Source organism: Micromonospora sp. NPDC005220 (assembly GCF_040607895.1).
Taxonomy (GTDB): Bacteria; Actinomycetota; Actinomycetes; order Mycobacteriales; family Micromonosporaceae; genus Micromonospora.
Genome location: NZ_JBEXHP010000001.1, coordinates 96109 through 152989, shown reverse-complemented (window position 1 = coordinate 152989; position 56881 = coordinate 96109). Strand labels below are relative to the sequence as shown.

Sequence of the window (56881 nt, the reverse complement as noted above, 5' to 3'; positions counted from 1 at the left end):
ACTTGACGACTGTGGGTCAGCTCACTCCAAGCAGGTCAGCGGCTTGCTGGGTCGTCAGCTTCAACGTCCGCGGGGCCACAGTCACTGCCGGGGGTCGCGATGTGGTTACGCAAGAGTCTGGGCTTGACCCGCAAAGTCTGCCAGCCGCAGCTGTGATCACCCCGGAAGAACGTGAGACTGCAGGTTGACCCATCCGGTGCCCCATATGAATCAGGGGACATGACCGATTGGTCATGTCCCCTGGATACTGCTGGTGCGCCGCCAGGGACTCGAACCCCGAACCCGCGGATTAAGAGTCCGCTGCTCTGCCAGTTGAGCTAGCGGCGCTCGTCGGCAACGGACAGAACATTAGCACCCCTCCCGAGCGGGCTCCAATTCGGTTACCCGGGTCCCCCCTTCGGTCGAGCTTTGCCGGCAAATAGCCCCAAACCGACCACCACCGTCAAGACCGGGGCATGGGTTGCGGCGGTGATGCGGCACGATGTCCGCCAGGTACGCGAGAACAGAGGTGGGCATGGCACGGTTCACGCGAGCCGGGGCGGTGGTGGGCGCCCTGACTCTGGCGGCGTCGCTGGCACTGACCGGGTGCGGCGGCGACGACAAGAAGCCGGCATTTGTTGGCGGCCCGTCCTCGGACGTGAGCGCCGCCCCTGGCTCAGCCGCCCCTTCCACACCGAGCACACCGAGTGGGCCGCCGCTCACGTTGAGCCCGGCGGACGGCACGAAGAACCGGCCGGTGAGCACGGAGATCAGCGCGAAGCTCCCGGACGGCGGGAAGGTGTCCGCGGTCACCCTGACGGCGGACGGTGGCGGCTCGGTCGAGGGCAAGCTGCGTACCGATGGCTCGGCCTGGGTGCCGTCAGCTCCACTGAAGTGGGGCACCCGCTACACGGCCACGGTGACGGCGAGCGGCTCGGACGGCACGAGCAGCCAGGGCACCAGCAGCTTCACCACGATGGCCAAGCCGAAGTCGACCATCGGTTCGGGCCTGTACCTCTTTGACGACAAGAGCTACGGGGTGGCCATGCCGGTGGTCACCGAGTTCCACCCGGGCATCCCGAAGAAGGACCGCGCCGCGGTGCAGAAGCGGATGTTCGTCCGGACCGACCCGCCGCAGCCGGGCGCGTGGCACTGGGTCAGCAACGGCACGCAGGCCTACTACCGGGCCCCGGAGTACTGGAAGCCGGGCACCACCATCACCGTGCGGATCGCCCTGGCGGGGGTGCCGCTGAGCAACGGCAGGTACGGCGACATCGACCGCAAGGCGACCGCAAAGATCGGCCGGTCGTTCGAGATGAAGGTCGACAACGCCAACAAGAAGATGACGGTGTACGAGAACGGCGCGCCGGTGCGCACCATTCCGGTGAGCCTGGGCAAGAAGAGCACGCCATCGTCGAGCGGCACGCTGGTCGTGATGGAGAAGAAGGAAACCACTGTCTTCGACACCCGCGACGACCCGGACCCGGCCAACCGCTACGTGACCGACATCCAGTTCGCCCAGCGGCTGACCTGGGGTGGCGAGTACATCCACGCCGCGCCCTGGTCGGAGCACGTGCAGGGACGGCAGAACGTCTCGCACGGCTGCGTGAACGTGTCGATGGCGAACGCCAGGTGGTTGTTCGACAAGACCCGGATCGGTGACCCGATCACGATCAAGGGCACCGAGCGCAGGATCGCCGCCGGTAACGGTTGGACGGCGTGGAGCCTGAGCTGGTCGGAGTTCATCAAGGGCAGCGCGTTGCCGGTGCCCAGCGGCGGGGCCGGCCCGGCGGTCTGAGCCGTCGGCCGCGTTGCGCCGGCCCTGCCGTTGGCCGGGCCGGCGTACCCTGGCACTCCCGCCGCGCAACTACGGCGCGGCGACCCCCGCAGTCCCGACACGGAGACGAACCAGGCTCACGAAACGCCGGATAGTAGCAGGACTCAGGCACTATTGATGGCGTGTTTCGGTTCACCCTCGGCAACCGGGGCCGGCTCTGGCGCGTCAATAGGAGACGATGGGGCAGCGACCACGACTGTGAGGGAATTCATGCGAGCTAGCCAGGACCAGCTGATCAGGCCCGGTGGGCGACGCCGCGTGTTCGCGGCGGGGCTTCTCGCCGTGGCGCTGGCCTTCACCGCCGCCTGCACCAACGACGGCGGCAAGCCGTCCTCGTGGCACGGCGGCGGCGAGGACCCGGCACCGAAGGCCGCGGCGACGATCAGTGAGCCGGCCGCGGACGCCAAGGACGTGCCGGCGTCCACCGGCATCACCTTCACCACGAAGGACGCCGTGGAGACTGCGGTCGAGCTGAAGGACGCCGCTGGCAAGGCCGTTGAGGGCACGCTCGCCAAGGACGGCAAGTCGTGGCTGCCGGCCGGCGCGCTGGCGTACGGCACGAGCTACACGGCGACCGTGACCGCCACCGGCGACGACGGGCGTCCGGCCACCGCGACCAGCACCTTCACCACCATGGCCAAGCCCGGCAATCAGGTACGCGTGAGCAGCTTCCTCGGTGACAACCAGGTGGTCGGGGTGGGCATGCCGCTGATCGTGAAGTTCAGCCGGGGCATCCCGGAGGACTACCGCGACGACGTGCAGCGGCGGATGACTGTCACCTCGACCCCGGCCCAGGAGGGAATCTGGCACTGGGTCAGCCCCACCGAGATCCGGTACCGGCCGAAGGAGTTCTGGAAGCCCGACAGCAAGGTCTCCTACCGGGTCCAGGCGGGTGGCCTGCCGATGGGTGAGGGCTGGTACGGCCGCGCCGACCTCTCGGTGGATGTCAAGATCGGCGCATCGGTGATCATGACGGTGGACAACAAGACCAAACGGATGACGGTGACCCGAAACGGCTCCGTGATCAAGACCATCCCGGTCAGCCTGGGCAAGAAGAGCACCCCGTCGTCCAGCGGCACCATGGTCGTGATCGAGAAGCTGCGCAAGACGGTCTTCGACACGTTCGAGGAGCTGGGCCCGGAGGACGGCTACCGCACCAAGATTGACTTCGCGCAGCGGCTCACCTGGGGCGGGGAGTTCATCCACGCGGCGCCCTGGTCCGAGGGGCAGCAGGGCACCACGAACGTGTCGCACGGTTGCGTGAACGTGTCGATGGCCAACGGCGACTGGCTCTTCAAGAACACCCAGATCGGCGACCCGATCACGGTCAAGGGCACCGAGCGCAAGCTGCAGAACGGCAACGGCTGGACCGACTGGAACATGAGCTGGGACGAGTACGTCAAGGGCAGCGCCCTCCCGTACGAGCCTCCGGCCGACCCGGACACTGCCACCCCGACCCCGACCCCTGCCGGGACGGTCACCCCGTCCGCCACCCCGACCTCCTGAGCCACCCGACGAAAGCCCCCTCTTCGGAGGGGGCTTTCGCGTAGGCCCCTATCCCGCCCCCACGACGACTCAGGCCCCCTCCGAAGAGGGGGCCTGAGTCACTGAAACCAGTGGGGTGACTGATGGGAATTGAACCCACGACAACCGGGACCACAACCCGGTGCTCTGCCAACTGAGCTACAGCCACCATGCCGCCGTCGCCCGGTCGATCGCTCCGGGCGGGGTGCGGACCAATAATAGCCACACCACAGCCGGGCACGTCCAGCGGGTTGCCGGTCAGCGCGGCAAGGGTCAGAGTTCGGCGGCGATGGCCTTGGCGGTCTCGACATCCGGGCCGGGCAGCGGAACGAAGATCGTGCGCCGGTAGTACTCCAACTCCCGGATGCTCTCCCGGATGTCGGCCAGCGCCCGGTGCGCGAGGCCCTTCTGCGGCTGGCCGAAGTACACCCGGGGGTACCAGCGACGGCAGAGTTCCTTGATCGACGACACGTCGATCATCCGGTAGTGCAGGTGCGCGTCGAGGCGGGGCATGTCCCGGGCGATGAAGCCTCGGTCGGTGGCGATCGAGTTACCGCACAGCGGCGCCGTACGCGGATCCTTGACGAAGGTGCGGATGTAATCCAGGACCAGGTCCTCGGCCTCGGCGAGGCTGACCGTCGAGCGGCGGACCTCCTCGGTGAGGCCGGACTTGGCGTGCATCGTCCGGACGATCTCCGGCATCCCCTCCAGTGCCGCCTCGTCGGCGTGGATCACCACGTCGACACCGTCACCCAGCACGTTGAGGTCGGGATCGGTGACCAGTGCCGCAACCTCGATCAGTTTGTCTCTGCCGAGGTCCAACCCAGTCATCTCACAGTCGATCCAGACGAGGAGATCAGCCACCGGGACAGCCTACGCGCAGCCCACGCGCTGCGGCTGCGCGCTCTGGGCGGACCGGCCCGCTAGGGTTTCGGGGTGCCAGCAGAACCCGTCGCACCGCCCGCCGTCACCGAAGACGATCCCGGCGGCCGTACGGTCCGTCGCCTGGTCGCGGTGGTGGCCCTCGGCGCCGTGCTGCCAGCGCTCTACCTGCCCGGCCTCGTGCACAACTTCTTCGATCTCAAGATCTACATGTCCGCGATGGACTGGTGGCGCGTCGGCCACCCGCTCTACGACTACGTCCAACCCGACCGGGTGCAGGGCGAGTTGTACTTCACCTACCCGCCCTTCAGCGCGCTGCTGCTGTGGCCGTTCGGCCTGCTGCGGCTCGGCGCCACCGTGGCGATCTTCACGGTGCTGACCGTGCTGGCCGTGGTGCTGACCACCCGGTGGCTGGTGGCCCCGGTGATCGCCCGACACCACCTGCCCCGAACGTTCACCCTGGTCGTCGCCGTCCTGCTGGTGCTGGCGGTGGAGAGCATCCGGGAGACGATCACCTTCGGCCAGATCAACATGCTGCTGGTCGTGCTGATCCTGGCCGATCTGCTGTTCGCCGTACCGCAGGCGCGGCGCTGGGCCGGGGTGGGCGTGGGGTTGGCGACGGCGCTCAAGCTGTTCCCCGGCATCTTCATCGTGTATCTGCTGGCCACCCGGCGGTGGCGGGCCGCGGCGGTGGCGAGCGCGACCGCGGCGGCGGCGACGTTGCTCGCGGCGGCGATCGCCCCCCGCGACTCGTGGCGGTTCTGGACGCACGAGCTGTGGACCACCGAGCGGGTGGGACGCACCGACATCGTCGGCAACCAGTCGCTGTTCGGCCTGCTCAGCCGGTTCACCGCGCCGGAGAAGCCGGACCGGCTGCTCTGGCTGCTGCTGGTCGCCGTGGTCGCCGGCTACGGGTTGTGGCGGGCCGCCCGCGCGGCACGGGCCGGTGACCCGTTGACGGGCCTGACGCTGACCGGGCTGGTCGGTTCCCTGGCGAGCCCGATCACCTGGACCCACCACATCTACTGGTTCGTGCCGGCGGTGGTGCTGCTCGCCGACGCGGCGTTGAGCGCCAGCCGCCCGGACGAGGCCCGCCGGCGTCGGTGGCTGGCCGGGCTCGCGCTGGGCATCACCGCCCTGACCATCTACGGCGTGGTGACATTCCAGGACTGGGGCGCGGGACTGATCCGCACTCATGACCCGGTGGACTTCGTCCTGCAGAACACCTACGTACTGCTCAGCCTGCTGCTGCTGGTGGTGCTGCCGGTGCGCTCGCGGCGCAGTGCGGAAAATCGCACCAATTGGACAGACATCCCGAGTGGCCACGTTCGGCGCTAAAGTGTCCTCATCTACCTCAAGCGTCGCTCGGGTAGCACCGATCCCCCGGTGAGGGTGGCCCTCCGCGTCGGCAGCGCGGAGGGCCACTCGCCGTTTCCCCCGCCGCCACCCGCCGGGCCGTCAACCGGTGGAACCACCACCGGCCGGGCCGTCAGCCGACGAGACCCCGGCCGGGCCGTCAACGGGTCGGACCGCCACCGGGCGGGACGTGGGCTCGTCCGCGTCGGCCGGCGGCCAGGCGAGACTCAGCGTCACCTCCGGTGGGCGGGGCAGCCGGATCGGCTCGTCCAGGTCGGCGAGGGTGGCCGGGCGCGCCGCGCCGATCGCCGACCGGGCGGGTTCCGCGGCTGCGGCGCCGACCGGGGTGAGTTGTCGTACCGGCAACGGCGGGATCGGGTCGGGTTGCCGGAGGCCCAGGCCACTGAGCGAGGTGACCCCGAGCCGGCCGGCGAGCACCGGCACCTGGTCCGGCTCGACCACGAAGATCACCTCGCGCGGGTGCAGCGGTCGCAGCAGGAGCAGCGCCGCGCACACCACCAGCAGCACGCCGATGGTCAGCAGGCCCCAGGTGGCCGGGCCGGTCCACCCGGCCCGCAACTCGGCGCGCAGGTCCAGGGCCAGGTCGGCCTCTCCGTCGGGGCGCATCACCACCAGGCTCATGGGTTCGCCGGCGAGGTCGTCCGCGCTCCACTCCAGCGAGCCGATCCCATCGCGTACCCAGAAGGGCCGACCCAGCGGCGTGACCGGCCCGTCGGCCGCTGCGACGCCCGGGGCGTCGGCGGCCGGTCCGGCCGGGTCGAGCCGGACCGGCAGCGGACCCCGGGCCAGCACCACCCGGTGCACCGTGGCGTGCGGCACCGCCTCCAGCCAGCCACGCACCTCGGCGGTGGGCGCCAGTCCGACGAAGGCCGGGCCGCCCGCGGCGCGGGCGTCCAGTCGCAGCCGGGTCTGCGCGGTACGCGCGAAGGGCGCCTCCTGCCGCAGCAGTCGGTCGAGGTCGGTGACCACTACCGCGTGACCGGGCGTGCGGACCGTCTCGAAGCGGGCGGCGAAGGCCCCGCCGGGGTCGGCGTGCCGGGTCACCAGCCACAGCCCGCCACCGGCGAACAGCGCCGGAATTCCCACGACCAACAGCAGCACTCCGGCGATCACCCGCACGAACCGCATCCGCACCGTCCCCCTCAGTAGCCAAATACCCGGCCGACCTTACCGACGTAGCCCGTCTGATCAGGGGATATCCACGGCACGGCCGGCACTGACTCCGGAAAGCACGCTGGCCCGCCGGAAATCCGGCGGGCCAGCGGGTGGGACGCGGGGTCAGGCCTTGGCGACCGGATCCCGGCGGGTACGCGCGTACGCCAGCCCGCCCAGCACCAGGCCGGCCAGACCGGCGACGAGCCCAGCCACACCGAGGCCGACCGCGAGGCCGTTGCCGTCGTTGTCGTCATCGTCGTCGGGCGTGGCGACGGCAGCGGTCGGCGCGGCCGAACCCGCCGGCGCCGCGGCGGCGGCCAGGGTGAGCACCGGCGCCGGGTGCTCCGGCTCCTCGGCACCCGGCGCCGGCTCGTCGATCCACCGGGAGATGTTGCCGTCCGAGTAGGTCTGCAGGACCTTGAAGACCATCGAGTCGACCTGCGGCAGCGGCCCCAGCGAGACGGGGAACTCCTGGAACTGCCCCGGCTTCACCCCCGCGTCGCCGGACGCCGTCCAGGTGATCTTGGAGACCGCTTCGGTGAGCTGACTGCCGTGCACCTCGATCGGCGGATCCACCTTGCGCTTCTCCGTGGCGACCGTCCAGCCGGGCACCGGCATCGTCGACACCGAGCCGACCGGGGCGTTCTCCGGCAGCACCACTTCCAGCTTGGTGGTCGAGGCGGAGTCGCTCTCGTTGGGCACCCGGAACGCCACCCGGGCGTAGCCGCCCTGGGTCGCCTCCTTCGGGTTCACCGTCACGTGGGCCGACGCCGGTCCGGCGAAGCCGAGCACAGCGGTGGCGGCGGCGGTGAACGCCAGGGCGGCAGCGGCGGTGGCGGTACGCCGGAATCGGATCATGGGTTTCGCGAACCTCTCTAACGGATGGGCACGGTGGCGGTCACCGTGGCCTGGTCGATGTCGGTCGTTCGGGCGGTGATCTTCAGCTGCCACTCGCCTGCGGCCGGCATGCTGATGTCGCCGTAGGCGTGACTGTCCGTCAACCGCAGCAACGGCACCTCGATCGGCTCGATCCCGGCCGAGGGCAGCGCGACGGTCGCCTTCCACTCGGCGACCAGCAGCGGCTGGTTGTTCTTGTCGTACGCGTACAGGTGCACCGAGTTGTTGCCCCGCTCGGCCGGGCTCACCTCGACCTCCACCGTCAGCAGCGGGCTGGACAACCTGGTGCTGAAGAGACCGGCCTCGGACCCCGCGGACGGGCCGGCCACAGCGGTACGGGCGGGCGTGGTCTGCACGAGCGTGGCGGATACGGCCAGCACCACCATGGTGACGGCCAACTCCACCAGGACCGCCCGGCGCACCGGCACCGGGCGCTGCGCCGCGACGCGGCTGCGCACCAACTGCCGGGAGTACGCGGCCACGCCGATGACCAGCGCGAACAGCCCGATCTTGGCGAGCAGCAGACGCCCGTACGTGGTGTCGATGAGCGCCTGTGGGGTGGCCACCTCGATCAGCGCCTGGACGGTGCCGGCCAGCAGCAGCGCCGAGACGGCGAGTGCCGCCCAGCGCGACCAGATCGGCAGGATGGCGCCCAGCTCCCGCTCGTCGGCCTGGCGCAGCAGGAAGACGGCGAGCATGAGCAGACCGCCCAGCCAGACCGCCATGCTGCCCAGGTGGACCGCGTCGACCACCACGGAGACCGCCGGCGCCGGGGAGGCCGCCGGGTGCCCGGCCAGCGGCCAGGTCAGCAGGGCGGCACCGCCGAGGACGGCCAGGATGATCGCGTCCGCGCGGCCGGCGGGCCGGGCCAGCAGCGGTCGGAGCAGGAAGACGGACGCCGCCAGCAGGCCGAGCCGGACCAGGTGGGCGGCACCGAAGGCGCTGCCGAAGACACTGCCGAACCCCTCGCCGGTGACGTCGAAGAGACCACCGCCGGCCGTGTAGGGCACCTGCAACCACAGGTCAGCGAGGGTGGCGAAGGCCACCAGGCCGAGGCCGGTCCAGGCCAGCCGGCTCGGCCCCCGTCGGGACAGCCGTCGCGGCCAGAGCGCGGCGAGCACCAGCGCCGGCCCGACCAGCAGCACCAGGCCGGCGTAGCCGAGGAAGCGGGCCACCTTCACCGCCGTGCCCACCACCGGGTTGGCGCGGCTGTCCGTGCCGGAGTCGACGGGTGGGGTCGAGGGTGCGCCGACCGAGTAGGTGAACGCCCCGGAGACCGGGTGGCTGTCGGCGGAGATCACCCGGAAGCTGACCAGGTAGGTGCCGCGCGCGCCGGCCGGGTCCACCGGGATGGTCACGACACCGCCGCTGAACGACGGTTCGCCCCGGTCGGCCCGGGACCCGTCCGGCGCGATGACCCGGATCTTGCCGGGCACCTTGCGGACCGACTCGCTGAACGTGAGGGCCACCTCGGACGGCCCGCTCGGCACGATGGACGCGGCGGCCGGACTGCTGCTCTCCAGCACCGCGTGGGCGCTCGCGGAGGTGGCTGGCGCGATCAACAAGGCGACGAGGGTGACCAGGAGGCCGGCGGCTGCGGCAAGCCGGGCGGCCCAGCGACGGGGGGCGACAGTCATGCCGGCCATGGTCGCCGATGGGTGTTCCCTTCGGCGACCCGAGGGGGGTGGTCGCTTTCTTGGTCGCACGTCATGACCTGGTAGTCGGCCCGGGGTGGGGAAAAGTTCCCGACGTGGCGCAGACCATCCAAGGGCCGAACGACCCTGACGCGCCGCCGGGTGCCGCGTAACCTGGTTTGTCGTGATCCCTGTCCCGCGTGACTCCGGTGCCGCCGGTCCGGCAGAGCCGGTCGACGGGGTCGCCCGGGACCCGGCAACCGAGTGGGCGCTGACCGCCCGCGACGGCGACCCCACCGCCCAGGCGGCGTTCGTCCGGCTGACCCAGGCCGAGGTCTGGCGGTTCGCCGCCGCCCTGGTCGACCCGGACAGCGCCGACGATCTGACCCAGGAGACCTACCTGCGGGCGTTCCGGGCCCTCCCCGCCTTCGAGGGCCGCTCCAGCGCCCGCACCTGGCTGCTCGGAATCGCCAGGCGGACCTGCGCCGACCACCTGCGCACTGTCATTCGGCGTCGGCGGCTCGACGAGCGCCTGACGGCGAACGCGTACACCGACCGGCCGCACCCGGACCCGGCCGGCCACCTCGGCGCCGCCGACCTGGTCCGCCGTCTCGGCCCCGAGCGGCGCTCCGCGTTCGTGCTCACCCAACTGCTCGGCCTGTCGTACGCCGAGGCCGCCGCCGTCGAAGGGGTGCCGGTGGGCACCATCCGTTCCCGGGTCGCCCGGGCCCGTGACGATCTGGTCGAGGCGGTCGGCGACGCCCTGACCGGTTGAACGCGGAACTTCCGGCGCGGACGGGACGACAAATGAGCGTGACTGCACCTTCCCCCCGGGGCGGCCGTTGGCCGGTGATCCGCCCCTGGCTCGGCATCGCGGCCCGACTCGGCCTCGCCGCCGTCTGGCTGGTCGCCGGCGCGTCGAAGGTCAGCGACCTGGCCGCCTCCGGGCGGGCGGTCAACGCGTACCAGGTGCTGCCGTACGACGTGGCGACAGTGGTCGGCGCGGCGCTGCCCTTCGTCGAGCTGGCGTTGGGCGTGCTGCTGCTGCTCGGGCTGGCCACCCGGCTCGTCGCCGGGGTCTCCGCCGCGCTGCTGGTGGTCTTCATCGCGGGCATCGCCTCGGCCTGGGCGCGGGGGTTGGCCATCGACTGCGGCTGCTTCGGCAGCGGCGGGCAGTTGGCGGCGGGGCAGGCACCCAGTTACCTCCCGGAGATCCTCCGCGACCTGGGATTCTTGATTCTGGCCGGATTTTTGCTGATCTGGCCGCGTACGCCGGTATCGGTGGACGGGTGGTTGTCCGGCGAACCCGTTGTGGAGGACGAGGATGAGTAGTCGCAAGGGGCAGCGGGACGCCGCCCGGGTGGTCCGCGAGCAGTTGGCCCGCGAGCGGCGCCGCCGCCGCACGATCTGGGTCTCCGCCGCCGCGGTCCTCGTCCTGGTCATCGCCGGCGTCATCGGCTGGGCCGTCTGGTCCAACCAGCGCGCCGCCGACTTCACCACCCCGCCCGGCGCCAACGCGGCCGGCACCGGCATCGTCACCGGCGGCGGCCCGGTCACCGTCGACGTCTACGAGGACTTCCTGTGCCCGGTCTGCAAACAGTTCGAGCAGACCAGCGGGTCGACGCTCGAACAGCTGGTGGCCGAGAACAAGGCGACTGTGGTCTACCACCCGGTCGCGTTCCTCAACCGCTTCTCCACCACCGAGTACTCCACCCGCTCCTCGGCCGCCTCGGGCTGCGCCGCCGCGGGCGGCAAGTACCACGAGTACGCCAAGGCGCTCTTCGCCCAGCAGCCGCCGGAGGGCAGCGCCGGGCTCACCAACGACCAACTCATCGACATCGGCACCAGCGTGGGCCTCGACCGGGGCTCCTTCGGCAGCTGCGTGAAGGACGACACGTACCGGACCTGGACCGAGCACGTCACCGAAGACGCGAGCCGGAGCAACGTCACCGGCACGCCAACCGTCAAGGTCAACGGTAAGCGCCTCGACAACCCGACCCCGGACGCGCTCACCGCAGCCGTGGCGGCGGCCGGCAAGTGATCCGTACCCTGCTGGGCCGCGCCGGCCTGGTCGCCGCCGCAGCCGGCCTGGTGACAGTGATCGGCGCGGCGCCTGCCGCCGCGCACGGCGCGGACGCGCCGGACGGCACCGACTACCGCACCCGGACCACCGGGGTCGCGCCGGCGCGGCCAGGGCTTGAGGTACGCGTCATCGAGGCGGGCGCCCGACTGGAGCTGACCAACCGCACCGGCCGCGACATCGAGGTCATCGGCTACTCCGGTGAGCCCTACCTGCGCGTCGGCCCGGACGGCGTCTTCGAGAACAGCCACTCCCCCGCCACCTACCTGAACCGCACCATCACCGGGGACACCACCCTCCCGGCCGAGGCCGACCCGGCCGCCGCACCGTCCTGGCGGCGGATCGCCGACGGCACCACGGCCCGCTGGCACGACCAGCGCGCGCTGTGGCAGGAGTCGGCACCACCGGCCGCGGTACGCGCCGCACCGGACCGCGAACAGCGGGTCCGGGACTGGACCATCCCGCTGCGCGACGGCACCGACCCGGTGACGATCGGCGGCACCCTGGACTGGGTGCCGCCACCGGACGCGTACACCTGGTGGGCGGTGACCATCGTGGGGCTGCTCGCGGTGGGCGCGCTCGGCCTGCTCGCCGCCACCGCCCCGGCCGGCGCCCGCGCGTTGTCCGCGCTCGGCGTGTTGCTGATCGTCGGCGGCGCGCTGGCGGTCGTCTACCCGGTGGGACGGGAGTTCGACGCGGGCGCCCAGGGTGTGGGCGGGGTGCTGGTCGGGCTGCTGTCCGGGCAGATCTGGTCGCTGCTCACCGGCCTCGGCGCGATCGCCGCCGGCTGGTACGCGCTGCGCCGCCGCCCCGCCGCCGACTTCGTGATCGCGCTGGCCGGGGCCTGCCTGGCGCTCTTCGCCGGGGCGGCGAACGCCGCCGTGTTCGCCCGCGCCATCGCCCCGGTGCCCTGGTCGCCCACGGCCGCCCGGCTGATGGTGGCGCTCTTCCTGATCACCGGCGCCGGCGCGACAGCCGCCGGCATCCTGCGCCTGCACGCCGCCTCCCGCGCCACCGGGGCCGCACCGCGGGTCGAGCCCGCTGAGAGTGGGTCTACGGCTGCGGGGTGAAGCCGTGGGGAAGCTCCAGGCGGTGCTTCGCCAGCAGGGGGGCGTCGCTGAGCAGCGTGCGGGTGGGGGCGTCGGCGACGATCCGGCCGTCGTCCAGGATCACCGAGCGCTCGCACAGCTCCGCCGCGTACGGCAGGTCGTGGGTGACCATCAACAGGGTCACCGGCAGGCCGCGCAGGATCTCGGCCAGCTCACGACGGGCCGCCGGGTCCAGGTTCGACGACGGCTCGTCGAGCACCAGGATCTCCGGGTGCATGGCGAGCACGGTCGCCACCGCCACCCGGCGGCGCTGCCCGAACGACAGGTGCTGCGGGGCCCGGTCCCGGTGCTCACCCATCCCCACCGCGGCGAGCGCCTCGTCCACCCGGGCGGCCAGCTCGGCCCCGCGCAGACCCAGGTTCGCCGGCCCGAACGCCACGTCCTCCGCCACCGTGGGCAGGAACAACTGGTCGTCCGGGTCCTGGAAGACGATGCCCACCCGGCGGCGCACCTCGGCCAGGGTGGGCCGATCCGGGGTGACCGTCAGCCCGCCGACGCTCACGCTGCCCTCGGTCGGGGTGAGGATGCCGTTGAGGTGCAGCACCAGCGTGGTCTTGCCGGCGCCGTTGGGCCCGAGCAGCGCCACCCGGTCACCACGCGGCACGGTCAGGTCGACCCCCTGAAGGGCGACGTGCCCGTCCGGGTACGCGTAGCGAACGCCCCGAACGTCCAGCGAGACAGCGGTCTGCACGACACCGATCATGACAGCACGACGGCGGTGGCGGCGATGGAGGCCGCCAACACCGGCACGGTCGCCGCGACCAACCACTGACCGACGCTCGCCGCGCCCTCGCCCTGCCACACGGCGGGCATCCGCCCGGTGTAACCCCGGGACAGCATCGCCAGATAGACCCGCTCGCCACGCTCGAAGGCGCGCAGGAACAACGCCCCGATCCCGGCGGCGAAACCGCGCAGCTGCCACAGGAAGCGCGGGTCGTCGCCCCGGGAGATCCGGGCCACCCGCATCCGCCGCGCCTCGCCGACCAGCACGTCCAGGTAGCGCAGCATGAACGTGGCGATCTGGGTGAGCACCTGCGGGCAGTGCAGCCGGTCCAGTCCCACGATCAGGTCCCGGGTGGTGGTGGTCGCGGCCAGCAGCAGCGAGACGAGCACCCCCAGGGTGCCCTTGGCCAGGATGTTCCACGCGCCGTGCAGCCCGTCCTCGGACAGGCGCAGACCCAGCACCTCGACCCGGTCGCCGCTGCCGAGGAACGGCAGGGCGACGGCGAACAGCACGAACGGCAGCTCGATCAACGCTCGGCTGAGCAACCACCGCGGTCCCACCCGGGCCAGCGCCGCCACCACGGCCACCAGCACGGCGTACGCCCCGAAGGCCCAGAACGCCTCGCGTGGGGTGGCCACCACGGCGATGGTGAAGACCACCATCGCCACGATCTTCACCTCGGGCGGGAGCCGGTGCACCGGCGAGTCCGACTCGCGGTACAGCACGTGCCCATGACCGGCCCCCATCCGCGTACCCCCTGCTCAGCTGGTTGCTTCGGCGCGGGCCGCCGTGGCGTCGCCCTCGGCGGGCGTGGCCGCGTCACCCTCGGACGGGGTACCGCCCCGACGGCGCAGCAGCCAGAACCCGCCGGCGCCGATCGCGAAGGTGACCAACACGCCGAGCACCCCGGAGAGGCCGGTGGAGACGAAGCTGTTCTCGACCCCCCGTACGCCGTAGTCGGCGAGCGGGCTGTCCCCCAGCTCGTGGTCCTTCGCCTGCTGGGCCGGGCAACTGCCGGCGACGATGTTGTTGTCGGCGTCGACGGTGCAGCCCTTGAGCAGGGACGAGTCCAACCCGTCCGGGTGGGACGACGCGTAGTTGCTCACCACCCCGGCGAGCAGCAGGGCGACCAGCAGGCCACCGGCCAGGAAGGCCCAGGAACGGTTCTTCATCGGACACCTCCGGCGACCGGGACGGCGGGGGCGGCGGGCGTACGCAGGGAACGCAGCGCGTACACCAGGTCAGGGCGTACCTTCGCGACGGTGAGCACCGTGGTCGCGGTGATCAGGCCCTCGCCGATGCCGATCAGCAGGTGGACACCGGCCATGGTGCCGGCCAGGCCGCCCAGGTTGTTGCCCAGGTTGGTGGTGCCGCCCAGCCAGTACTCCAGGACGAAGCCCTGCGACGCCACCACCACGCTGACCGTCGCGGCGACGAACGCGGTCACGGCCAGACCGGCCCGCGTGCGGGGCAGCACCCGCAACAACAGCGCGATCAGCGCGTACGCCGCGGCGGTGCCGAGCAACGCCATGTTCGTGATGTTGAGGCCGAGCATCGCCACGCCGCCGTCACCGAAGATCAGCGCCTGGACGACCAGCACCACTGCCACACAGAGCGCGCCGACCCACGGGCCGACCAGCATGGCGGCGAGCGCACCACCGAGCAGGTGGCCACTGACACCGGCCGTGAAGATCGGGAAGTTGAGCATCTGGACGGCGAAGATGAACGCCGCCACCAGGCCGGCCATCGGGGCCAGCCGATCGTCCAGGTCGCGTCGACCGCGCAGCACGCAGGCGGTGAGCGCGGCAAGAGCGAGCGCAGCGAAGATCGCTGCGACGGGACCGTCGATGATCCCGTTCGAGATGTGCATCGCCAGTGTCTCCACGCGACCTCCCACGCGTCAGCGGGCCCGACCGGGCCGGCGTGGGTCAGCCTATTTCCCAAGCATCGTTGTTGCCAGACTCTGGCAACAAGGCATGGGCTTGATCACTCCAGGCCAGCCTCCACCAGCGCGCCGCCCCACACGCCGACGCGACTCGCTGGCGGCGGCACCCGCCGGCTCGGCGGTAGGGTCGGGCCATGACCGCGCCCGACCGCCTCTCCCCCGGTGACCCCGCCCCCGAGTTCACCCTCGACACCGACACCGGCGACCAGCTCTCCCTCGCCGACCTGCGCGGCCGCAAGGTCGTCCTGTACGCCTACCCGGCCGCGATGACCCCCGGCTGCACCAAGCAGGCCTGCGACTTCCGCGACTCGCTCGCCTCACTCCAGGCCGCCGGCTACGAGGTCGTCGGCATCTCCCCGGACAAGCCGGTGAAGCTGGCGAAGTTCCGCGAGCGCGACGCGATCACCTTCCCGCTGGTGTCGGACCCGGACAAGGCGGTGTTGACCGCGTACGGCGCGTACGGCGAAAAGCAGCTGTACGGCAAGACCGTCACGGGCGTGATCCGCTCAACGTTCGTGATCGACGCCGACGGCAAGATCGAACGAGCGCTCTACAACGTCAAGGCCACCGGGCACGTCGCCAAGCTCCGCCGCGACCTCGGCCTGGACTGACTGTCGTACCGGCCCGCTACGGTCCGTCAGTGGTCCGATACAAGTACACGCCCGAAGCGCTGGCCGCCGCTGCCGCCGTCGCCCGCAACATCACCGAGGTGATGCGGTTGCTCGGCGTACGCGTCAGCGGTGGCTCGCACGCCCACATCAGCCGGCAGCTCAAGCGGTTCGGCATCGACACGTCGCACTTCAGCAGGCAGGCACACAACAAGGGTCGCAGCGGTGAACGGCGCACCACATCAGCACAGCTCCTGGTTGTGCTACCCGAAGGATCCCGCCGGACGCCCGGCGCGCGGTTGAAGTGGGCGCTGGGCACTCTCGGCGTGCCGGAGGAGTGCGAGGGGTGCGGGATAGGGCCGGTGTGGCGAGGCGCGTCCCTCATCCTGCACGTCGACCACATCAGCGGGGACTTCCTCGACAACCGGCCACCAAACCTGCGGCTCCTCTGCCCGAACTGTCACAGCCAGACCGCCACCTACGCCGGTCGGCGGAACCGAGCCCGTGACCTCGCCATTCCCCTCGGAACGGCGACCGGTCACGAGGAACGCTCGCACGAGACAGCCGGTTCCGGTCGGCGACCAGCAACCCGAGGGGAGCTCGTCGATCTGTTCGGTCGGGTCGACGCGCAAGAGATGACGGCCCTCGATGCGGCACGACAGCTGGGCTGTCAGCCGGCATACCTGTACAAGGTCCGGCGCAGCCTCGAGCAGGAGGGCGTGCTGGCGCCGCGTCCGGACCGCAGCTGGCGGTCAAGGGCTCATCGCGACGTGGTAGTTGAACAGGCGCTGGCCAATCCGGATGCTGGCCCGAAGCGGCTGTCGGAGATTCTCCGCAATCTGCCTGGCGGACCGTGCAAGGTGAGTCATGGCACGATCTCGACCATTCTCAAGGAGGCCGGGCTCAACACCGTCGGAGCCCGACGTTCTAGACTCGGGGAGTTGGCGGGAGTGGCGTAACGGCAGCCGCGCAGGTCTTAGGAACCTGTATCCGGAAGGATGTGGGGGTTCGAATCCCCTCTCCCGCACAGGTAAACGAACACCACGGGTTGTCGGGCGCGTCACTGTTGCGGGTAGCGGGCCTGGTCGTCGGGTCAGGATGGCCAGCGTGACTCTGCGCTTCGTCCTCGACCCCGACCTGACCCCGCAGCTGCGTGCCGAGATCGTCGACCTCTGGGTGGACGTCAGTAACGCGGGCGGCGCGGTCGGCTTCGTGCCACCGGTCACCGCCGCCGACGTGCGCGTGATCGCCGATCCGACCTTCGCCGGCATCGTCGACGGGCCGGACCGCCTGCTGGTCGGCTACGTCGGTGACCGACTGACCGGCATGTTGATCTTCGGTGACAACCGGTTCCCGCTCACGGCGCACTGGTGTGTGTTGAAGCGGGTGATGGTCCACCCGGACACCCAGGGTTCCGGTTACGGCTCGGCGCTGATGGTGGAGGCCGCCCGGCTGGGCAGGGCGTTCGGCCACGAGGCGCTGCACGTCACGGTGCGCGACGGGCTGGGGTTGGACAAGTTCTACGCTCGCCTCGGGTACGAGGAGGTCGGCCGGTTGCCGGGCGCGTTGCGGGTGGCCCCCGACGACGACCGGGACGAGATTCTGATGTGGCTCGATCTGACGGTGGCCGACTGAGCGGTCAGCCCGCGCACCACCGGGCGTTCGCCCGAGCCGAGCTGGTGGCCGGCGCGTCGGTGGCCGGCGCGCTCGTCCTCGCCACCTCGACCGGGCGACGCGTCGGCGTCGGCGTGCTGGCGGGTCGGGTGCTCGGCGGCCGGGTCGACGGGGTTTGACGTCGAGTGGCCGCCCCGCCGCCCGGGGCGTACATCCGGACCGTGCTGTTCTGCACCTGGCCCGGCGCCATCCGGATGCCGCCGACGGTGGCGCGGTTGCCGTACACGTCGCTGATCCGGATGGTGAACGGGCCGGGCCCGGCGCCGGAGGCGATCAGCCAGTAGTTGTAGTCCTGCCGGGCGGCCGACTGCCAGGGGCCGCTGTCACCCTGCCGGACCTCGACGGACCGCAGCGGGTTGCCGTGGTTGCCGACGCGGACGGCGAACCACCACTGCGACGCGCCCTCCTTGATCCGAAAGGTGAGTGGTCCGGGCAGTGGCGGGTTGACCACTGCGCGGTAGGTGACCGGTACGAGGCCCTGGACCGGGTCGGCGATCCGGGCGAACGCCTCGCGGGACAGGTCGAGGTGGCCGGGTTCGCACTCCGGGCACTGGTCCATGATGAGCACCCGGACGGTGCCCTTCGGGCCGACGACGTCGAGGAATCCGCCGCAGGCGGCGCCGGCGGCGTACTCCGTGGGGCCGAGCGCGACGTAGAGCCGGTTGGCCGGGGCGGCCGGGTTCGAGCAGTTGCCGCCGGCGCCCTTGGAGTCGTAGAAGGTCGCCTTGCCGCTGTGGGTGGCGGTGCCGGTGGGTGGCGCGGCGAGCGTCCGACCGGCGGCGCAGGCCGGGGTGGAGCCGGAGCGCAGGGTGAGGGTGAGCCCGAGCGTCGCCGCGAGGACGGTGACGCCGGCGGCGACCAGCCACGGCTTCGCGCCGGACGACGGCGCGGGCCGATCCTCTGGAGGGTGGTCCAGGTCGATGTTGATGTCGACAGCGCTTCCGTCCGTCACGACGGCGATGCTGCCGGACCCGGGCGCGTACCGACAAGCGGGCTAAGCCAAAGCTAAGACAGCATCGACGGACGGTGACCGTGGGGTGCCGATTGCCGGGTCGCCGGCCAGGCTCCACGGGTGCACGAACGCGCCGTCGTGGTCGAGGCGGTGACAACCCTTGACGGGGTACGTGGAGATCGAGGTCAGCCGCACCCGGCTACCATGCCACGCCGATGCCGTCGCCCGGGTACCAGTGGTTGGCGGGGCTCTCCCGATAGGCGAGGAACCGCCGGCCGGTGCGTTCGGCGTGCTCGGCGAGCACATTGGTGCTGGTGACGTTGTCGGTGAGCAGGATCGCGCCGGGGGCCAGCTTGGGCTCCACGGCGTCGAACTCACGCTTCTCGTGGGCCCGGCTGTGGTCGCTGTCGTGCAGGAAGAGGTCGACCGGGCGATCCAGCGCGCCGATCGAGGCGATCGAGTCGCCGATCACCAGGTCGACGACCTCCGACCACGGCGCGACCCGGGCCAGGTAGCCGGCCTCGGGGTTGATGTCCAGCGAGGTGACCCGGCCCGGGTGACCCTCCTGCGCGTTGCGCAGCAGGGCGGACGCCAGGACCACGCTGCCGAGTCCCTTGTCGACACCGGTCTCGACGATGTGACCTGGGCGGGTGGCCCGGACGAAGGCGTACCAGCCGACGCGTCGGGCATAGCGGACCTTCTTGTCGGCGAGCCCCCGGCGGGCTGCCGTGGCGGTGGCCTGCTCGATGTGGCGCCGCAGCACGTCGTCGGACTCGATTTCGGCGACGTAGCCGCGGACCTGCTTTACCGGGATGTCGCAGACGACGCTGACGAACCAGGTCAGGTGGTGACGGCTGAGCTTGGTCAGCTCGTAGGTGTAGTTGTGATGTTCCCGGGAGGTGACCAGCCACCGGGCCGAGGCGCGCAGCACCTTGGCATCGTGGCGGGCGACCCGGGCGAGCCGCTTGGGGAAGGCGGCGACGGGGGCGAGTGGGGTACGGGCGATGGCTCGGCGCAACTGGGTGGCGTCCACCGCTGCTTCATACCAGGTCCAGGCGAACGTCAGTGGGAAAAGTTTTTTGGTCAGGATGTGCACCCGTATGACCCGGACGGGGGTACGTGGCTGTAACCGAGAATCAGTAGCATCGCGGCATGCAGTATCGCCAGGAGTACGCGGAACCCCAGACCCAGTTCATTGACGCGCAGTCGCCACCTGAGCCGACTGAGGCGCCCACACCGCGGCGTCGCCGCCCTCGGTGGCAAAAGGTCGCCCTGATCACCTTTCTGGTGGTGGCGTTGCTCGGCGGTGGCGGTCTGATCGCAGGCGGGCTCTACTTCCGGTCGATCAATTCCGGGATCGACCGGGTTGACGCGTTCGACGGTGTGCCGGAGGAGTCTCGGCCCCAGGTCGTCGCTGAGGGTGCCATGAACATCATGATCCTCGGCAGTGACTCCCGTGACCCGGAGAACAGCTCCGGCTCCCGGACCGACACCATCATCCTGGCCCACCTTCCGAAGGACCGGCAGAGCGCTCAGCTCATCTCGATTCCTCGGGACAGCTGGGTTAGCGTGCCGGAATCGCCGCAGGGACGCGGCGGTCGGGACGCCAAAATCAACGCCGCGTTCGCCTGGGGTGGCGTTCCGCTCATGGTGCAGACCCTGGAGAAGTTCACCGGCGTCCGCATCGACCACGTGGCGATGGTGGACTTCGCGGGCTTCAAGGAGATCGTGGACGCGCTCGGTGGTATCGACATCACCGTGGACAAGCCCTTCACGTCGAAGCACTCGTTGAACCCGGACGGCCGGCGGGAGTTCGTTGCGGGCCCGCAGGTCATGGACGGGGCAACCGCGCTGGACTACGCCCGCGAGCGGTACGCGTTCGCCGAAGGCGACTTCACCCGGATCAAGCATCAGCAGCAGGTCATCAAGGCGATCCTGGACAAGGCCGTTTCCGGCGGCACGCTCGCCAGCCCGACCAAGTTGAACTCGTTCATTCGGGCCACCGCCGACGCTGTCGCCGTCGACCAGTCGATGTCCCTGGTTGACCTGGCAATGCAGCTGCGGCATATGCGCAGCGGGCAGCTCGGCTTCTTCACCTGCCCCACCACGGGCACCGGTCGGATCGGCACCGAGAGCGTCGTTCTCGTCGACAAACCGAAGGCCGAGCGAGTCTTCGACGCGGTCCGCCGCGACTCGGTGGACGAGATTGCGTCCGCAGTAAAGTAGCCAGCGGAAATCGACCCTTCGTCTATACCGGCGGGCCTGACCTGGTCGTATCCTTCCCTCGCCCTTCGGCTTGAGGTGTCTAGTTCCGAAGGACTAACGGGGGAAAGGTTGACCATGCCAGGTCATTCAACGACAAGCCGATCGGATAAACCCGCGCAGTGGTCCCATGAGCCCGATCCGGTCGAGCGCACGGCAGAGCCGGTGACGGTTTCCAAGCCGGTGACGGTTTCCAAGAACGTACCGGTACCCCGCCCCGGTCTGGACACCACCGCGGTCCTGCCGTACGCAGGGTCCCGGACCTCGTCCCGGACGCGGTTGCTGCGGGCCTGGATGATGACGGTGCCGATCGACATCGTCGCGCTGCTCTTCCCGCTGGTGATCTCGCAGGACTACTGGCGTGGCACCCTCGTCAACGCGGGGCTCACCATGGCCATCTTCGCGGCCGGCGGGCTCTACCAGGCCCGCCGGCACGTGAGCATCCTGGACGAGCTGCCGAGCATCGTCGGGCGCCTGTTGGCCTCCGCCGCGGTGGTGGCCATCATCGCCGCGGAACGTCACTCCTCGGTGGAGTACGTCGGCGGTTTCATGCGTGGCGTCGCCATCTCGGCCGGTCTGGTGATCGTTGGCCGGGCGCTCAGCCGGGCGCTCACCATCCTGGTGCGCAAGCGTCGTTGGGTGGAGCACAACGCCATCATCATCGGCAGCGGCCCGATCGCCCTGGAGCTGGCCCGGTTGCTGCGCCGCTACCCGCAGTACGGCCTGCGTTTCGTGGGCTGCGTCGACGTGACGGCACAGCAGGATTCCGCTGTGCTTCCGCTCCTGGGCAGCCTCAACGAGCTGGAGAAGCTGGTCCGGGTGTTGAAGGTGGAAGTCCTGGTCATCGCCGACCCGGACTGCCCGGAGTCGGAACTGATGGACACTCTCCTGCGGCCCGGCAGCTCGCGCTGCGACCTGTGGGAGGTGCCGCGCCTGTGGGGGTCCCGCTCGCAGGGTGGGTACCCGGACCACATCGGGGCGATTCCCATCGTCAAGGTCGGTGACATCTCGCTCTCCGGTCCGCGTTGGGCGATCAAGCGGGCTTCCGACGTGTTCTTCGCTGGCCTGGCCCTGTTCCTGCTGAGCCCGGTGCTGCTGCTGTGCGCGCTCGCGACGTTCATTGACGGGGGTCCCGGGATCTTCTTCTACCAGGAGCGGATTGGTCGGTTCGGGAAGCCGTTCAACGTCGTCAAGTTCCGGTCGATGCGCCCGGTCGACGAGACCGAGTCGCAGACGAACTGGTCTATCGCGAACGACCGACGGGTCGGCCCGATCGGTCGGTTCATGCGCCGCACGTCCCTGGACGAGCTTCCCCAGCTCTGGAACATTCTGCGCGGTGACATGAGCGTGGTCGGGCCGCGACCAGAGCGGCCGTACTTCGTGGAGAAGTTCTCCGCCGAATACCCGAACTACGCGATGCGGCACCGGGTCCCGGTGGGATTGACCGGGCTTGCCCAGGTCAGTGGTCTGCGCGGTGACACGCCCATCTCCGACCGGGCACGGTTCGACAACTACTACATCGAGAACTGGTCGCTGTGGCTGGACGTCAAGGTCGTGCTCCGCACGGTCGCCGAGGTCTTCCGAGGCGGCGGTCGGTGACGGCCAGCGTCACCGGGAACTGAGCAGAGGCAATAGCTGGGCCCGGTAGCCACCCAGGTAGCGATCCGGGTCCCCGGCCAACACGTGGGCGAGGACGGTGCCGAAGACGTCGCGGAAGTCCGTCGTCGCCTTGAGGTCGCCGTCGTCCAGGTCGGTCAGGCTGGGCTGCTCACCATAAAACCCACCCGCAACTCCATGGCCAAGGACGAACACCGGCCCGGCTGTGCCGTGGTCGGTGCCGTCGGAGGCGTTCGCCCGGACCCGCCGGCCGAACTCGCTGTAGACGACGACGGTGACCCGTCGGCCGGCCGTGCTACGGCCCATTCGGTCCACGAAGGCGCTCAGCGCGTCATCCAGGTGCCGCAGCAGCGCCTCCTGCCACACCCGCTCGCCAGCGTGGGTGTCGAACCCGCCCAGACTTACCGAATAGACCCGGGTCGGGACCTGGGACTCGACACACCGGGCGACGAGCGCCAACTGGGCGGCGAGCGCGTTGTCGCCGCCCGTACCGGTGGCGGGGACCTCTTCGCCGCCGCTGTGGCCCTGCTCGGCGGAGCCGCTGCCCGCGGACCTCATCACCACACGATTCATAGTGATGAGGTCCGCGTAGGACGCTGCGGCCCGCGCCTGCATCTCCGACTCACCCGGCTCGGCCTGGCCGAGAGCCGAGACCACATCGGGTGAGACGCCCGGCGGCAGGGTGAGCCCCCGATAGCTCACGCAGACGCCGATGCGAGACTTGCCCACCAGCATCGGCGGTAGGGCCGGTTCGAAGCTGACGGCCGTCTCGGTGGCGGCGCTGATCCCGTCGAGCCACCGCCCGACCCAGCCGGTGGGCGCGGGAGTGCCGGGGGACGCGGTCTGCCAGATATCCATCGACTTGAAGTGGCTGCGGTCCGGCTTGGGGTAGCCGACGCCGAGCACGATGCCCAACTGTTTGGCATCCCACAGTCGTTTCATTCCCCGCAGCATCGGATTGAGACCCAGTCTCTGGTCCAGCGGCAGCACCCGCGCCGGCGCGTACGCCAGTTCCGGCCGGGCGCTGTGGTAGGCCGCGTCCGTGTACGGGACGACGGTGTTGAGCCCGTCGTTACCGCCGTAAAGGGTGACCAGGACGAGCGTTGGTAGCCCATCCTCGACGTCGCCGGCTTTGGTCTTCTCGGCGGTCTTGAGCAGTTCGTGGAAGCCCAGCACGCCGGCACCGGCCGCCAACGCGCCGCCGCCGACCACCCCGGAGGAGATGAGGAACCGCCGTCGAGTCAACGCGTCCATGCCTACCCACCCACTCTGGTCACGTCACCAGGTACTCGGGGCTGACCAGCCCGAGCGTCAGCTTCAGTCGGTCGTTGCGGGCGTCGCGCAGCACGGCGTAGGTCCGGTCGGTCCAGCGGTCGACGCAGAGCAGGTGCGCGACGGTTTCCGGTGTCAGGGGACCGGGCCGTGCCAGGTCGACGAGGATACCGGCGATCGTCAGCCGCACCTGGGCGGCGGCAGAGGTCAGCCAGGCGGCACCCGCCGGCCACCCGCCGACGCTGGGCGGGGCGAACGGACGCTGACCCAGCGCTTCCATGGCCCAGTAGATCCGGCTGAACACCTGGTCCGGCATCGCCGCCGGCCGCAGCCCGAGGTGCCGCATGGCGCCGACGAGCCACTCGACGGGCTGTTGGACCATCGTCCCGCGCGTCGCCTGAAATGCCTCATCGCCAAAAAGCACCCTCAGCATCGCCATCGGCGCCGGGAACCCCGCGGCCATCGCCTCCCGGGTGCGTTCCGGGATCGGCTGGGTGGTGGAGGCGTACCGGAACCACAGTCGGGAGGCGATGAACCTCTTGCATGTCGGGTGCTGGAGCAGAAGGTCGACCAGACCATTGGCGTCGAAGTTCGCGGTGGCAACGAGGATCGTCTTGCGGCCGGTGTCGCGGTGCTTCGGTTCGGAGACCAGCGTCTCGCGGTCAAGGATGACCCGCCAGCCCGCCAACGCGCGACCGGCCTCCTTGATGTCCCGTTCGGTGTACTGCCCGACGCCGAGCATGAACAGCTCGAACAGCTCGCGGGCGAGGTTCTCGTTCGGTGCGGCCTTCTTGTTGTGCTGCCCGTCCAGCCAGTAGACCAGCGCCCGGTCGAGCACCATTCGGTGCGCCAGGTCGGCGAAGTCACGCGCCTCGCGAAACGCGCGCAGCTGCCCGAACATGAGCTGGGGGCTGCGCACCTTCGCCACCGAGGTCGCCCAGTGGCCGTGCCAGAAGAATATGAGCTTCTCGATCGCCTGATGGTCGGCCACGGTCATCCGGTCGAGCCACCAACGGGCCAGCGCGACGGTCTGCTCTGTGCGACGCCGGCTACCCACAACCTGCTGGGCTTCGGTGGCGCGGGGCAGGAGTGCGAACGGGTCGGGCCCCAGATTGGGCACCGGCGCGCTGGTCGCGCCGACATCCGGGCCGGCCGGGGCCACCAGACCGGACAATGTCGATGCGTAGCCGAGTTGGCGTGCGGCACCTACCTCCGCCGCGGTAGGCCCGAACCCGGCCCGCCGAAGCAGAAGGACGATGTCGTCGGTCATGCGTCCACAGTAAGGGAGTGTCGGCATTCCCCGCAGACGGGCCGGAACCGGTTGCTCGGTGCCACAAACTGACCGAAGAGCCATTTCATCGGCGTCAGCTGGATCGCCAATCGGGCCGAAAACCATACATACAGTGCGGACTTCTGCTGCCTGGGGTGTGCCCTCCCGACCGGGACGTTCGGGCCACCATTGACAGGAGGGCCGGCGTTGAGGTCTATTAACCCGGGCTTGACGGGCAGCCCTCGGTGCTGCCCGTCTGCGGGTGCGTCCGGCACAGCCACGTCGGGCTGGTGGAGCGCGCCAAGCCGAACGGGGACCGGAGGTAACGGGGGTGCGTCCCTTGATGCACGCACCACCGCTGCCGCGCGGTCTGCAGACCTGCGGCCGCAGCGCAATCATGTGGCCGGACGAAGCCGGAAGAGACACGTGACGACACCACCTTCGCCCCCGGAATCTCTCTCCGGCGCCGGGTCGGCAGCACCGACGATCCTGGTCCTCGGCACGGCCGAGTGGAACTCTCCGATCGCCACGAACCAGCACTACGTCGTACGGGAACTGGCCCGCGCCTACGACATCCACTTCGTGGAGTCCCTGGGTCTGCGGCGGGTACGGCTCGACGCGAAGGACGTCACCCGCATCGCCAAGCGACTGCGGCACTCGGTTGTCGGGCACGAGAAGACGGCTACCTACCGTCCCATTCCTGACCGGGTCAACGTCATCTCGCCGCTCATCGTGCCGATTCACCAGGCGCCGACACGACTGCCCAATCGCCTGCTGTTGGAGCGGGCGGTGGCCGAGTGGCGGCGCAGCCCGGGCCCGCGGATCCTCTGGACCTTCACGCCCGTCACGTACGACCTTGAGCAGTACGCGGACTACATCCTGTACCACTGCGTCGACATCTTCCAGGCGTTCCCCGGCATCGACGGCTCGGCCGTCTCCGCTGGCGAGCAGAAGCTCGCGAACCGGGCCGACCTGACGATCGGCACCAGCGGAGCCGTCACCGCCCACCTGGCCGACGTCGGTTTCACCGAGGTTCTCACTCTGCCGAACGTCGCCGAGATCGACGTGTTCTCCGCCGCCAGCCAGCCGGCGTCTCAACGGCGTCCCGCCGCGTTGTTCGCGGGGAACCTCACGCCGCACAAGCTGGACTTCGAGTTGCTGCGTACGCTGGCCACCGCGCTCCAGGGGCACGGCGAGCTTCTCCTCGCCGGCCCGATCGCGGCCGGTGGTGGCGGGTTCGACCGCGAGCTGGCTGAGCTCGAACGGCTCGGTGCGCGATACCTGGGAATGCTTTCCCTCGACCAACTCGCCGCCGCAGCGGGCACGTGCACCGTGGGCTTGATCCCGTACTCGCTGAACGACTACACCGCAGGTGTCAGTCCTCTCAAATGTTATGAATACCTCTCTTCTGGGTTGAGCGTGATCAGCACGCCCATTCCGGATGTCGTACAGGCGGCGCAGGCGACCGAACACATCACCGCCGCGCCCTCGACCACTGCCTTCGTTGACGAGGTGCTGGCCCGGATCCGGCCTGTTGCGGACGACGTACTCGCGGCTCGCATCCGGTATGCCAGCGACTTCGGTTGGAGCTCCCGAGGCGGCCTCCTACGCGAGATCGCGGACCGGATGCCTCGGCGTGCCGACGAGGTGGTGACGCGGCCGGCGGGCGACGCTGGAAGGCCCCGTGGCTAGGGTCCGTCCGGCCGCGGCCTGGGCGATCGCGATCGGATCGGCCCCATCGGCTGCGGTCTGCCTGGTGCTCTTCCTCGCCGTGCCGCAGTTCTACCTGTTGCCCGAAGGCAGCACCGACGTCGCGGCGTCGACGGTGGTCACCATTCTGCTGGTGCCGGGGGTGCTGTTGGCGGCTCGGCGCGGCTTGGGTGTCGAGCTGCTCCGCCTCGGCCTGTTCCGCGTCCTGATCGCCCTGCTCGTGGTACGCCTGCTCGCGCTGGCCTGGTCGCCGGACCCGCGAGCCGGCCTGCCACTGATCGCCCTGCTTGGTCAGTTCATCGTCACGCTGACGCTGATGCTCCAGGCCGTCCGCCAGGACCCGGGACTGCTCCGCCGGATTGAACGCTGGTACTGGCCTTGGATCGTGGCCGAGGCGGTGCTCGTCCTCGTCTTCCGGATCCTGCCCGACGTGGAGGACGCGTTCCTACGGTCGATCGCCGGAATCGTCAGCGGGCAGAACACGGTCGCCGCCCTCTTCACGGGAAGCCCGAACAACGTCTTCGACGAGGCAAAATCCGGCGGGGTGTTCGTCAACGCGAACGTCGCCGGGTTGTTTCTCGGTGTGAACGCGGCCGCCGCTTTCGCCGTCGCGGCGGTCACCGGCAATCGCTGGACGCGGGTGGTGGGATTTGTCGCGCTGGCGACGGTGCCTGTCACCGGCTCCAAATCCGCCACGCTCCTCGCGGTCGCCCTGCCCGCGTCCGTTTTCGCCGCCCGGCGGCTCATCCGGGCCCGACGGGCGGCCGAGTCCGGCGCGCTCCGGCACGGCAGCCACCGCCGTCGGCTGAGGCGGGCGCACCGCCAACTGGCGCTCGGGCTCGCCGGCGTGGCTCTGCTCGGCGGCGTCGTGGTCGTGCTGGTCGCGGCCGATCTCAGCTTCACCCAGGCGCTCGCCAAGTCCTTCGGCGACCGGACGGCCATCTGGGGGTTCGGCGCCGAGGCGTTCCTGCGGGATCCGCTACTCGGTCTCGGTTACGGCGGCTGGGACGCCGGCTTCGGGGCGTACGCGCGGGAGCACGACATCTATCGCAGTTTCCCGCCGCACAACGTCCTCTTGGCGGCGTGGGCCGCGACCGGCCTGGCTGGGCTGGTGCTGAGCGCCGTGTTCTTCGCGCTCGCACTACGGCTCGCGGTTCGGGCCGCACGGACCGGCGACGGGCGCTATCGGACCTTCGCGCTCTGGACCACCGCCGCGATCGCCTGGACGCTGATCCATGGTCTAGGCGACAACACCGAGATCTTCGGCGACATCCATCTCATTCCTATTCTTTCGCTGCTGGTCGCCTACCTCATCGTGGGTGACCGCGAGGAGTCGAACGACCATGCAACTGCCCACCGTCGGGATCCTGCGACATCAACAGTTCCTGCCGTCGGAGACGTTCATCCCGAACCAGGCTCTGGCGATGCGCAGCTTCCGGCCGCTGTTCGTGGGCCGCGATCCGGTCCCGACCAGGCCGGGGACCGAGTCGGTTAGCGTCGCCGAGTTCGGCAGGCCCGCTGTTCTGTCGTACACGCTGACCCGCCGCTCGGAGGCGTTGGTCGGCGCCCTCGCGAAGCGTGACACCGCGCTGCTGCACGCTCACTTCGGCGTCGAGGGCGTGTACGCGGTTCCCACCGCCAAGGCGCTGAAGGTCCCGCTGGTCACCACCCTGCACGGCTTTGACGTGACGGTCAGTCGGGCGAAGATGCTGGCCTCGAAGAAGCCCTCATGGTTGAACTACGTCACCTGGCGGCACTCTCTCTTCGCCGAAGGCACCGTGTTCATCTGCGTGTCCGAACACATCCGACGGCGCGCCGTGGAATGGGGTTACCCGGCCGAGCGATGCCACGTCCTCCCCATCGGGGTGGACGTCGAGGCCATCCAGCCCGCGGGGCCTGTCGACGCACCCCGGATCCTGCACGTCGCCCGGCTGGTTGAGAAGAAGGGGACGCAGTACCTGCTGCGAGCATTCGCCGAGGTACGCAGGGCGATCCCCGGCAGCGAGCTGGTGCTCATCGGCGAAGGCCCGCTGCGCGACTCACTCACTTCACTCGCCCGGGAACTCGGGGTCGAGGCGGGGGTGCGTTTCCTGGGCGCGCAGAAGCACAGTGACACCCTGCGCTGGCTGAGCCAGTCGACGCTGCTGTGCCTGCCGAGCGTGACGGCCCAGGACGGCGACCAGGAAGGGCTGGGGATGGTGCTTCTGGAGGCGGCCGCCTCCGGTAAGCCGGTGGTCGGAACCCGCCACGGTGGTATTCCCGAAGCGGTGGCGGACGGCGTGAACGGCTTTCTGGTGCCCGAACGTGACGTCGCCGCGCTCGCGGACCGGCTGATCGAACTACTCCGCGATCAGAACCTCTGTGACCGTTTCGGGAAGGCCGGCCGGCAGACCGTCGAAGACCAGTTCAACCTGAGCCGGCAGACCGCCAAACTCGAGTCGTTGTATAGGGACCTACTGTGATCGAGTCAATTCTCATCCATTCCCGGTCGACGCCTCATCACCACACGGGCGGAATGGAGACGCTCGCCTGGCGGCTGGCCGCCGAGTGGGCACTGCACGTCCCGCGGGTCCAGATCGTCACCACGGCGATCCCGGGCCGGACCGGCACGTTCACCGAGGATGGTGTCGAGGTGACGCCGTTGGCGGGCACCCGGCCCGGGCGTTACTCCCACGCCTGGTGGGAGGAGTCCCGAGCACAATGGCTCGCGACCAGCACCCCGCCGAGCGTGGTCTTCTCGGTCAGCGCCGGCTCCTACTCGGCGGTCCGGGAGCGAGCCAAGCACCCCCATACGCCGTTCGTGCTCCAGGTGCACGGCACGTCCGCCATGGAGCTCGGGTCGAAGCTGCGAGCACCCACCGCGCGTTCCCTGGCCGGCACGCCCAAGAACGCCTTTGGCCTGGTCCGCGACCTGGCCCGCTACCGCGACTTCGACCGCCTCGTCGCGGTCGGCGAAAACGTTGTCGAGTCGCTGACCGCCGCACCTCAGAACTGGGCGGCGTCGCCGGACAAGGTGCGCCTGATTCCCAACGGCGTCCGAGCCCAGGACCACGCGTTCGACGGCGCTGCCCGGGACCGGGTCCGGCGCGGGCTGGGCATCGACGAGGAGACCGTGGTGGTCGGGTGCGTCGGCCGCCTGCACGTGCAGAAGCGGGTCGATCGGGCCCTCCAGGCGGCGGCGGTCCTCCGGGACCGTGGCCTCGGCGGCCGCTTCCGTTTCGTGGTCGTCGGTGACGGTCCCGACGAAGGGCGGCTGCGGGGCTTGGTCCGCAAGCTCCAATTGGAGGAGATGGTCCAGTTCACCGGCCGGGTCGACGCCGACGCCGTGCGCGACTACTACTCCGCCGCAGACGTGTCGCTGCTCACCACGGCACGTCTGGAAGGGCTTCCGATGGCGGTTCTGGAGGCGTTGGCGTCCGGCCTGCCGTGCGTCGTCACCGCTGGGTCGATCCGATCGGAGGCTCTGAGCCGGGTGTTGCACGAGGTCGACACTCCTGACTCCGATGCGCTCGCCGACGTGGTGCAGAAGGTGGCGGCGGAGCGGGGGCCGCGCGTCAATCTGCTGCCTCCCACCTTCCTTCTCGACCATTGCGCACGGGACTACCTGGCCGATTTCGCGCAGCTGATCACACAGCGCCAGGCCTGAGATGGGCAAGGTCTTCTTCCGGCTGGTTCTCGGCGGCATCGCCGGCAAGATCCTCGGACTGCTCCGCGAGGTTCTGCTGGCTGCGCTCTTCGGGGCGGGGCGGGTGGTGGCGGCCAACCGCATCGCCCTGACGGCGACGTTGATCCCCATCAACTTCTTCACCGCCGACGCGCTCTCCGCGGGGTTCCTGCCGCTGTACGTGCAGTACCGCCAGGAGCGGCCCTCGATGGCGCACGTGCTGTACCGCGCGGTGCACCTGTTGTTGGCAGTGTTCTCCGTGGTCCTGGCCGTGGCGCTCATCTTCGGTCGGGACCTGTGGGTGGGGCTCCTCGGGCCGGGGCTCGATCCACACACGGCGGAGATCGCCGCGACCATGCTCGGCATCGCCGCGCTGGGCGTGCCGTTCTACGTCCTGTACAACCTGTACACCCTGGTCGGCCTTGCGAACGACGACGTCCGACTGATCAACCTGCGCCCTTCGTGCCAGAGCATCGGCCTGATCCTCGCCACGGTGATCGCCTGGATGACCGGGCACGTGTCCGTGCTGGCCTGGGGTTTCACCCTTCCGTACATCGTGCTGTGGTGCGTGGGCACTTACTGGCTCCGACGCCAGGGCTACCTGCGCGAGGGGGACGGATCGGCCCCGCACCGCCCGGACCGGGCCACCACCAAGCTGGCCCTCCGGATGTTCTGGCGACGGCTGCGGCCACTGCTGCTGATCCCCGTGATCCTCCAGGGCTCGATCGGCGTCGAGCGGGCCGTCGGCTCGCTTCTCGGTGTGGAGGTGGTGGCGGCCACCGAGTACGCACGTTTCGTGGTCGACTCGGTCATGGCGCTGCTCGCCGCGCCGCTGGGGCTGGCTGGCCTGGCTTCGTTCGCCCGCATGAAGACCCATGAGGTGGGCGGCGGACTTCGCCGCCTGATCCCACCGGTGATCCTGGTGGCTATCCCTCTGGCCCTGATCCTCTCCTTGAACAGCCGGGGAATCGTCACTCTCCTGTACGCCCGGGGCGAGTTCGACACCCGCGCGGTGGACGTCTCGTCGGTGCTGCTGCTGGGTTTCGCGCTCGGAATCTGGGCGCACGTGCTCGGCTACACCTTCGTCAAGGTGTTGAACGCCCGGGGTGCCAACTTCAAGGTCGCCATCGTGATGGCGATCTCCTTCGGTATTCCCATCGCCTTCAACCTGCTGCTCTACAAGCATTGGGGAGCTTTCACGATCGGCGCGGCTTCCTCGCTCAGCGGCCTGTTGATGTTCCTGATTTCCGCTCGGTTGCTGTCGGTACTGGGCTTCAGCATGCGTTTGCTCGCCGTTGTGCTGCCGGGCGCGGCTGCCGCCGCGACCGCTGGGCACCTCCTGGCCGGCTCCGGAATGCTGCGGCTCATCGCATCATGCTTGGCGATCCTGTTGATCTGGGTCGGCTACGTGGCGGCCGTACCTCAGCTTCGGCGTACGTTCCTGTCGTTTGTCCTGAAGAAGCTCGGTCGCGGTGCCGACGAGACCCCGCAGGACGACTTGGTGGCGATCAAGTGAGGAACCCATGACTGTGCACACCGGTCTGGTGACCGGGATGGACGGCACGCCGGACCATCCGGCCCCGCCGCCCGCTGCAGTTCTCCGGGAGACGGACTCTGGACCACGGCGCCGCCCGAGCGGCGACCGCCTCTACATCCTGGATCTGTTGCGCTTCTGCGCGGCCCTCGCGGTACTCGGCTTCCACGTGTTCGTCGACAACGACAACCGCGGAGCCTGGGGCAGGGATGTGGCCGAGATCTTCGGTGAGCCGGTCGTCACCGTGTTCCGATACGGCTGGATGGGCGTTGAGTTCTTCTTCGTCATCAGCGGGTTCGTCATATGCATGAGCTGCTGGGGCAGGTCTGTCGCCGACTTCGCCGTCTCGCGGGTAACCCGCCTCATGCCCGCGTACGTCTTCGCAGTGCTGGCAACCTCGGCAGCCCTCACGCTCTGGCCGCTCGAGACCGGTCCGCCGCAACCATCACACGTCCTGATCAACGCGTCGATGCTGCAGACCTTCCTCGGCATACCCAACATCGACTCGGTCTACTGGACCCTGTTCGTCGAGCTGAAGTTCTACCTTCTCTTTGCCGTCGTCGTCTGGTTCGGGCTGACCTACAAGCGGGTCGTGCTTTTCTGCGTACTATGGATGACCGCCGCCCTGTACGCGGAGTACTCCCAGGTCAAGACGCTGATCCAGTTCTTCGAGGCGGGCTTCGCCCCGTACTTCATCGCCGGCATCGCGCTATACCTGATCTACCGTTTCGGCCCGAACATGGTGACCTGGGGAATCCTCGGCACGTCGATGGTGGTGGGTCTGATCACGCTCGGACGACGGGTGGACGGACAGAACGCGGACAGGCCCGTCGTGTCGTTCGAGGTCGCGCTGCCGGTGATGTTCCTCTTCCTCGCGCTGATGGTGGCGGTGGCGTTGGGCTGGTTCTCCTGGTTCAAGTGGCGTTCTCTGACCGTCATCGGGGCGCTCACCTACCCGGTGTACCTGCTGCACATGCAGTTCAGTCGGATCGTCGTCGTCAAGTTCCACGACTCAGTGTCGCCGTGGCTGCTGGTCGCCGGTTTCGTGGCCGGGGTGCTTCTGCTCGCGTATCTGACGAACCGGTTTGTGGAGCGGCCACTCGCTAAGGTGCTGCGCCGACAGCTGAGGAAGGGCTTCGCGGAGATCAGCGTGAGATCGGCGAGCGGCAGTGAGACCTCCATCGAACGCCGGATGGCGAACAGTGATCCATACGGCGGTTCGGTTCGGCCGGACGCCGGAAGCCCCGTGGCATGAGGAGCAATCAGTGGTAGACAACCTTTCCGCCATCCCCCAGGCCCGCGCGCCACGCCCCCTCGACGACCTCAAGAGCGCCCGAGTCGCGCTCGTGCACGAATGGTTCGGGGCCACCGGCGGCTCGGAGAACGTCTTCCGGCAGATCAGCAGCCTGCTGCCGGAGGCGGAGCGCTTCGTGCTCTGGAAGGACCACGACGCCGTCGAGCCCAACCTGCGGGAGTCGTGGATGGCGCGGACCCCGCTGCGCAAGACGAAGGCCGGGGCGCTGCCGTTGATGCCCCTGGTGTGGCGGACCCTCAGCCAGGAGCGGTTCGACCTGGTGATCTCGTCGAGCCACGCGTTCGCCCACACCGTGCGGCTCGGTTCGTCGGAGGAGACCCGGTACCTCAGCTACGTGCACTCCCCCGCGCGGTACATCTGGAGTCCGAACTTCGACGGGCGGGGCTCCAACCCGATGCTGACCGTGCCGCGGCGCATGCTGCAAACCGCTGATGTCCGGCTCAGCCGCCATGTGAACGGTTACGCCGCGAACTCGGAGGAGGTGCGGGCCCGCATCGCCCGTTACTGGAAGCGGGACGCGGTCGTCATCAACCCTCCGGTCGACGTCGACTACTTCGCGGCCGCGCCCGCCGCCGACCAGAATCAGCCGCGTGAGTACCTGCTCGGGGTTGGACGATGGATCCCGTACAAGAACTTCGACCTGATCATTCAGATCGCCGAGGCGGCCGGGCTGCCGGTGGTGATCGCCGGCTCCGGTCCGGAGGAGACCGCGCTGCGACGGGCCGCCGAACGGGTCCGCGTGCCGGTGACGTTTGAGGTGCGGCCTTCGAAGGAGCGCCTGCGCCAGCTCTACTGGGGTGCTCGGGCTCTGCTCTTCCCGGTCCACGAGGACTTCGGCATCATCCCGGTCGAGGCCCAGGCCTGCGGGACCCCGGTGGTGGGTCTGCGCCGCGGCGGCCTACTGGAGACCGTCGTCGACGGGGAGACCGGTTTCCTCATCGACTCCCAGGACCCGGGAAGCTTCGTGCCGCTGGTCCACCGGCTGCCCGAGCTGTCGCAGGACCGCGTCCGGTCACACGCCAACGGGTTCTCGGAGCAGCAGTTCGCGGCTCGGATGACGGCGTGGATCGCAGACGCCGGACGCTGAACGCCAATGGCGCGGATGTGCGTGCCGACCGCACGCACATCCGTGCATGGTTCAGTAGACGAGGACGGCGCGCAGATAGGTCGCGATCCGACGCAGTTGATTGGCCTCCTGCATCGGACCGGTCAGCCGCAGCACGAACTGTCGATCGATGACGCCATCCTGGCCTCCCCGGTAGTAGGCGACGACGGCCAAGGCGTGCCGCTGCTCGCCATCGGTGTTGATGAGCGCCTCGGCCAGGGTGGTGGCCTGCCCGGTGCGAATCCACCGCGCGCCCCACGCCTCCTCGGCCATCCGCATGGCGGTCTGGCGGCGCTCGTCGCACGGCTGTGGGCAGGCTCGGACGATCAGCTCACCGCCCATTGTCGACTCTCCCGATGCCGACCGGCCGCAGTTGTACTTGACGAACCCCTCAGCCTTGCCCGCCAGCGTGCAGTTCCAGTCCATCGGAACCTTGACCGGGAAGCCCAGCCCTTCGAGGCTGGTCAGCGTCCGCACGTTGTCCCGCTCGGTGAACGTCGGCCACTGGGCCGGCCACTTGCCGCCCTGCGGCGGCTCCACCCCCGGTGACTGTGGCGGCGCGGCGGGCATCGAGGGCGGCTCGGCGGTCGCGCTGTTGACCACGTCGGCAGGTTCGTCAGCTGAGCCCTTCCAGATCGCCAGACCGCCACCGCCCACAAGCACCACCAGGACCAGCGCGGCGATGCCGATCCAGAGCCCGGTGCGCCGGGGTGGCGGCGTGGACGGGGTGATCCGGCGCACCGGTGCGGCGAACGCGTCGGCGCTCGGCCCGCTCACCGGGGAGACGTGTGCCGCCGGCGGTGCCGAGGTCACCGCGGTCGGCGAGGTGGGCACGCCGGAGATCGGGTGCGGGACCGCGGAGACCAACTGGCCGGGGACCGGGCCGGTCTGCACCGCCCACGGGGCCTGCGGCCCCCCGGAGACGGGCTGCGGCACGCCTGACACCGGCGGGGCGGACACCGCAGGCGGGGCGGAGACGGAAGGCGGCGCGGACGTGGGTGGGGCCGCCGTCGGGGCGGGGGTGTACTCGACGCCAAGGGCCCGGAACAGCTTCTCGGCACCGGGGCCCGCCTCGGCCGAGTAGGCCACCCAGGGCGCGGCGGCGGAAAAATCGGCGTACGTGTAGGGCATCGCGTCAGCCGACTTGGCCAGCAGGTCGGCGGCCCCGGCGAACGCCTCCCGCCAGCCGGCGGTGGCGGCCACGGTGGCGTCGAGCACCGCCACGGTGACGAATCGGCCCTGCTCGTCGATCGCGGCCCACGCCTTCCCCACTGGAGACCCGCCGAGCGCGTGGGTGTACCTGTAGGGGCCTTCCGGCTGCATGCGCACTCCTCCGTTGAACCGCCGTGCGGATAGTACCGACCGTCGGCCAACCCGGCCCGCCCCGGCCGGGGCGGGCCGGTGGCGGCTGAGGCCGCTTGCCAGTGAAAGTTCTCATGCATAGAGTCAGCCCATGAATGAAGGAGTTGTCGAGGCACCCGCTGACCGGGTGCTCGACCTCTTCCAAGGGGTGCGGCTCACCCCCACTCAGCGCCGGATCGCGCACTGTCTGGTGCAGCACGCCCCCACCGTGGCCTACCTGTCCGCCGCCGAGGTCGCCGAACTGGCCGGGGTCAGTCAACCGTCGGTCACCCGGTTCGCCGTCGCGCTCGGCCACGATGGCTACCCGGCGCTGCGCCGCCGGCTGCGGGACCTCACCGGCTCGGCTCCGGGCGGATCGACGGACGCCGGCAACGAACTCCAGCAGGCGGTACGCGCGGAGATGGGCAACCTGGACCGACTGGCCGGTCAGCTCGCCGACCGGGACCGGATCGCGGAGACCGGGCGGTTGCTCGCCGGGAGTCGGCCACTGCCGGTGCTCGGTCTGCGCGCCGCCGCGCCGCTGGCCGCGTACTTCGCCTACTTCGCGGCCAAGGTGCACCCGGACGTGCGGGTCCTCGACGACGGCGGCAGCCTGCTCACCGACCGCCTGGAGCAGGCCGCCGAGGCCGGGGCGTCCGCCGTGCTCGCCTTCGTGCTGCCCCGCTACCCCCGGGAGACCCTGGACGCGTTGCGGGACGCCCGCCACGCCGGGTTGACAGTGGTGGCGATCACCGACTCGCCGGTCAGCCCGGCCACCGAGCACGCCGACGTGGTGCTCGCCGCGGCGGTCGGCGCGCAGCTCGTCTTCGACCTGCACACCGCCCCGATGACCCTGGCCATGGTGCTGTTGCAGGCGATCTGCGATGCCGCGCCGGCCGACACCCAGCGCCGACTGGAGGCGTTCGAAGCCTCTGCGGCCCGCCGACAGTTGTTCCTCGGTTGACCGGAGGAGAACCAGAGATGACCCAGCCCATTCGCGCCGCACGGGGCAGCCAGCTCACCACCCGCGGGTGGCAGCAGGAGGCAGCCCTGCGGATGTTGATGAACAACCTCGACCCTGAGGTGGCCGAGCGCCCCGACGACCTGGTGGTCTACGGCGGCACCGGCAAGGCGGCGCGGGACTGGCCGTCGTACCACGCGTTGGTGCGTACGCTGACCGACCTGCGCGAGGACGAGACGATGCTGGTGCAGTCGGGCCGCCCGGTCGGGGTGATGCGCACCCACGAGTGGGCGCCGCGGGTGCTGCTGGCCAACTCGAACCTGGTCGGCGACTGGGCGACCTGGCCGGAGTTCCGCCGCCTCGAACAGCTCGGCCTGACCATGTACGGGCAGATGACGGCCGGATCCTGGATCTACATCGGCACCCAGGGCATCCTCCAGGGCACCTACGAGACGTTCGCGGCGGTGGCCGCCAAGATCGCCGACGCCCGCGGCGACGGGCAGGGGCAGAGCCAGGGCACTCTCGCCGGCACGCTGACGCTCACCGCCGGCTGCGGCGGCATGGGCGGCGCGCAGCCACTCGCGGTCACCATGAACGGCGGCGTCTGCCTGATCGTCGACGTGGACCGCACCCGGCTGGACCGTCGGGTGCACGACCGCTACCTGGATGAGGTCGCCGATTCCCTGGACGACGCGATCGCTCGGGTCCGCGCGGCGAAGCGGGAGCGCCGTGCGCTGAGCGTCGGCGTGGTCGGCAACGCCGCCGAGGTCTTCCCCGATCTGCTGAACCGTGGCGTCGAGATCGACATCGTGACCGACCAGACCAGCGCGCACGACCCCCTGGCGTACCTGCCGGTGGGGGTGGAGCTGGCCGAGGCCCGGGACTACGCCGCCGCCAAGCCGGCCGAGTTCACCGACCGGGCCCGCGCGTCGATGGCGAGGCACGTCGAGGCGATGGTCGGCTTCCTCGACGCCGGCGCCGAGGTGTTCGACTACGGCAACTCGATCCGGGGCGAGGCGCAGCTCGGCGGGTACCAGCGCGCCTTCGACTTCCCTGGGTTCGTGCCGGCGTACATCCGGCCGTTGTTCTGTGAGGGCAGGGGTCCGTTCCGGTGGGCGGCGCTCTCCGGCGACCCGGCCGACATCGCGGCCACCGACCGGGCCATCCTCGACCTGTTCCCGGAGAACGAGTCGCTGGCCCGCTGGATCAAGTTGGCCGGCGAGCGGGTCGCCTTCCAGGGCCTGCCGGCCCGGATCTGCTGGCTCGGCCAGGGCGAACGGGACAAGGCAGGCGTGCGGTTCAACGACATGGTGGCCTCCGGCGAACTCTCCGCCCCGGTGGTGATCGGCCGGGACCACCTGGACACCGGCAGCGTCGCGAGCCCGTACCGGGAGACCGAGGGGATGGCCGACGGCTCCGACGCGATCGCCGACTGGCCGCTGCTCAACGCGCTGGTCAACACGGCCAGTGGGGCTTCCTGGGTGTCCATCCACCACGGTGGCGGGGTGGGCATCGGCCGGTCCATCCACGCCGGGCAGGTGTGTGTGGCCGACGGCACTCCCCTCGCCGGTCAGAAGATCGAGCGGGTGCTCACCAACGACCCGGCGATGGGAGTCATCCGGCACGTCGACGCCGGCTACGACACCGCGCGCGAGGTGGCCGAGCGCACCGGGGTCCGGGTGCCCATGAGCGAGGGTGGACCCGCGTGAGCGACGACCTTCCCGCCCGGTTCCGGACGCTGTGGGACGAGATCGCGCCGGTCGGGCGGGACGCCGACAGCGGCGGCTACCTGCGGTACGCGTTGACCGAGCCGGAACAGGAGCTGCGGGCCTGGTTCCGCGCTCAGGCCGAGCGCCGGGCCATGCCGGTCACCGAGGACGGCAACGGCAACCTCTTCGCCCACTGGGGTGACCCGGAAGCGCCCGCCGCGGTGCTCACCGGCAGCCACTTCGACTCGGTGCCACACGGCGGGGCGTACGACGGGCCGCTCGGCATCGTCAGCGCGTTCCTCGCCGTGGACGAGCTGCGGGCCGCCGGCGTGACCCCCGGCCGGCCGCTGGTGCTGGGTGCGTTCGTCGAGGAGGAGGGCGCACGGTTCGGCGTACCGTGTCTGGGGTCGCGGCTGCTCACCGGGGCGCTGTCGGCCGAACGCGCGGCCGGCCTGCGCGACGCGGCCGGGGTGAGCTTCGCCGAGGCGCTCGGTGACCGGCCGGCGGGCGCCCGGCCGGAGCTGCTGGGCCGGTTCGGCGCGTTCGTGGAGTTGCACGTCGAGCAGGGCCGCGCCCTCGCCGACACGGACGCGCCGGTCGCGGTGGCCAGCGCGATCTGGCCGCACGGCCGGTGGCGCTTCGACGTCGTCGGCGAGGGCAACCACGCGGGCACCACCCGGATGGCCGACCGCCGCGACCCGATGCTGACCTACGCGTTCACGGTGCTGGCGGCCAACAAGGAGGCCCGGCTGCGCGGCGCGCACGCCACAGTGGGCCGGGTCGCCGTCGAACCCAACGCCACCAACGCGATCCCGTCGAAGGTGACCGGTTGGCTGGACGCCCGCGCCGCCGACCCGGAGACCCTGGCGGGGTTGGTCGACGCGGTGCGCGGCAAGCTCGCCGAGCGGGCCCGCCGCGACGGTACGACGGTGACCGTCACCGAGGAGTCGGTGACCCCGGTGGTCGCCTTCGACGGCGGGTTGGCCGACCGACTGGCCACGCTGCTCGACGCGCCGGTGCTGGCCACCGGCGCGGGGCACGACGCCGGGGTGCTCGCCGCGTACCTGCCCACCGCGATGCTCTTCGTGCGCAACCCGACAGGCGTCTCGCACTCCCCCGCCGAGGCCGCGACCGACGACGACTGCGCGGCCGGGGTACGGGCACTGGCCCGGGCGCTGGAGGAGCTGACATGCCGGTGACACCGACCCGCTGGCTCGCCGAGTACGCCTGGCTGCCCAAGCACGCCGAGCCCACCCCCGACGTGCTGATCGAGGTCGACGACGGTCGGATCACCGGGGTCACGCCGCTGACCCCCGGCAGCCGGCCACCGGCCGGAGTCGGGGTGTACGGCGACACGGTGCCGCTGCCCGGCCTGACAGTGCCCGGCCTGGCCAACGTGCACTCGCACGCCTTCCACCGGGCGCTGCGCGGGCGTACCCACGGCGGGCGGGGTGACTTCTGGACCTGGCGGGACCAGATGTACGCCGTCGCGGACCGGCTGGACCCGGACACCTACCTCGCCCTGGCCCGGGCGGTCTACGCCGAGATGGCGCTCGCCGGGATCACAGGTGTGGGCGAGTTCCACTACCTGCACCACCGGCGGGACGGCGGCGCGTACGACGACCCGAACGCGATGGGCGCGGCGCTGGTGGAGGCTGCCGCGCACGCCGGGATCCGGCTCACGCTGCTGGACACCTGCTACCTGACCTCCAGCGTGGATGGTCGGCCCCTCACCGGCCCGCAACGCCGATTCGGCGACGGTGACGCGGGCCGCTGGGTCGAGCGGGTCACCGCGTTCCAGCCGTCAGACTCGCACGTCCGGGTCGGCGCGGCCGTGCACTCGGTTCGGGCGGTGCCGGCCGATCAACTCCGCGTGGTCGGCGACTGGGCCCGGGAGCGGCCGGCACCGCTGCACGTGCACCTCTCCGAGCAGCCCGCCGAGAACGACGAGTGCCGGGCCGTGCACGGGCGTACGCCCACCGCGCTGCTCGCCGAGCACGGCGTGCTCGGGCCGCACACCACGGCCGTACACGCCACCCACCCCACCAGCGCCGACCTGACCCTGCTCGGCGACACCCGGACCGGGGTGTGCCTCTGCCCGACCACCGAACGGGACCTCGCCGACGGGATCGGCCCGGCCCGGCTGATGGCCGACGCGGGCATCCGGTTGAGCCTCGGCAGCGACAGCCACGCCGTGATCGACCTGTTCGAGGAGGCCAGGGCGGTGGAGCTTGACGAACGGCTGCGTACCCGCCGGCGCGGCCACTTCGCGCCGCTCGACCTGCTGACGGCGGCCAGCTCCGCCGGGCACGCCGCGCTGGGCTGGGCCGACGCCGGGAGGATCGCCGTGGGCGCCCGCGCCGACCTGGTGACGGTACGACTGGACAGCGCCCGCACCGCCGGGGTGCCGCCGGTGGGCGTGTTCTTCGCGGCCGGCGCGGCGGACGTCGAGCAGGTCGTGGTGGACGGTCGGGTGGTGGTGGCCGAGGGCCGACACCTGACCGTCGACGTGCCGGCCGAGTTGTCGTCCGCGATCGAGGCGGTGCTCCCCTCATGAGCAGCCTGCTGGTCGACAACATCGGGGAGCTGGTCACCAACGGCGCCGGCGAGGGTCCGCTCGGCATCCGCCGCAACGCCGCCGTGCTGATCGAGGAGGGCCGGGTGGTCTGGGTCGGGCCGTCCGGGTACGCGCCGGCCGCCGACCATCACGTCGACGCCGCTGGGGCCGCCGTGCTGCCCGGTTTCGTGGACAGTCACGCCCACCTGGTCTTCGCCGGGGACCGGGCCGCCGAGTTCGCCGCCCGGATGGCCGGTCAGCCCTACACCGGCGGCGGCATCCGGACCACCGTCGGCGCGACCCGGGCCGCCACCGACGATGAACTGCGGGCCACAGTGCGCCGGCTGCGCGGGGAGGCGCTGCGCCAGGGCACCACCACCATGGAGATCAAGAGTGGGTACGGGCTGACCGTCGCCGACGAGGCCCGCTCGCTCCGGATCGCCGCCGAGGTCAGCACCGAAACCACCTTCCTGGGCGCGCACGTGGTGCCCGCCGAGTACGCCGACCGCCCCGACGACTACGTCGGGCTGGTCTGCGGGCCGATGCTCGCCGCCGCCGCTCCGTACGCGAAGTGGATCGACGTGTTCTGCGAGCGGGGCGCCTTCGACGTGGACCACGCCCGCGCCATCCTGGCCTGCGGGCAGGCCGCCGGACTGGGCGTACGGCTGCACGCCAACCAGCTCGGCCCCGGCCCCGGGGTGCGGCTGGGCGTGGAGCTGGACGCGGCAAGTGTCGACCACTGCACCCACCTGAGCGACGCCGACGTGGCCGCGCTGGCCGACACCGCCCACAGCGACGGGTCGGGCACCCGCACGGTGGCGACCCTGCTGCCCGGCGCGGAGTTCTCCACCCGCTCGCCCTACCCGGACGCCCGCCGGCTGCTCGACTCCGGGGTCACCGTGGCGCTGGCGACGGACTGCAACCCCGGCTCGTCGTACACCTCGTCGATGCCGTTCTGCGTGGCCCTCGCGGTCCGTGAGATGCGGATGACCCCGGCGGAGGCGGTCTGGGCCGCCACCGCCGGTGGCGCGCGGGCGCTGCGCCGCGACGACATCGGTGTGCTCACCCCCGGCGCGCGGGCCGACCTGGTCATCCTCGACGCGCCGTCGTACCTGCACCTGGCCTACCGGCCCGGCGTCCCCCTGATCCGCCAGGTAATACGCAACGGAGTCCCGCAATGACGAACGTGACCATCCAGCCCAGCGGGATCACCGCCGACGACGTGCTCACGGTGGCCCGTGGCACCGCCACTGTCGTCCTCGCCCGGGCCACCATCGACGCGATGGCGACCAGCCGGGCCATCGTGGACGGCATCGAGTCGTCCGGCCGTCCCGTCTACGGGGTCTCCACCGGCTTCGGCGCGCTGGCCAACACGTTCGTCGCGCCGGAGCGGCGGGCCGAGCTGCAGCACGCGCTGATCCGCTCGCACGCCGCCGGGGTGGGCGCCCCGATGCCGCGGGAGGTGGTCCGGGCCATGATGCTGCTGCGGGTCCGCTCTCTCGCGCTGGGCCGCTCCGGGGTCCGGCCGCTGGTCGCCGAGGCCCTGGTCGACCTGCTCAACCACGACATCACCCCGTGGGTGCCGGAGCACGGCTCGCTGGGCGCCTCCGGCGACCTGGCGCCGCTGGCGCACTGCGCGCTGGTGCTGCTCGGCGAGGGCTGGGTGCTCGGCCCGGCCGGTGAGCGGCAGGACGCGGCCGAGGCGCTGACCGCCGCCGGGCTCAAGCCGATCGAGCTGGCCGCCAAGGAGGGGCTGGCGCTGATCAACGGCACCGACGGCATGCTCGGCATGCTGCTGCTGGCCATCCACGACGCGGCGCACCTGTTCGCCATGGCGGACGTGACGGCCGCGCTGGCCATCGAGGCGATGCTCGGCTCGGAGCGGCCGTTCCTGCCCGAGCTGCACGCGATCCGGCCGCACCCCGGTCAGGCGGCGTCGGCGGCGAACATCCACCGGCTGTTGCAGGACTCCCGGGTGATGGACTCGCACCGCGACGACCTGGCGCACGCCGTACAGGACGCGTACTCGATGCGCTGCGCGCCGCAGGTGGCCGGAGCGGCCCGGGACACCCTGGACTTCGTCCGCACGGTTTCGGCCCGGGAGCTGGTGTCCGTGGTGGACAACCCGGTGGTGCTGCCGGACGGCCGGGTCGAGTCGACAGGCAACTTCCACGGCGCGCCGCTCGGCTTCGCGGCGGACTTCCTCGCCATCGCCGCCGCCGAGGTGGGCGCGATCGCCGAGCGGCGGGTGGACCGACTGCTCGACGTCACCCGCTCCCGGGATCTGCCGGCGTTCCTCTCCCCCGACGCCGGGGTCAACTCCGGGCTGATGATCGCCCAGTACACGGCGGCCGGGATCGTCGCCGAGAACCGTCGGCTGGCTGCCCCCGCGTCGGTGGACTCGCTGCCCACCAGCGGAATGCAGGAGGACCACGTCTCGATGGGCTGGGCAGCGGCCAAGAAACTGCGCACCGTGCTGGACAACCTCACCAGCCTGCTCGCGGTGGAGTTGCTGGCCGGCGTACGCGGTCTCCAGCTGCGCGCACCGCTGGAGCCGTCCCCGGCCGGCCGGGCGGCCGTCGCCGCGCTCGGTGCGGCGGCCGGCGAGCCCGGCCCGGACGTGTTCCTCGCGCCGGTGATGGAGGCGGCCCGCGCCGTCGTCGCCGGGCCGGAGCTGCGCGCCGCCATCGAGCGGGAGGTCGGCCCGCTGAGCTGACCTCAGTCGGGTCGCTGTCGTCCGTCGCGGGTCAGGCGGCGGGCGGCAGCACCTCGCGCCCGTCAGGCGGCGGGCGGCAGCAGCTTCGCGCCCGTCAGGCGGCGGGCGGCAGTACCTTGGCGACCAGCTTGGCCAGTTCCCGCAGTGCCTTGCCCCGGTGGCTGATCGCGTCCTTCTCGGCCGGGGTCAGCTCGGCATTGGTCCGGTCCTGGCCGTCGCCCAGGAAGATGGGGTCGTAGCCGAACCCGCCGTCGCCGCGCGGCGCGCGCAGCACCCGGCCGGTCTGCCGGCCGTCGACCAGGTGCTCCTTGCCGCCGGGCAGCACCAGCGCCACCGTGCAGACGAAGGACGCCGCCCGGTGCTCGTCCGGCACGTCGGCGATCTGATCCAGTACCAGCTGAAGGTTGGCCCGGTCGTCGCCGTGCTTGCCGGACCAGCGGGCGCTGAACACCCCCGGCATCCCGTTGAGCGCGTCGACCGCGAGCCCGGAATCGTCGGCGATGGTGGGCAGCCCGCTCTGCCGGCAACCCTCCCGCGCCTTGATCAGCGCGTTCTCGCCGAAGGTCAGGCCGGTCTCCGGCAGCTCCGCGTACTGCTCGATGTCGTCCAGCCCGAGCAGGGCGATCCGGTGCGCGCCGAGCGCGCCGTCCAGGATCCGCTGAAGCTCGACCAGCTTCTTCCGGTTACGGGTGGCGAGCAGGACCTTGTTCATGAGGTAAGAGCCTTCCGCTGGGCTTCGGCCAGATCCGCGCAGCCCGCGACGGCCAGGTCGAGCAGGGCGTCGAGCTGGTCGCGGGCGAACACGCCCGCCTCGCCGGTGCCCTGCACCTCGACGAAGTCGCCCGCGCCGGTGCACACCACGTTCATGTCCACCTCGGCGGCGACGTCCTCCTCGTAGCAGAGGTCGAGCCGGGCCTCCCCCGCGATGATCCCCACGCTGACCGCGGCCACCGACCGGTGCATCACCTTCTCCGGCTTGCCGGCCAACGCCTTGCGGGCGGCGAGCCAGCCCACCGCGTCGTGCAACGCGACGTAGGCACCGGTGATCGCGGCCGTGCGGGTGCCGCCGTCGGCCTGGAGCACGTCGCAGTCGAGCACTATCGAGTTCTCGCCGAGCGCCTTGAGGTCGATGCTGGCCCGCAGGCTGCGGCCGATCAGCCGGGAGATCTCATGGGTACGGCCACCGACCCGGCCCTTGACGCTCTCCCGGTCGGATCGGGTGTTGGTGGCCCGGGGCAGCATCGCGTACTCGGCGGTCACCCAGCCGAGCCCGGAGCCCTTGCGCCAGCGGGGCACCCCCTCGGTGACGCTCGCCGTGCAGAGCACCCGGGTGCCGCCGAACTCGACGAGCACCGAGCCCTCCGGATTGGTGCTCCAGCCACGGGTCACTGTCACCGGTCGAAGTTGAGAGGGCCCTCGCCCGTCAGGTCGCGCCATCCCTGCACCCTATGCGGTGCGGCGATCCACCTCGCTCGGGGTGCCCCGGGGAACGTCCGCGCCGTGCACCAACAGCAGTTCGGTGGCACCGGCGTACCGCTCGCGCACCTGCCGGACGGCACGACACCGCGGCCCGGCCACGCGAACCGGACGGGCCGTCAGATGTCGTAGCTGGCGCCGGGTCGGACCACCTCGAGTGGCCCGGTGTACGCGGAGGCGGCCGACTCCAGGGTGTGCGCCTCGCTGCCCCAGGCGGGCACCAGGTGGGTGAGCAGCAGCCGACCCACCGCGGCCTTGGTCGCCGCCTCGCCCGCCTCCCGACCGGTCAGGTGCAGATCCGGCGGATTGTCCATGCCGTCGAGGTAACTGGCCTCGCAGAGGAACACGTCGGCGTTCTGGGCCAGTCGCAGCAGCGCCTCGCAGGGCGCGGTGTCCGACGAGTAGCACAGCGAACGACCGTCGTGCTCCAGCCGCACGCCGTACGTCTCGACGGGGTGGTTGACCCGGTCGACGGTGACCGTGAACGGGCCGATCGGGAAGGTGCCCGGCTGGAGCGCGTAGAACTGGTACACGTCCTCCACCGAACCGTCGTCCCCGTACGCGGCGCTGAGCCGGTCCGGGGCGCCCGCGGGCGCGTACACCGGCAGCGCCGGGTAGGGGCCGTCCGGGGCGTACCGGCGCACCACCACGTACAGCACGGCGTCGAACATGTGGTCACAGTGCAGGTGGGTCAGCAGGATCGCGTCCGGGGCGTGCAACCCCGCGTACCGCTGGAGGCTGGACAGCGACCCGGAGCCGAAGTCGACCAGAAGCCGGAAGCCGTCGGCCTCGACGAGGTAGGCCGAGCAGGGGGACTCGGGGCCGGGGAAACTGCCCGCGCTTCCCAGAACGGTCAATCGCATCGAGTGGTCTCGCTGTCACTATCAGTAGCACCCGTGCCGGCGACAGCCCCGGGCATGATCTCTACCGACGCGTACGCCACGCTGCGCAGCCTACGCTGGAGCGCGCGGCAGCAAGAATCATCCAACGGAAGTTGTCACGAACGTGACACCGGCTCGCGGTACGCCGGGCAGCGAACGGGCCGTCGACATATGTCGACGGCCCGTAATCGGCAGACCAGATCGGTCAGGCCCAGAGCTGCCCCTCCAGGGCGTCCTCGGCATCGGCGAGCGTGCCGCCGTAGGCGCCGGTGGACAGGTACTTCCACCCGCCGTCACAGACCACGAAGGCAACGTCGGCCCGCCGGCCGTCGCGCACCGCCTCGTGCGCCACCGCCAGCGCGGCGTGCAGGATGGCACCGGTGGAGAACCCGGCGAAGATGCCCTCCACCTCCACCAACTGGCGGGTGCGCAACACCGCGTCCCGGGTGCCGACCGAGAACCGCCGGGAGAGCACCGAGGCGTCGTAGAGCTCCGGCACGTACCCCTCGTCGATGTTGCGCAGGCCGTAGACCAACTCGCCGTAGCGCGGCTCGGCGGCCACGACCTGAATGCCCTCGACCTTTTCCCGCAGGTAACGCCCGGCGCCCATCAGGGTGCCGGTGGTGCCCAGCCCGGCCACGAAGTGCGTGATGCTGGGCAGGTCGTGCAGCAGCTCCGGCCCGGTCGTCTCGTAATGCGCCCGCGCGTTGGCCTCGTTGCCGTACTGGTAGAGCATCACCCAGTCGGGGTGCTCGACGGCGATCTGCTTGGCGGTGGCGACGGCCTGGTTGGAACCACCCGCCGCCGGCGAGAAGATGATCTCGGCCCCGTACATCCGGAGCAGCTGAACCCGCTCGGTGGAGACGTTCTCCGGCATCACGCAGACCAGTCGGTAGCCGCGCAGCTTCGCCACCATCGCCAACGAGATGCCGGTGTTGCCACTCGTCGGTTCGAGGATGGTGTCACCCGCGCGGAGTCGGCCAGCCTCCTCCGCCGCCCGGACCATGAACAGCGCCGCGCGATCCTTGATGCTGCCGGTGGGGTTGCGGTCCTCCAGCTTGGCCCAGAGCCGCACCGGAGGGGCCCCGTCGGGCACCGTCGGGGAGAGCCGGGGCAGGCCGACCAGCGGCGTACCCCCGCAGGCGTCGAGCAGGCTGTCGTACCGCGCCATGGCGGCCGACCTCAGCGAGCCGCGACGGCGTCGCGGGCGGCGGCGCTGTGCGAGCTGATCGCCGCTGCCGCGGCGCTGTGTGAGCTGATCGCCGCTGCCGCGGCGAAGCCGAACGCGCCGCCGGCCACGGCCGGCAGGATGGTGACGCTGTCGCCGTCGGAGAGCTTCGCGTCCAGCGCGCCGAGGAAGCGGACATCCTCGTCGTTCACGTAGACGTTGACGAAGCGGTGCAGCGTGCCCCCGTCGGTGATCAGCCGGCCGCGCAGACCGCCGTGCCGGGAATCCAGGTCGGTGAGCAGATCGGCGAGCGTGTCGCCGGTGCCGTCGACGACCTTGGCGCCGCCGGTGTAGCTGCGCAGGATGGTGGGGATGCGAACCTCAATGGCCATGATGTCGAACTCCTCGGTCGGGTGTGCCTACGGTGACGGGACGAGACGGCTGCGGGCGCTGACAGGTCAGCGGCCGGAACACTCGTAATCGACCGTCGCCGGGCTCTGCCCGAACATGTAGGACTGGACGGCGTGCGGGTCGACGCCGGCCTCCACGACACGGACCGGCTCCTCGGTGATCACGCCGTCGACGATCCGGAACGACCGGATCTCCTCCGAGTCGGGCTCACGGGTCGAGACGAGCAGGTAGTGCGCCCCCGGCTCACCGGCGAAGGACACATCCGTCCGCGACGGGTACGCCTCGGTGGCGGTGTGCGAGTGGTAGATGACGACGGGCTCCTCGTCCCGGTCGTCCATCTCGCGCCACACCCGCAGGTGCTCCATCGAGTCGAACTCGTAGAAGGTCATCGACCGCGCGGCATTGTCCATCGGGATGTGCCGGGTCGGGGTGTCGCTGCCGACGGGACCGGCGACCACGCCGCACGCCTCGTCGGGGTGATCCCGGCGCGCGTGGGCGACGATCGCGTCGATGATCGACCGGTCGATGCTCAGCACGTGCACCAGCCTAACGCCTGTTGAGCACGGGCCGAAGTGGTGCCGGTCACCCCTAGTCGATCAAGGCGTTGAGCAGCGACTCCTGTAGATATCCCAGATACGCGTAGACCGAAAGCTGGAACACCCGGCTGGAACCCGGGTCCTCAGCGACCGCGTCGTCCAACTCCTCGCCCAGATCCGTGCCGTCCTTGATCTCCAGGCGCACGCCCATCGCGAGCCGGGCGTCGTTCAGCGCCCGCAACCATGCCTCGGCGGCCTCGGCGTCCAGCCGCACCTCGCCGCCGGCTTCGTCCGGCAGCGCGGCCAGGATCGCCCCCGCCTGATCGATCTTCGCGGTCTTCAGGTCGCCCTCGGTGTAGCGGCGAAACTCGGCGGTGCCCGGAGCGTCCTCCGGGTAGACCGCCGGAAAGAGCCGGCCGACGACCGGGTCGGTGTGGTCGAAGCCATCGGTGAGCAGACCCACCACCTCGGAGGCGACCTTGCGCAACACCCGCACCTCGTCGACGGCGAAGACGGCGACGTAACGGCCGGCCTGGCGATGGAACATGCTCATGATCGGTCCACCGTCGCCCACAGCCCGTACGCGTGCAGCTGCGACGCGTCGTGCTCCATCCGCTCCCGGGCACCGGTGGAGACCACGGCACGGCCCTTGTGGTGCACGTCCAGCATCAGCTGCTCGGCCCTCTCCCGGCTGTAGCCGAAAAGCTTCTGGAAGACCCAGGTCACGTACGTCATCAGATTCACCGGGTCGTCCCACACGATCGTTACCCACTGCCGGTCGGACGCCGGCACCTCGTCAGTGTCCGGCGTCTCGACCGGTACAACCTGCGGAGCCGCCATGCCCCCCATCGTGCCACCGGTTTCCCGGAACCGAGGAACCGGAACGCCGGCCCGGCGCGGATCACCCACCCCGGGCACGCCCGGCCCGCCCTGGACGCCATCGGACCCCGGGTCCGGCCCGGACCCGGACCGACCGGCGGGCACGCCGTCAGGCGAGCAGGATGCCGTGATCGACTGCATCGGAGAGCACCGCGCCCAGCGAGAGGCGGATCACCTCGAACCGTCGGGAGACCTCCCTGGACAACCCCAACTCGACCTCACGCACCGCCCGCTGGGACCAGGCCCGCGCCGCGCTGTGGTCGTCGTTGCCGGGTGTACGCCACTGCTGCCAGCACCCACCGGAGAGCGCCACCGCGACCGGGGGGAGCACCTCGTCCCAGGATGCCGCCGGATAGCTGGCGGCGGCGTCGATCGCCTCCGGGCCGGTCAACTCGGCCACACCGGCGGTGCTGGTGATCAACAACACCTTGTCCAAGTCCTGGCCGGGCCGGTGATCGGCCAGGCCGTACCGCACGGCAGCGGAGATCCGACGTCGCACGCCTTCTGCCAGCGGCGCGCCGAGCACCCGGGACGCGACGTCGGTCACGATGTCGCGCATTGCCTGATCGCACTGCGCGGTGGCCAACAGTGACAACGCCGCCATCTCCCGGTCGAGGAGATCCGGCAGGCCGGCACAGCCGACCCCGAACACGATCTCCTGAACGACCCGCAGGTGGATGTTCGCCAACTCCAGGGCGAGGTGCTGACGGATCCGCTGCGCGCAGGAGCGGGTGTGGCGGTCGAGCCGTTCGGACCAGTCACCCGGATCGGCGGCCACGGCGACGCGACCCTGCTGGCCCGGCAGGACCGGTGGGTCGACGCTGGCTCGCCGCAACCCCTCACGTGACGACCAGCCCACCAGCGCCCGCCGCAGGTCGGCGGCGGTTTCGGCGCCGTCGACCGGGAACCACCGCGCGCCGGCCAGCGCCGGCACCGCGGCCAGCAGCGCCGCCCGGTGTGCCTCCACCGTCACCGCGACCGCATCCACCTCGGCCGCCGCACCCTCGACCGGCGGGACGGACGCCCCCGCGCCCTCCGTAGTCGCCGCGCCGTCGGCCAGCGGAGCCCAACCCGCCGCGCCGGGGGTGACCGCGAAGACGACCTCCACCGAGGTCGGGGCGACCTCGGCGAGCAGGTTCAGCTCAGCGGCGGTGAACGCCTGGTCGGCGGCGATCACGAAGAGCAGCGCGCCGGCGCGGCCCGCCGCGTCGAGCAGCACCCGGGTGCCGGACACGCCGAGGGTGGCGGTGTCCGGAACGTCGATCAGGGTGAAGTGCCGCAGCAGCGGCTCGGACACGCTCAGCTCGACCCGTCGGGGTGGCCGGGCCAACGCCGGACCGGCGGCGTCCCGGTCCGCGCCGTACGAGTGCGGCTGGCGGTAACCGGGCACGAACGCCGCCCGGGTGGGCACCTTGGCGTTGCGCACCACCAACCAACTGCCGGCGGGCACGGTGAGCATGACCGGGTCGAGCCCGAGCAGGGTGGCGAGCACGGCACGCCGCTCGGCGCCGGCCGGGCCGACGGCGACCACACCGAGCGGCTCGTCCGGGGCGGGGCCGGACACGCCGACCCGGGTGGGGAGCGGGCCGCAGGTGGGTAGGTCGGCTGGGCCGGTCATGTCGTCCGGCGAGTCGACCGAGGGGAGAGGGCCCTGCTTCATCAGGTGCCTCCCGTTGGAGGTGACCGGTGGTCCGGTCGTGAAAATTTCGGTCCGGTTGTCGGAAGACTACGGGTGGACTGACGACCGCGCGGGACACCTCGAATACTCACCGGTAATTGTGCGGCTACTCAACTTCGTACCGTGACGGTGCGGGCGCGGACGGAATCCGATCGATATGCTGCGCGAATGAGTCGATGGGAGTTCGTCGGCCGCACGGATGAGCTCAACCGCCTGCTGGAGGCGGTGACCGGTCAGGCCGGCGGCGGGCTCTTCTTCAGCGGCAGCGCTGGCATCGGCAAGAGTCGGTTGCTGCGCGAGGGCGTGGGCGCGTTGCCCACCGACCGGTTCGCGATCTGGTCCATCGCCGCCAGCGCCACCACCGCTGCGCTGCCGTTCGGCGGGCTGGTCCAGGTCCTCCCCGCCGAGCAGCCCCAGGGCCTCTCCCCCGCCGGCATCCTGCGCTGGGCGCTCAACGTGCTGCAACAGCAGGCGGCCGGCCGGCGGATCGTGCTCGCCATCGACGACGCCCACCTGCTCGATCCCCCCTCGGCCGCGCTGGTGCACCTGGTCGCCCGCGCCGAGAACGCCACGGTGGTCGGCACCCTGCGCGACGGCGAACAGATCCCGCTGCCGATCCGCGCACTCTGGACGGACGACCTGGTCGAGCACGTCGAGCTGGCCCCGATGCCGCCGGAGGAGACCACCGACCTGCTGGCGGCGATCCTGGGCGGCCCGGTCGACGCGGGCTCCGCCGACCGGCTCGGCCGGTTGTCGGCCGGCAACCCGCTGCTGCTGCGCGAGCTGGTGCACGCCGCCAACGGCAGCGCCGAGTTGAAGCGCACGTACGGGATCTGGAAGTGGACCGGCCGACTGGAGCTGGCACCCAACCTGACCGACCTCATCGACACCCGGGTCGGCAAGCTCACCGACGGCGTCCGCGCGGTCGTCGAGCTGGTCGCGTTCGGCGAACCACTGGGCCTGCACCTGCTCAAACAGGCCGCCGACCAGTCGGACGTGGAGACCGCCGAGGAACGCGGGCTGATCACCGTGGTGCAGCACGACCGGCGCACCGACGTCCGGCTGGCGCACCCGCTCTACGGCGAGGTGATGCGTCGGCGCTGTCCGGTCAGCCGCACCCGCCGACTTCAGGCACACCTCGCCGAGCTGCTCGAGCAGGTCGGTAAACGCCGCCGCGACGATCTGCTGCGGGTGGCCGTCTGGCGACTCGACTCAGGCACCGCACAGAATCCGGCCCTGCTGCTGGACGCCGCGGTGCAGGCGTTCACCCGCTACGACGTGCCGCTGGCGACCCGCCTGGCGCGGGCCGCGCTGAACGCCGACGGCGGCTACGACGCGGCGGAGCTGCTGGCCACCATCCTGATGTTCGCCGACCGGCCCAACGAGGCGATCGACGTCCTCGACGCGGTCACCCCGGAGCCGGGCGACGAGCGGCGGCTCTGCCGCTGGCTGACCGTACGCGGCATGGTCAACTACTGGGGGCTGAGCCGAGAGTCCACGGTGGAGGAGATCGCGAGCCGGGTCGAGCAGCTCGGCGACTCCGCCGACCGGTCCCGGGTGCACGCCTTCGAGGCGATCATGCGCCTGCACCGACTGGACACGGCCGCCGCCGTGCAGCTCAGCCGACGAGTACTGGACCGCCCGGCGGCCGGCGTGGCCGCCCGCGAACTGGCCCGCTCCACCATCGCGTACGTCCAGGCCGCCCAGGGCGAGCTGACCCGCAGCGGTGCGGCGATCGCCCAGGTGCACTCGGCCGCGGCGAGCTGGCGCACCGACATGCCCTACCTCCAGTTGGCCCTGGAGCTGGCCCGAGGCACCCGGCTCATGCTCACCGGCGACCTGGCCGGGATCGACGCGATCGTGGCCGACGAGTTCGCCGACCTCGCCGGAGCCGGCGACTTCCGCCTCGGCACCGGCTACCTGGCCATCCTCCAGGCGTACGCGGCCCGGCTGCGCGGGCAGAGCGACGCGGCCATGCGAACCTCATTGGGCGCCTGCGCGGTGCTGGCCACGAGTCGGGTCTACGCCGGTCTGGCCCAGGCCGAACGCGTCCAGTCGGCGGCGCTGCGCGGTGACGCCGCGCAGGCGGTTGCGGCGATGGCCGAAGCCGACCGCACCCACGCGCCGGGCATGGCGGTGCTCTACCCGTGGCTGGAGCAGGCTCGGGGCGCGTCGCTCGCCGCGTCGGGTAACCTGCCGGGCGCGGTCAAACACCTCGGCGATCTGGTGGAACGGCTGCGCTCGGACGGCTTCGCCGGGCACGAGGTGCACGTCCTGCACGACCTCGTCCGACTGGACCAGGCGGGCATGGCGGTCGGGCCGACCTGCTCCGACGGTGGCCGGCGTACCGTCGCGCAGCGCCTCGCCGAGCTCTCCGAGCGGGTCGACGGGGTGCTCCCGCCGCTGTTGGCCCGGCACGCCCGCGCCGCGGTGACCGACTCCGCGACCGATCTGCTCGCGGTCGCCGACGACTACGCCGCCCTGGAGCTGACCGTGTACGCCGCCGAGGCCACCTCGCAGGCCGTCCAGCGGCTGCGCCGGCAGCACTCGGCGGCGGCCAACGACGCCCGGGAGCGGCTCGCCGGGCTGCTCGGGCGCTGTGACCTGATCCGGACGCCGGCGCTCCAGGCCGGCGCACCCGTGCTCACCGAGCGGGAGTGGCAGGTGGCCCGCCTCGCCGCGCACGGCGCCCCCAGCCGGGCCATCGCGGAACGGCTCTACCTCTCGGCGCGCACAGTGGAGAACCACCTTCAGCGGATCTACGCCAAGCTCGGCGTCACCGGCCGGGCCGAGTTGTGGGCGGCGTTGCGCTCGATCCCGGGCCACGACGGCGGCGATCCGAGCTGAACCTTAGGCTGGGGCGGTGAGCATCCACCGCCCCGCGCTGCTGACCGACCACTACGAGCTGACCATGGTCAGCGCGGCACTGAAGGACGGCACCGCCGACCGCCGGTGTGTCTTCGAGGTGTTCAGCCGCCGACTGCCGAGCGGCCGCCGGTACGGCGTGGTGGGCGGGACGGCCCGGCTGATCGAGCTGATCCGCGACTTCCGGTTCGACCCCACCGAGGTCGAGTTCCTGCTACGCACCGGGGTGGTCGACGAGACGGCGGCGGCGTGGCTCACCGACTACCGCTTCACCGGCGACATCGACGGGTACGCCGAGGGTGAGCTGTTCTTTCCCGGTTCGCCGATCCTCACCGTCTCCGGCGGATTCGCCGAGTGTGTGGTGCTGGAGACGCTGGCGCTGTCCGTGCTCAACCACGACAGCGCGGTGGCCGCGGCGGCGGCCCGGATGGTGACCGCGGCGCGGGGTCGGGCGCTGATCGAGATGGGGTCGCGGCGGGCGCACGAGGAGGCGGCGGTGGCCGCGGCGCGGGCCGCGTACCTGGCCGGTTTCCGGTTCACGTCGAACCTCGCCGCCGGTGCGCGCTACGGCATCCCGACGGCGGGCACGGCGGCGCACGCGTTCACCCTGCTGCACGACGACGAGCGGGCGGCGTTCGCCTCGCAGGTCGCCACGCTGGGCAAGGACACCACGCTGCTGGTCGACACGTACGACATCAGCCAGGGCATCCGCAACGCCATCGCGGTGGCCGGGCCGGAGCTGCGGGCGGTACGGATCGATTCCGGCGACCTCGCGGTGATCGCTCAGCAGTCCCGGGAGTTGCTCGACTCGCTGGGCGCCACCGAGACCAAGATCATCGTTTCCGGTGACCTCGACGAGTACGCGATCGCCGCGCTGGCCGCCGAACCGGTGGACATGTACGGCGCCGGCACGGCCGTGGTCACCGGCTCCGGGGCACCGACCGCCGGGCTGGTCTACAAGCTGGTCGAGGTCGAGGGGCGGCCGGTGGTGAAGCGCTCCGAGCAGAAGGCGACCATCGGCGGCCGGAAGGTCGCGGTTCGCCGGCACAAGCCGACCGGCACCGCCACCGAGGAGATCATCGTCCCGCAGGGTGTTCCGGACCGGCAGCCCAACGACCGCCTGCTCCAGCGGTCGTACGTGGTCGCCGGTGAGCCGGTGTCGCTGCCCACCCTCGACGAGTCACGGGAGCACCTGCGGGAGTGCCTGATCTCCATCCCGTGGGAGGGGCTGAAGCTCTCGGCCGGCGACCCGGCCGTGCCGGTCACCGTCGTACCCGCTGGCTGAGCCTTCCGCCGATCCGATCCCGAAGGGAAACCCCCGATGGCCAACGCGCTGATCATCGTGGACGTGCAGAACGACTTCTGCGAGGGCGGCTCGCTGGCCGTCGCCGGCGGCGCCGGGGTGGCCGCCGGCATCTCCCGGTTACTCGCCTCCGAGCCGGACCGGTGGACGCACGTGGTCGCCACCAAGGACTACCACGTCGACCCGGGTGCCCACTTCGGCGATCCGCCGGACTTCGTGGAGTCCTGGCCCCGGCACTGCGTGGTCGGCACCAGCGGTTCGGAATTCCACCCTGAACTGAACACCGGCCGGGTCGAGGCGATCTTTCACAAGGGCGAGCACGCGGCGGCGTACTCCGGTTTCGAGGGGCATGCCGACGACGGCGAGTGCCTGGCCGACTGGCTGCGCCGGCACGACGTGGACACCGTCGACCTGGTCGGCATCGCCACGGACCACTGCGTCCGGGCAACCGCGTTGGACGCCGCCCGGGAGGGCTTCGCCACCACCGTGCTGCTCGAGTTGACCGCCGCCGTCGCCCCGGCGACCACCGACGTGGCCCTGCGGGCGATGGAGGGCGCCGGGGTGGTCATGCACGGCCAGCCTGTGATCAGGGCCGCATGAGGCGGTAATTAATTGGTCATGGGGCCGCCGCCGGTCGAGGATGTCGCCGGAGGTACGGACCCACGTGAACATGAAGCCTTACCGGCGGGCGCTCGCCCTACCCGGCCTGCGGTCGCTGCTGGTGGTCGCCGTCCTCGCCCGCATCCCGCTCACCGCGACCGGGGTGACGCTGACCTTCCACGTGGTGCTCGATCTTGATCGGGGCTACGGGGCGGCCGGCCTGGTGGGTGCGGCCGTCACCGTGGGCGCGGCGATCGGCGGGCCACTGCTCGGCCGACTGGTGGACCGGCGTGGACTACGCCCGGTCCTGGTGCTCACCGGGATCGCCGAGGCGATCTTCTGGTCCACCGCGCCCACGCTGGCGTACCCCGTGCTCCTGCCGGCCGCGTTCGTGGCCGGCTCCCTGGCCCTGCCCATCTTCTCGGTGGTCCGTCAGTCGATCGCCGCGCTGGTCCCCGAGGACCAGCGCCGCCCGGCCTACGCACTGGACTCGATGTCGGTGGAACTGTCCTTCATGATCGGGCCGGCGTTGGCGGTGGCCCTGGTCACCGCGATCTCGGCGCAGACCACCATGTACCTGGTCGGTGGCGGCATCGTCGCCGCCGGGATCGCGCTGTGGCTGGTCAACCCGCCGGTCCGCGGCGCCGCCGAGCCCACCGGCCCACAGCGCCGGGTGCCGCGCCGCGAGTGGCTGACACCCCGACTGCTCGCCGTCCTGGCGCTCAGCGCCGCGGCGACCCTGGTGCTCGGCGGCACCGACGTGGCGGTGGTCGCCGTCCTGCGGGCCAGCGGCGAGGTCGGCTGGACCGGCGCGGTCCTGGCCATCTGGGCGGTCGCCTCGCTGGCCGGCGGTTTCGCCTACGGAGCGGTGCACCGCTCGTTCTCCCCGCTGGCACTGACCGCCGCGCTGGCCGTGTGCACCATTCCGGTCGGGCTGGGCGGCGCGCACTGGTGGTTGCTGTGCCTGGCGCTTATCCCGGCCGGCGCCCTCTGCGCGCCGACCATCGCGGCGGGCTCGGACGCGGTCAGCCGCCTTGTTCCGGCTCAGGTACGCGGTGAGGCGATGGGTCTGCACGGCTCCGCGGTCACCGTCGGCATCGCGGTCGGCGCGCCGCTCGCCGGCGCGGTGATCGACGCCAGCGCGCCGCTCTGGGGCTTCGTGGTGACCGGTGCGCTCGGTGCGCTGGTCACAGTGGTGGTGCTCCCGATCGAGCTGCGCCGCCGCCGCAACGCCGACGCGGCCACCCCACAGCCCGTCGAGGTCGACCTCACCCCCGCCGCCCGCTGACACCCCGCGGAGCTACCCGGCGCCACACCGGTTACCGACCACTGGCCCAGCCGGAGCAGGCCGGGGCAAGACGGACCCGGGCCGACCCGGGCAGCGCGGCCAGGCCCAGCCAGGCATACCTGCTGATGAGCCTGATGCCTGTGGGTCATCACGATGACTGGCAGGCATCAGGCTCATCAGGGACATAGTCCCGAGGCCAGCCGCGTCGAGCCAAGACCGCGCCTGGCCAGACCGGCCATGCCCGGGGAAAGCAGCCGCCGGCAAGCGGCGTGGAGCGGCCGACGACAAGACGCGGGGATCACGGTGGGCCGGACATGGCGACGGGGGGCGCGCCCCGTTTGCCGGGGGCGGCGCCCCGGGGAAAGGTGTGGGTTTGGGGGACAGCC

51 protein-coding genes, 3 tRNA genes and 2 pseudogenes (1 of these 56 cut by a window edge) are annotated in these 56881 nt (G+C 71.1%); 30 read left to right on the top strand and 26 right to left on the bottom strand.

Annotation, left to right across the window (positions count from 1 at the left end; all coding sequences use genetic code 11):
* Together ABZU52_RS00720 and ABZU52_RS00715 are read right to left on the bottom strand one after the other, a co-directional pair.
* Window position 1, bottom strand: partial view of a hypothetical protein gene (locus tag ABZU52_RS00720; RefSeq protein ID WP_354968999.1) — a 1-nt sliver only. The gene continues 224 nt to the left of window position 1, outside the view; a 1-nt sliver of its 225-nt coding sequence is all that appears in the window; only part of the start codon is in view: it crosses the left edge, with 1 base visible at window position 1; the stop codon falls past the left edge of the window.
* A gap of 250 nt (window positions 2–251) precedes the next feature.
* Window positions 252–327, bottom strand: a tRNA-Lys gene (locus ABZU52_RS00715).
* A gap of 187 nt (window positions 328–514) precedes the next feature.
* Between ABZU52_RS00715 and ABZU52_RS00710 the strand changes: the two genes are divergently transcribed.
* Together ABZU52_RS00710 and ABZU52_RS00705 are read left to right on the top strand one after the other, a co-directional pair.
* Complete coding sequence (locus ABZU52_RS00710; RefSeq protein WP_354968998.1) at window positions 515–1777, top strand: Ig-like domain-containing protein; 1263 nt, start codon at window positions 515–517, stop codon at window positions 1775–1777.
* A 249-nt stretch (window positions 1778–2026) separates the two neighbouring features.
* Complete coding sequence (locus ABZU52_RS00705; RefSeq protein ID WP_354968997.1) at window positions 2027–3322, top strand: Ig-like domain-containing protein; 1296 nt, start codon at window positions 2027–2029, stop codon at window positions 3320–3322.
* Between the two features lie 111 nt (window positions 3323–3433).
* Here ABZU52_RS00705 and ABZU52_RS00700 read toward each other — a convergent pair.
* Window positions 3434–3509 (bottom strand) — tRNA-His (locus ABZU52_RS00700).
* A gap of 104 nt (window positions 3510–3613) precedes the next feature.
* Window positions 3614–4204, bottom strand: a complete 591-nt coding sequence (orn, locus tag ABZU52_RS00695; RefSeq protein ID WP_354968996.1) for an oligoribonuclease — start codon at window positions 4202–4204, stop codon at window positions 3614–3616.
* A gap of 72 nt (window positions 4205–4276) precedes the next feature.
* On the opposite strand from orn, the gene ABZU52_RS00690 reads away from it, so the two are divergent.
* Window positions 4277–5560, top strand: a complete 1284-nt coding sequence (locus ABZU52_RS00690; protein ID WP_354968995.1) for a glycosyltransferase 87 family protein — start codon at window positions 4277–4279, stop codon at window positions 5558–5560.
* Window positions 5561–5971: 411 nt separating this feature from the next.
* Here ABZU52_RS00690 and ABZU52_RS00685 read toward each other — a convergent pair.
* The 3 genes and pseudogenes from ABZU52_RS00685 to ABZU52_RS00675 form a co-directional block, all read right to left on the bottom strand.
* Window positions 5972–6187: pseudogene (locus ABZU52_RS00685) on the bottom strand (hypothetical protein); the annotation flags it as partial.
* Window positions 6188–6877: 690 nt separating this feature from the next.
* Window positions 6878–7612 (bottom strand): YcnI family protein, encoded by a 735-nt coding sequence (locus tag ABZU52_RS00680; RefSeq protein WP_354968994.1) that lies wholly within the window; start codon window positions 7610–7612, stop codon window positions 6878–6880.
* Window positions 7613–7629: 17 nt separating this feature from the next.
* Window positions 7630–9297, bottom strand: a complete 1668-nt coding sequence (locus tag ABZU52_RS00675; RefSeq protein WP_354968993.1) for a copper resistance protein CopC — start codon at window positions 9295–9297, stop codon at window positions 7630–7632.
* 172 nt (window positions 9298–9469) lie between these two features.
* Between ABZU52_RS00675 and ABZU52_RS00670 the strand changes: the two genes are divergently transcribed.
* From ABZU52_RS00670 to ABZU52_RS00655, 4 genes are read left to right on the top strand one after another with little or no spacing between them, the layout of a single operon-like run.
* Window positions 9470–10060, top strand: a complete 591-nt coding sequence (locus tag ABZU52_RS00670; protein ID WP_354968992.1) for a sigma-70 family RNA polymerase sigma factor — start codon at window positions 9470–9472, stop codon at window positions 10058–10060.
* A gap of 32 nt (window positions 10061–10092) precedes the next feature.
* The gene (locus tag ABZU52_RS00665) at window positions 10093–10617 is read left to right on the top strand and encodes a MauE/DoxX family redox-associated membrane protein (protein WP_354968991.1); all 525 of its coding nucleotides are present in this window, start codon (window positions 10093–10095) and stop codon (window positions 10615–10617) included.
* On the top strand, window positions 10610–11326 hold the full coding sequence (locus ABZU52_RS00660) for a thioredoxin domain-containing protein (RefSeq protein ID WP_354968990.1): 717 nt from the start codon (window positions 10610–10612) through the stop codon (window positions 11324–11326). The genes ABZU52_RS00665 and ABZU52_RS00660 overlap by 8 nt, the downstream gene beginning before the upstream one ends.
* Window positions 11323–12435, top strand: a complete 1113-nt coding sequence (locus ABZU52_RS00655) for a hypothetical protein (RefSeq protein ID WP_354968989.1) — start codon at window positions 11323–11325, stop codon at window positions 12433–12435. Before ABZU52_RS00660 ends, ABZU52_RS00655 begins: the two co-directional genes overlap by 4 nt.
* Here the strand turns inward: ABZU52_RS00655 and ABZU52_RS00650 are convergent.
* Genes ABZU52_RS00650 through ABZU52_RS00635 form a run of 4 tightly spaced genes read right to left on the bottom strand, consistent with a single transcriptional unit; the run spans window position 12419 to window position 15083 of the window.
* On the bottom strand, window positions 12419–13177 hold the full coding sequence (locus ABZU52_RS00650) for an ABC transporter ATP-binding protein (protein ID WP_354968988.1): 759 nt from the start codon (window positions 13175–13177) through the stop codon (window positions 12419–12421). The two genes, ABZU52_RS00655 and ABZU52_RS00650, sit on opposite strands and share 17 nt — an antisense overlap.
* The gene (gene cbiQ / locus ABZU52_RS00645) at window positions 13174–13944 is read right to left on the bottom strand and encodes a cobalt ECF transporter T component CbiQ (RefSeq protein ID WP_354968987.1); all 771 of its coding nucleotides are present in this window, start codon (window positions 13942–13944) and stop codon (window positions 13174–13176) included. Before cbiQ ends, ABZU52_RS00650 begins: the two co-directional genes overlap by 4 nt.
* A gap of 15 nt (window positions 13945–13959) precedes the next feature.
* A complete protein-coding gene (locus ABZU52_RS00640) occupies window positions 13960–14370 on the bottom strand; it encodes a PDGLE domain-containing protein (RefSeq protein ID WP_354968986.1) in 411 nt (136 codons plus the stop codon).
* Window positions 14367–15083: an energy-coupling factor ABC transporter permease gene (locus ABZU52_RS00635; RefSeq protein WP_354968985.1), complete on the bottom strand. Its 717-nt coding sequence runs from the start codon at window positions 15081–15083 to the stop codon at window positions 14367–14369. The genes ABZU52_RS00640 and ABZU52_RS00635 overlap by 4 nt, the downstream gene beginning before the upstream one ends.
* A gap of 194 nt (window positions 15084–15277) precedes the next feature.
* Here ABZU52_RS00635 and bcp point away from each other — a divergent pair, with 194 nt between their 5' ends.
* The 4 genes from bcp (at window position 15278) to ABZU52_RS00615 (ending at window position 17386) form a co-directional block, all read left to right on the top strand.
* Window positions 15278–15754, top strand: coding sequence for a thioredoxin-dependent thiol peroxidase (bcp, locus tag ABZU52_RS00630; protein ID WP_354968984.1), 477 nt, complete (start codon window positions 15278–15280; stop codon window positions 15752–15754).
* Between the two features lie 29 nt (window positions 15755–15783).
* Complete coding sequence (locus tag ABZU52_RS00625) at window positions 15784–16710, top strand: hypothetical protein (RefSeq protein WP_354968983.1); 927 nt, start codon at window positions 15784–15786, stop codon at window positions 16708–16710.
* Window positions 16696–16778 (top strand) — tRNA-Leu (locus tag ABZU52_RS00620). Before ABZU52_RS00625 ends, ABZU52_RS00620 begins: the two co-directional genes overlap by 15 nt.
* An 80-nt stretch (window positions 16779–16858) precedes the next feature.
* Window positions 16859–17386, top strand: a complete 528-nt coding sequence (locus ABZU52_RS00615; protein ID WP_354968982.1) for a GNAT family N-acetyltransferase — start codon at window positions 16859–16861, stop codon at window positions 17384–17386.
* Between the two features lie 4 nt (window positions 17387–17390).
* Here the strand turns inward: ABZU52_RS00615 and ABZU52_RS00610 are convergent, their stop codons facing one another.
* From ABZU52_RS00610 to ABZU52_RS00600, 3 genes and pseudogenes are all read right to left on the bottom strand, one after another.
* Window positions 17391–18377, bottom strand: coding sequence for an expansin EXLX1 family cellulose-binding protein (locus ABZU52_RS00610; RefSeq protein WP_354968981.1), 987 nt, complete (start codon window positions 18375–18377; stop codon window positions 17391–17393).
* A 99-nt stretch (window positions 18378–18476) separates the two neighbouring features.
* Window positions 18477–18572: pseudogene (locus tag ABZU52_RS00605) on the bottom strand (MOSC domain-containing protein); the annotation flags it as partial.
* 4 nt (window positions 18573–18576) lie between these two features.
* Window positions 18577–19473, bottom strand: coding sequence for a class I SAM-dependent methyltransferase (locus ABZU52_RS00600; RefSeq protein ID WP_354968980.1), 897 nt, complete (start codon window positions 19471–19473; stop codon window positions 18577–18579).
* 56 nt (window positions 19474–19529) lie between these two features.
* Here ABZU52_RS00600 and ABZU52_RS00595 point away from each other — a divergent pair, with 56 nt between their 5' ends.
* Window positions 19530–20603, top strand: coding sequence for an LCP family protein (locus ABZU52_RS00595; protein ID WP_354968979.1), 1074 nt, complete (start codon window positions 19530–19532; stop codon window positions 20601–20603).
* A gap of 201 nt (window positions 20604–20804) precedes the next feature.
* Window positions 20805–22238 carry a sugar transferase gene (locus ABZU52_RS00590; protein ID WP_354968978.1) on the top strand — a complete coding sequence of 478 codons (1434 nt, stop codon included), beginning with the start codon at window positions 20805–20807 and terminating at the stop codon, window positions 22236–22238.
* Window positions 22239–22247: 9 nt separating this feature from the next.
* On the opposite strand, the gene ABZU52_RS00585 is transcribed toward ABZU52_RS00590, so the two are convergent.
* Together ABZU52_RS00585 and ABZU52_RS00580 are read right to left on the bottom strand one after the other, a co-directional pair.
* A complete protein-coding gene (locus tag ABZU52_RS00585; protein ID WP_354968977.1) occupies window positions 22248–23510 on the bottom strand; it encodes a DUF1501 domain-containing protein in 1263 nt (420 codons plus the stop codon).
* 19 nt (window positions 23511–23529) lie between these two features.
* Window positions 23530–24798 (bottom strand): DUF1800 family protein, encoded by a 1269-nt coding sequence (locus ABZU52_RS00580; protein WP_354968976.1) that lies wholly within the window; start codon window positions 24796–24798, stop codon window positions 23530–23532.
* 426 nt (window positions 24799–25224) lie between these two features.
* Between ABZU52_RS00580 and ABZU52_RS00575 the strand changes: the two genes are divergently transcribed.
* From ABZU52_RS00575 to ABZU52_RS00545, 7 genes are read left to right on the top strand one after another with little or no spacing between them, the layout of a single operon-like run.
* On the top strand, window positions 25225–26490 hold the full coding sequence (locus tag ABZU52_RS00575) for a glycosyl transferase family 1 (protein WP_354968975.1): 1266 nt from the start codon (window positions 25225–25227) through the stop codon (window positions 26488–26490).
* On the top strand, window positions 26483–28003 hold the full coding sequence (locus ABZU52_RS00570) for an O-antigen ligase family protein (RefSeq protein ID WP_354968974.1): 1521 nt from the start codon (window positions 26483–26485) through the stop codon (window positions 28001–28003). Before ABZU52_RS00575 ends, ABZU52_RS00570 begins: the two co-directional genes overlap by 8 nt.
* Entirely contained in the window at window positions 27933–28970 is a 1038-nt protein-coding gene (locus ABZU52_RS00565) for a glycosyltransferase (RefSeq protein ID WP_354968973.1), read from the top strand. Before ABZU52_RS00570 ends, ABZU52_RS00565 begins: the two co-directional genes overlap by 71 nt.
* Window positions 28971–29023: 53 nt before the next feature.
* Complete coding sequence (locus ABZU52_RS00560) at window positions 29024–30154, top strand: glycosyltransferase family 4 protein (RefSeq protein ID WP_354968972.1); 1131 nt, start codon at window positions 29024–29026, stop codon at window positions 30152–30154.
* Window position 30155: 1 nt separating this feature from the next.
* Window positions 30156–31688, top strand: coding sequence for a lipid II flippase MurJ (locus ABZU52_RS00555; RefSeq protein ID WP_354968971.1), 1533 nt, complete (start codon window positions 30156–30158; stop codon window positions 31686–31688).
* A 7-nt stretch (window positions 31689–31695) separates the two neighbouring features.
* Entirely contained in the window at window positions 31696–32961 is a 1266-nt protein-coding gene (locus ABZU52_RS00550) for an acyltransferase (RefSeq protein ID WP_354968970.1), read from the top strand.
* A 10-nt stretch (window positions 32962–32971) separates the two neighbouring features.
* The gene (locus ABZU52_RS00545; RefSeq protein ID WP_354968969.1) at window positions 32972–34108 is read left to right on the top strand and encodes a glycosyltransferase; all 1137 of its coding nucleotides are present in this window, start codon (window positions 32972–32974) and stop codon (window positions 34106–34108) included.
* Window positions 34109–34159: 51 nt separating this feature from the next.
* On the opposite strand, the gene ABZU52_RS00540 is transcribed toward ABZU52_RS00545, so the two are convergent.
* A complete protein-coding gene (locus ABZU52_RS00540) occupies window positions 34160–35449 on the bottom strand; it encodes a hypothetical protein (RefSeq protein ID WP_354968968.1) in 1290 nt (429 codons plus the stop codon).
* 130 nt (window positions 35450–35579) lie between these two features.
* Here ABZU52_RS00540 and ABZU52_RS00535 point away from each other — a divergent pair, with 130 nt between their 5' ends.
* From ABZU52_RS00535 to hutH, 6 genes are read left to right on the top strand one after another with little or no spacing between them, the layout of a single operon-like run.
* The gene (locus tag ABZU52_RS00535; protein WP_354968967.1) at window positions 35580–36431 is read left to right on the top strand and encodes a MurR/RpiR family transcriptional regulator; all 852 of its coding nucleotides are present in this window, start codon (window positions 35580–35582) and stop codon (window positions 36429–36431) included.
* A gap of 17 nt (window positions 36432–36448) precedes the next feature.
* Window positions 36449–38137 (top strand): urocanate hydratase, encoded by a 1689-nt coding sequence (hutU, locus tag ABZU52_RS00530; RefSeq protein WP_354968966.1) that lies wholly within the window; start codon window positions 36449–36451, stop codon window positions 38135–38137.
* Entirely contained in the window at window positions 38134–39336 is a 1203-nt protein-coding gene (locus ABZU52_RS00525; protein WP_354968965.1) for an allantoate amidohydrolase, read from the top strand. The genes hutU and ABZU52_RS00525 overlap by 4 nt, the downstream gene beginning before the upstream one ends.
* Window positions 39327–40694, top strand: a complete 1368-nt coding sequence (locus ABZU52_RS00520) for a formimidoylglutamate deiminase (RefSeq protein WP_354968964.1) — start codon at window positions 39327–39329, stop codon at window positions 40692–40694. Before ABZU52_RS00525 ends, ABZU52_RS00520 begins: the two co-directional genes overlap by 10 nt.
* Window positions 40691–41875 carry an imidazolonepropionase gene (hutI, locus tag ABZU52_RS00515; RefSeq protein WP_354968963.1) on the top strand — a complete coding sequence of 395 codons (1185 nt, stop codon included), beginning with the start codon at window positions 40691–40693 and terminating at the stop codon, window positions 41873–41875. Before ABZU52_RS00520 ends, hutI begins: the two co-directional genes overlap by 4 nt.
* On the top strand, window positions 41872–43410 hold the full coding sequence (hutH, locus tag ABZU52_RS00510; protein WP_354968962.1) for a histidine ammonia-lyase: 1539 nt from the start codon (window positions 41872–41874) through the stop codon (window positions 43408–43410). Before hutI ends, hutH begins: the two co-directional genes overlap by 4 nt.
* 94 nt (window positions 43411–43504) lie before the next feature.
* On the opposite strand, the gene rdgB is transcribed toward hutH, so the two are convergent.
* The 9 genes from rdgB to ABZU52_RS00465 all read right to left on the bottom strand — a co-directional run bounded on the left by rdgB (window position 43505) and on the right by ABZU52_RS00465 (window position 50421).
* Window positions 43505–44122, bottom strand: a complete 618-nt coding sequence (gene rdgB / locus ABZU52_RS00505; RefSeq protein ID WP_354968961.1) for an RdgB/HAM1 family non-canonical purine NTP pyrophosphatase — start codon at window positions 44120–44122, stop codon at window positions 43505–43507.
* A complete protein-coding gene (gene rph, locus ABZU52_RS00500) occupies window positions 44119–44847 on the bottom strand; it encodes a ribonuclease PH (protein ID WP_354968960.1) in 729 nt (242 codons plus the stop codon). The genes rdgB and rph overlap by 4 nt, the downstream gene beginning before the upstream one ends.
* Before the next feature lie 158 nt (window positions 44848–45005).
* Window positions 45006–45749 (bottom strand): MBL fold metallo-hydrolase, encoded by a 744-nt coding sequence (locus tag ABZU52_RS00495; protein ID WP_354968959.1) that lies wholly within the window; start codon window positions 45747–45749, stop codon window positions 45006–45008.
* A 223-nt stretch (window positions 45750–45972) separates the two neighbouring features.
* The gene (locus ABZU52_RS00490; protein ID WP_354968958.1) at window positions 45973–46938 is read right to left on the bottom strand and encodes a pyridoxal-phosphate dependent enzyme; all 966 of its coding nucleotides are present in this window, start codon (window positions 46936–46938) and stop codon (window positions 45973–45975) included.
* A gap of 11 nt (window positions 46939–46949) precedes the next feature.
* A complete protein-coding gene (locus ABZU52_RS00485; RefSeq protein WP_354968957.1) occupies window positions 46950–47327 on the bottom strand; it encodes a MoaD family protein in 378 nt (125 codons plus the stop codon).
* Between the two features lie 66 nt (window positions 47328–47393).
* The gene (locus ABZU52_RS00480; RefSeq protein WP_112736296.1) at window positions 47394–47882 is read right to left on the bottom strand and encodes a M67 family metallopeptidase; all 489 of its coding nucleotides are present in this window, start codon (window positions 47880–47882) and stop codon (window positions 47394–47396) included.
* A 52-nt stretch (window positions 47883–47934) separates the two neighbouring features.
* Entirely contained in the window at window positions 47935–48435 is a 501-nt protein-coding gene (locus ABZU52_RS00475) for a DUF2017 domain-containing protein (protein ID WP_354968956.1), read from the bottom strand.
* On the bottom strand, window positions 48432–48722 hold the full coding sequence (clpS, locus tag ABZU52_RS00470) for an ATP-dependent Clp protease adapter ClpS (protein ID WP_030331276.1): 291 nt from the start codon (window positions 48720–48722) through the stop codon (window positions 48432–48434). The genes ABZU52_RS00475 and clpS overlap by 4 nt, the downstream gene beginning before the upstream one ends.
* A gap of 148 nt (window positions 48723–48870) precedes the next feature.
* Window positions 48871–50421, bottom strand: a complete 1551-nt coding sequence (locus ABZU52_RS00465) for a hypothetical protein (RefSeq protein WP_354968955.1) — start codon at window positions 50419–50421, stop codon at window positions 48871–48873.
* 186 nt (window positions 50422–50607) lie between these two features.
* On the opposite strand from ABZU52_RS00465, the gene ABZU52_RS00460 reads away from it, so the two are divergent.
* The 4 genes from ABZU52_RS00460 to ABZU52_RS00445 are packed head-to-tail and all read left to right on the top strand — an operon-like array spanning window position 50608 to window position 56495.
* Complete coding sequence (locus ABZU52_RS00460; protein ID WP_354968954.1) at window positions 50608–53286, top strand: LuxR C-terminal-related transcriptional regulator; 2679 nt, start codon at window positions 50608–50610, stop codon at window positions 53284–53286.
* 16 nt (window positions 53287–53302) lie between these two features.
* Window positions 53303–54589: a nicotinate phosphoribosyltransferase gene (locus tag ABZU52_RS00455; protein ID WP_354968953.1), complete on the top strand. Its 1287-nt coding sequence runs from the start codon at window positions 53303–53305 to the stop codon at window positions 54587–54589.
* Window positions 54590–54625: 36 nt separating this feature from the next.
* The gene (locus tag ABZU52_RS00450; RefSeq protein ID WP_354968952.1) at window positions 54626–55207 is read left to right on the top strand and encodes an isochorismatase family protein; all 582 of its coding nucleotides are present in this window, start codon (window positions 54626–54628) and stop codon (window positions 55205–55207) included.
* Between the two features lie 40 nt (window positions 55208–55247).
* Window positions 55248–56495: an MFS transporter gene (locus ABZU52_RS00445; protein WP_354968951.1), complete on the top strand. Its 1248-nt coding sequence runs from the start codon at window positions 55248–55250 to the stop codon at window positions 56493–56495.
* The last annotated feature ends 386 nt before the right edge of the window (window positions 56496–56881 follow it).

Excerpts from the sequence above, each read along its gene's own strand:
- ABZU52_RS00710 (WP_354968998.1), top strand. The coding sequence starts at position 515 with ATGGCACGGTTCACGCGAGCCGGGGCGGTGGTGGGCGCCCTGACTCTG.
- ABZU52_RS00705 (WP_354968997.1), top strand. The coding sequence starts at position 2,027 with ATGCGAGCTAGCCAGGACCAGCTGATCAGGCCCGGTGGGCGACGCCGC.
- ABZU52_RS00680 (WP_354968994.1), bottom strand. The coding sequence starts at position 7,612 with ATGATCCGATTCCGGCGTACCGCCACCGCCGCTGCCGCCCTGGCGTTC.
- ABZU52_RS00675 (WP_354968993.1), bottom strand. The coding sequence starts at position 9,297 with ATGGCCGGCATGACTGTCGCCCCCCGTCGCTGGGCCGCCCGGCTTGCC.
- ABZU52_RS00665 (WP_354968991.1), top strand. The coding sequence starts at position 10,093 with ATGAGCGTGACTGCACCTTCCCCCCGGGGCGGCCGTTGGCCGGTGATC.
- ABZU52_RS00660 (WP_354968990.1), top strand. The coding sequence starts at position 10,610 with ATGAGTAGTCGCAAGGGGCAGCGGGACGCCGCCCGGGTGGTCCGCGAG.
- ABZU52_RS00650 (WP_354968988.1), bottom strand. The coding sequence starts at position 13,177 with ATGATCGGTGTCGTGCAGACCGCTGTCTCGCTGGACGTTCGGGGCGTT.
- cbiQ (WP_354968987.1), bottom strand. The coding sequence starts at position 13,944 with ATGGGGGCCGGTCATGGGCACGTGCTGTACCGCGAGTCGGACTCGCCG.
- ABZU52_RS00640 (WP_354968986.1), bottom strand. The coding sequence starts at position 14,370 with ATGAAGAACCGTTCCTGGGCCTTCCTGGCCGGTGGCCTGCTGGTCGCC.
- bcp (WP_354968984.1), top strand. The coding sequence starts at position 15,278 with ATGACCGCGCCCGACCGCCTCTCCCCCGGTGACCCCGCCCCCGAGTTC.
- ABZU52_RS00595 (WP_354968979.1), top strand. The coding sequence starts at position 19,530 with ATGCAGTATCGCCAGGAGTACGCGGAACCCCAGACCCAGTTCATTGAC.
- ABZU52_RS00585 (WP_354968977.1), bottom strand. The coding sequence starts at position 23,510 with ATGGACGCGTTGACTCGACGGCGGTTCCTCATCTCCTCCGGGGTGGTC.
- ABZU52_RS00580 (WP_354968976.1), bottom strand. The coding sequence starts at position 24,798 with ATGACCGACGACATCGTCCTTCTGCTTCGGCGGGCCGGGTTCGGGCCT.
- ABZU52_RS00565 (WP_354968973.1), top strand. The coding sequence starts at position 27,933 with ATGCGCAGCTTCCGGCCGCTGTTCGTGGGCCGCGATCCGGTCCCGACC.
- ABZU52_RS00560 (WP_354968972.1), top strand. The coding sequence starts at position 29,024 with ATGGAGACGCTCGCCTGGCGGCTGGCCGCCGAGTGGGCACTGCACGTC.
- ABZU52_RS00555 (WP_354968971.1), top strand. The coding sequence starts at position 30,156 with ATGGGCAAGGTCTTCTTCCGGCTGGTTCTCGGCGGCATCGCCGGCAAG.
- ABZU52_RS00550 (WP_354968970.1), top strand. The coding sequence starts at position 31,696 with ATGACTGTGCACACCGGTCTGGTGACCGGGATGGACGGCACGCCGGAC.
- ABZU52_RS00540 (WP_354968968.1), bottom strand. The coding sequence starts at position 35,449 with ATGCAGCCGGAAGGCCCCTACAGGTACACCCACGCGCTCGGCGGGTCT.
- ABZU52_RS00535 (WP_354968967.1), top strand. The coding sequence starts at position 35,580 with ATGAATGAAGGAGTTGTCGAGGCACCCGCTGACCGGGTGCTCGACCTC.
- hutU (WP_354968966.1), top strand. The coding sequence starts at position 36,449 with ATGACCCAGCCCATTCGCGCCGCACGGGGCAGCCAGCTCACCACCCGC.
- ABZU52_RS00520 (WP_354968964.1), top strand. The coding sequence starts at position 39,327 with ATGCCGGTGACACCGACCCGCTGGCTCGCCGAGTACGCCTGGCTGCCC.
- hutI (WP_354968963.1), top strand. The coding sequence starts at position 40,691 with ATGAGCAGCCTGCTGGTCGACAACATCGGGGAGCTGGTCACCAACGGC.
- hutH (WP_354968962.1), top strand. The coding sequence starts at position 41,872 with ATGACGAACGTGACCATCCAGCCCAGCGGGATCACCGCCGACGACGTG.
- rdgB (WP_354968961.1), bottom strand. The coding sequence starts at position 44,122 with ATGAACAAGGTCCTGCTCGCCACCCGTAACCGGAAGAAGCTGGTCGAG.
- rph (WP_354968960.1), bottom strand. The coding sequence starts at position 44,847 with ATGGCGCGACCTGACGGGCGAGGGCCCTCTCAACTTCGACCGGTGACA.
- ABZU52_RS00495 (WP_354968959.1), bottom strand. The coding sequence starts at position 45,749 with ATGCGATTGACCGTTCTGGGAAGCGCGGGCAGTTTCCCCGGCCCCGAG.
- ABZU52_RS00490 (WP_354968958.1), bottom strand. The coding sequence starts at position 46,938 with ATGGCGCGGTACGACAGCCTGCTCGACGCCTGCGGGGGTACGCCGCTG.
- ABZU52_RS00485 (WP_354968957.1), bottom strand. The coding sequence starts at position 47,327 with ATGGCCATTGAGGTTCGCATCCCCACCATCCTGCGCAGCTACACCGGC.
- ABZU52_RS00475 (WP_354968956.1), bottom strand. The coding sequence starts at position 48,435 with ATGAGCATGTTCCATCGCCAGGCCGGCCGTTACGTCGCCGTCTTCGCC.
- clpS (WP_030331276.1), bottom strand. The coding sequence starts at position 48,722 with ATGGCGGCTCCGCAGGTTGTACCGGTCGAGACGCCGGACACTGACGAG.
- ABZU52_RS00465 (WP_354968955.1), bottom strand. The coding sequence starts at position 50,421 with ATGAAGCAGGGCCCTCTCCCCTCGGTCGACTCGCCGGACGACATGACC.
- ABZU52_RS00460 (WP_354968954.1), top strand. The coding sequence starts at position 50,608 with ATGAGTCGATGGGAGTTCGTCGGCCGCACGGATGAGCTCAACCGCCTG.
- ABZU52_RS00450 (WP_354968952.1), top strand. The coding sequence starts at position 54,626 with ATGGCCAACGCGCTGATCATCGTGGACGTGCAGAACGACTTCTGCGAG.
- ABZU52_RS00445 (WP_354968951.1), top strand. The coding sequence starts at position 55,248 with ATGTCGCCGGAGGTACGGACCCACGTGAACATGAAGCCTTACCGGCGG.